The sequence below is a fragment of the Stenotrophomonas sp. YJH_SMC_8 genome (genome assembly GCF_059371315.1).
Genome location: NZ_JCAFUL010000009.1, coordinates 167,864 through 225,534 on the forward strand (window position 1 = coordinate 167,864; position 57,671 = coordinate 225,534).

The window sequence follows — 57,671 nt, forward strand, 5'->3', positions numbered from 1 at the left end:
TGATCCGCCGGCATTTCGCCGGGCACCTGCACCTGCAGTCTTTCGACAGCGATTTCTCCACGGACCTGCGCCTGCTTGCGCACCGCGAAGATCGCCAGCTGCTGGAGCGCATCGAGCGGGCATTGCACGACATCACGCTGGAGGAACATGCCAGCCTGCTGCAGCTGTGGGCCCAGCAGGCGGCGCCCGCCTCGGTGGAGCACGCCCTGGACTGGATGCGCCAGCTGCCCCCGCTGTGGCTGCCGGCCCTGGTTGCCGCATTGGCAGTCACTCCGTTCCTGTGGCTTGCCTGGCACAGGCGCCTGCGTGGTGAAGGCCGCGCTCGCGCCCGCGCGATTGGCATGTTCAGCCACGAGGTGCGCAATTCGGCTCAGGCGGTACTGGCCTCGATCGACCTGCTCAACCAGCCGTCGGCCCCCAAGGGGCAGCGCGAAGTGCTGGCGGCCGCACATGCCGCAGGTTCCTCGCTGCGCAGCCTGCTCAACCGCTCGCTGGAGTTCTCGCGCCTGGCCAGCGGCACCTTCAAGCCGCGTGCACGACCCTGCGACATCGCACGACTCTGCCGCCAATCGCTGGATGCGATTCGTCCCCAGGCTCGGCAGCGCGGGCTGACGCTTCGCTTCGACTGTCTCCCCGAGCCCTGCCCCATTGTCGCCGTCGACCCGGAGGGGCTGCGTCAGATCATCGACAACCTGCTGGGAAACGCACTCAAGTTCACCGATGTCGGCGGTATCGAGCTGCGCCTTCAACTGACGCCGGGCAACTGCCCGCGTGAACTCATGCTGGATGTGATCGACAGCGGTATCGGCATCACTGCCGAGCAACTCGCCGTGCTGTTCCAGCCATTCCAGCAGGGCGAAGACGGCAGGAATCGCGGGGGCAGCGGACTGGGACTGATGATCGCGCATGAACTTGGCCGCGCAATGGGCGGCAACCTGTCAGTGCACAGCGTCCCCGGGCGCGGCAGTCGCTTCACCCTGCGCCTGCCGGTACGTGCCGCCAAGGCCGAGTCCGTGTCAGCCGCCGCCGACGTGGGAACGCCACTGGGCGGGATTGAGCTGCTGCTGGTGGAAGACCATGCACTCAATCGCCGGGTCATCAGCGAGCAGCTGCGCCGCCTGGGTGCTGATGTGCATGCCTTTGGCGACGCCGCCAGCGCGCTTGCCGAGCAGGCGGTGAGGCCGCGCAGCGTGATCCTGCTCGACATCGGGCTCGGGGATATGGATGGCTATGCACTGGCCATGCGGTTGCGAAGGCAGGCCCGCGACCCCCTGCGACTGATCGCGCTGTCGGCACGCCGTGACCGTCGGCATGTGGCGCGCTGCCGGAAAGCCGGGTTCGACGCCACCCTGACCAAGCCATTGCAGCTTGAGTCGCTGCTGCGGACGCTGCAGCTGCCGGTGACCGGACAGGCCATCACAACCGGCACGGCCGCCAACTGTGACCCTGCCTACATCACGGACATCGGCCACGAGCTGATGCGGATCGAACAGGCGATGGATGACGCCAGTGCCACTGACCTGTGCCATCACGCGCACCGTCTGCAAGGGGCCCTGCAGATGTACGGGGCCGCCGCAGAAGCGGACACGGCGGCCGACCTGTGGGCACTGGGTCGCGACGCCACGCCCGACTGGGCCGATGCGCGACGCCTGTTGCGAGTCCTTCAGCAATGGCATGGCTCCCGAACTGCGGAAGCCATGCCCAGGGCCTGATCAGGCCGCCAGACGCTCAACCTGGCGACGGGTCAGGTCGTTGAAGCGACCCAGCGACATCAGGTGCTGGTGGATCAGCGCCAGCCAGCCGCTGCGGTGCCACTCGACCACGGTCGCTTCCGGCAGCGCGACGAACTTCTCGACGTCGACGACCTGGAAGCCATTGAGGTTGAACTCACGGCCATCCGGGGTGCGCACGGTGGCATTGCGCTCGACCAGCAGGCCGTTGTCGATCAGGGCCTTGGAGAAGGCCTGGGTCTGTTCGTGCTCACGAGTGAACTGGCCACAGAACTCCAGCGCCTGCTGCACCATGTCGGTGGCCTTGCCGTCGACGAACAGCGGCTGGCCTTCGTCACCGCCCTTGACCACGCGCGAGCTCTCTTCGTCGATGCCCAGCAGGAAGTCATTGTCCGAGCCGGTGTCGATGAAGATGAAGGGGTGGCGACGCAGGTAGGCCGGGATATAGGCCTCGTCTTCCCACAGGCCGTCCTTGATGAACAGGTTCTGGTCGGACACACCAACGGCGGCCATCGGCACTGCGGTCGGGCCAGCGAACAGGATCGGGAAGTGGTGCAGCGCCAGCGAGAACTCGCCGAGCACCAGCGGAATGGCGTTGTTGCCCGCGGCAAACTCGAGCCTGCCCGGCAGGATGCGCAGGTCGGCGTGCACATCGGCCTGCAGCGGCACCGGACGGGTGTAGAACAGGGGGGCGTTGCTCGGCGCCGCTTCGGTGGTGGTGTCGCTGGTGGTGGTCATCTTGGGAACCGTTCGATCATGCGCGCCTGCCATCCCGGGCGCGCCAGCGGGAACAACCTGAATCCCGCATTATCAACAAGCTCGATGACAACGGCCACCCCATCGACGGCCTATTTCAGCTGCAGGGGGTATCGCTGCCAGAGCACATGGACCAGAAAACCGGCCAGCTCGGTGTCGCGGGCACTGACCGCCGCGCGGATCTTGTCCAGCAGCACCATGTCCGAGCAGGAGCGCACATCGGCGTGGTTGGCCTGCCCTGCCCGGCGCGCGCGATAGCGTGCGGCCCGCTGCGCATCACTCATGGCGTACCCGAACTTGGGCGGACGACCGCGCTTTCGCGGCAGGGTCAGCTCCAGGGTTCCGGGGTCTTTGTCATCACGCATGAGAGGGGTGCGGGCGGCGGCGAGCAACGGGGGGTGCGCAATTTATCGTGAGGCATCACTTTAATCCAGCTTTTTCTGCAGTTTTGTTGCGGTGCAGTGCAAAAAAGAAAGCGTCGCGACGAATTCATCCACGCATGGCGTGGACACGAAACGCCATCAACACCCACAAAAAAGGGAGCCCGCGCACGGGCTCCCCTCACCTTCCTCATGCAACCCGCACCGGCTCGTAGCCATGCAGGTGCGCTTCGCTGCTGGCGCGTCCCTGGCTGAGCGAACGCAGCGAGGTGGTGTAACCCACCAGCTGCGCCAACGGCGCGAAGCCATTGACCTCAGCCCGACCGTCCTGGTCGTCGATGCGGGTGATGCGGCCGTGGCGACGGTTGAGGTCGCCAACAACGTCACCCACCGACGCCGACGGCGAATGCACCGTCACCGCCATCACCGGCTCCAGCAGCTGCGTGCCACCCTCTGCCAGCGCCGCCTTGATCGCCTCGGCACCCGCGCGATGGAACGCCATTTCGGAGGAGTCCTTCGCATGGGTCTGGCCATCGACAAGGCTGACCTCGATACCGACCACCGGATGACCCTGCGGACCCTCCGACAGCGCGGCACGCACGCCCTTCTCCACCGCTGCAATGAAGCTGCGCGGCACCACGCCACCGACGATGCGGTCGTTGAACACCACCTGGTCGTCGTCGCGCGGCGCCACATCCAGCACCACGTGCGCGAACTGGCCCTGGCCGCCGGTCTGCTTGACCAGCCGCCCGACGACGCCGGACATCGCGCGCATCGGCGTCTCCTGGTAGGCCACGCGTGGCGCACCCACGCCCACATCAACCTTCCATTCGCTGCGCAGGCGCTCGACCATCACCTCCAGGTGCAGCTCGCCCATACCCCAGACCAGGGTCTCCGCCGTGTCGCGATCGGTTTCAACGCGGAACGAGGGATCTTCCTGGGCCAGGCTGGCCAGGCCCTGCGCCATCCGGATCAGGTCGGCCGCACGCGCCGGCTCCAGCCGCCACGCCAGCACCGGCGCCTGAGCCTGGATGTTCTCCAGGCGCAGCGGCTGTGCACGGCCGCTCAGCGTTTCACCGCTGACTGCATCCTTCCAGCCCAGCACTGCCACGATGTCGCCGGCCACGGCCTGTTCGATGTCATGGGTCTGGTCGGCCTGCACCCGCACCAGCCGGCTGACACGCCTGCCCTGCGGATGCTGCGAGCTGGCCACCGCGTCGCCCACCTTCAAGGTGCCCGAGTACAGCCGCACGAAGCTGAGGGCGCCGTGCTGCTGATGGGTGATCTTGAACAGCAGGCCTGCCAGCGGACCATCCGGGTCCGGCGGCAGCACCACCTCGCCGCGCTCGCTTTCAGCGGTCACGGCAGGCCGGTCCAACGGCGATGGCAGGTAATCGACCACGGCGTCCAGCAGCGTCTCGATGCCTTTGTCCTTGAACGCCGCACCGGCCAGCACAGGCACGCCCGCACCTGCCAGCGTCGCCCGGCGAATCGCTGCGCGCAGCTGTTCGGCATCGATCACGCGCCCTTCCAGCCAGGCATCGGCCAGCTGCTCATCGTGATCGGCTACCGCCTCGACCAATACATCGCGTTGCGCTTGCCATGCTGCGCGCAGCGTGTCGTCCCACGGGGTGATCGTCGCCACAGCACCGTCCTGCCACTGCAGCACGCGCTCATCGACCAGATCGACCCAACCGTTGAAGCCACCTTCGCTGCCCAGCGGTACGCCCAGCGCCCACGGACGTGCCTGCAGCTTGTCCTGCAACTGCTCCAGCACGCGTTCGAACGAGGCACCGACGCGATCCATCTTGTTGACGAAGGCGATCAGCGGCACGCGATGGCGGCGCGCCTGGCGCCACACCGTCTCCGACTGCGGCTGCACGCCATCCACGGCCGAGAACACGGCCACGGCGCCGTCGAGCACGCGCAGCGAACGCTCGACTTCAATGGCGAAGTCGATGTGGCCGGGCGTATCGATCAGGGTCAGCCGATGGGGCGGCAGGTCGCGCGGCGCCCACTGCGCCTGTACGGCGGCCGCGCCGATGGTGATGCCACGTTCGCGCTCGATCGCCGAGAAGTCGGTGGTCGCGTTGCCGTCGTGTACTTCGCCGACACGATGGATCTCGCCGCTTTTCCACAGCAGGCGTTCGGTCAGCGTGGTCTTGCCGGCGTCGATGTGGGCAATGATGCCAAGGTTGCGACGGCGGGAAAGGGTCTGGGTGTTCATAAAGAGGTTCCTGCAAAGCCAACTTCAGGGGCCGCGCACCCCGGTTGGCGACAGGGCGCGCGGCTAACGTTCGGTCTCGGCGATCTGGTGCATGGCACGTTCTCCTTTGCAGTACTGGGTAGCGTCGACTGTTAATCGACCGGGTAGAGTCGACAGGGTAGAGTCGACTGTTAGTCGACTTCCGGGAAAACAAAAACGAAAAGAGCGCCCCGGAGGGCGCTCTGTCGAAGGTCCAGCGATAGCCGCTTCAACGGCCTCGTGGGGCTCCAGGCAGACACGCCCGTTCCGCGCTTGCGCGGGTCAGGGTGAAAAACTTCAGGAGCGGCATCCGGTTCATGGAGCGCATTCTAGACCTGCCAATCTGGCGCGCAAGTGAATATTGCGCACATAAATGGAACGATGAGGCCGGCAACGATCAGGGTCAGATCCCTTTGCCCTTGGCAAAGGGATCTGACCCTTCTGCCATGCCTTACTTGCAGCCGTGCAGCTTGCGCGCCTCGGCCACCGTCGCAGCCTGGTCATCGCCCATCGAGATCCAGCCCTTCAGCGACATCGCCGGGTCCACATGCGGCTGGCGCGGGCCACCCTGGATCAGCACTTCAGTCCAGCTGCCCACCGGCGCCAGCTCGGACAGGCGTGCCGCCTGGTCGTCCTCGGTGCTGAACATGTCATCCGGACCCGCTGGCGGCGTGGTATTCACGGTTTCCGTCTTGCGGGTCCGGACCCGGAGTGCGCCGCCCGGCAGCCGCTGGGTGATCACATCGTAGCGCTCGACACCATACGCCCAGCTGTTTTCACCAACGCTGCGGGTTTCGCTGCCGTCATTTGCCACGGCCACCTCCTCGCCCGCCGGCCCGACCACGCCCGCGACGGCCCCAAGGCCCGACATCAGCGCCTGATAGACGATCATCTGCCGCTGCTCGGCGGTCAACGCTCCGGCCTTGAGCTTGGCGGCAGGAATCTGCAGGTACGCCGCTTCACTGCACAGCACCAGCACCTGCTGGTCGTCCCAACTCACCGACATTTCCTCGTTGGCGAAGTACTGCGTCTTCATCGACGTCACAGCGGCACCGTCACCACTGGAATGCCGGGTCTCGATCAGCGAGGCGTTCTCGGCCGCGTTGGTCAGCGAAACCTGGGAGGTCGACGCTGCATTGGCGGCGCACACCGAAGCAACCATCGCGGCAAGCAGCACGCCGCGCGTAACGGAACGGATCATGGCATCAGTCCATTGAAGAAAACGAAGCAACCATGATACCCGGAGCAAGCTGGTGAACCTTGGCTCAGGTCACCACCACCAGCGGCACCCCGCGTCGAGGATGCTCCAGCACCACCACATCCTGCTGGTACACCCGCTGCAGATTGTCTTCGGTCAGCACCTGCATCGGCGTGCCGTCAGCCGCCACCCTGCCCTGTTCCAGCAGCACGATGCGATCGGCATAGCCGGCCGCCAGATTCAGGTCATGCAGCACCACGATCACGCAGGCACCGGCCTCGGCGCAGGCACGCACACTGCGCAGCGTGCGCTCCTGATGGCGCAGATCCAGCGCAGCCGTCGGCTCGTCGAGCAGCAGCAACGGCGTGTCCTGCGCCAGCACACGCGCGAACGTGGTTCGCGCGGATTCGCCGCCGGACAGCTGCTGCACTTCGCGCAGGCGCAGCGCCTGCAGTTCAGCGGCATCGATCGCCGCTTCCACCTGGGCGTCGTCCACCACCGGATCCGGCGGATGCGGCAACCGCCCCATCGCCACCACCTCTTCGACGCTGAAGGCGAAACGCACGCCGTGCTCCTGCGGCATCACCGCGCGCTCGCGCGCCAGTGGCCCCGCCTTGTAGCTGGCCAGCGGCTTGCCCAGCAGGCTTACCTCGCCCGCATCAGCGCGCAGGTCTCCGGCGGCCACCGCCAGCAACGTGGATTTGCCTGCACCATTCGGGCCGACCAACGCCGTCACCGTACCCGGCTCGAACGAAAGCGAAATGCCATGCAGGATCTCGCGCTGCTGGCGGCGCACCACCACGTCGTGCAGTTTCAACAGCACGCTCATGGTGCCGCCTTGCGGCGCTGCTGCAGCACCAGCCAGAGAAAGAACGGCGCGCCGAGCGCAGCCGAGAACAGGCCCAGCGGAATCTCCGCCGGTGGATCCAGCGTGCGGGCTGCGGTGTCGGCCACCACGATCAGCAGCGCGCCAAGCAGGCCGGACAACGGCAGCAACCAGCGATGACCCGGGCCGACCAGCAGGCGTGCCACGTGTGGCACCACCAGGCCAACGAAGCTGATCGAGCCGGCAAATGCCACGGCCGCACCCACCAGCAGCGCACTGAACGCCACCAGTCGGCGACGCGTGCGGGTAACGTCCAGCCCAAGGTGCTGCGCCTGGCGTTCGCCCAGCGCCAGCATGTCCAGCGGCGTAGCCAGCCGCTGCAGCGCGAACACGCCAATGGCGAACAACGGCACCACCGCCGCCACGTCGCCCCAGTTGGCGCGTGCCAGCGAGCCCATCTGCCAGAACACCAGCGACTGCAGTTCGCTTTCGCTGGCGATGTAAGTGAGGAAACCAATCAGCGCCGAGCAGAACGCGGCCATCGCGATGCCGACCAGCAGCAGCGTGGCGTTACCCGTGCCCTTGCCGGGCCGGGCCAACGCATACGTCAGGCCGATCGCCAGCGCACCGCCCGCAAATGCGGCTACCGGCACCAGCCAGCCGGCGGCACCGGCAGCGCCCAGCACGATCGCGGCCACCGCACCCAGCGCCGCACCCTGGCTGACACCGACGATGCCCGGATCCGCCAGAGGATTGCCGAACAAGCCCTGCAGGCTGGCACCTGCCATCGCCAATGACGCGCCCACCATCGCACCCAGCAGGGCACGCGGGATGCGCAGCTGCCAGACCACGGCCAGATCGCGACTGCTGACCGCCTGCGGATCCAGCAGGCCCAGCTTCACCGCCAGCGCCTGCATCACTTCCAGCGGCGGCAAGCGCAGCGGACCCACGGCAAACGACGCCAGCACTGCCCCCAGCAGTGCCAGCAACGCCACCATCAACATCGTCCGCCCGCGACGGCGGCGCCGATCCGCTGGACTCATGCCTTCGGCATCGCCGCGAACGCCTTCGCCAGCGCCAGCGCACCGGCACCGGAGCCGACACTGGTGTACTTCAGCTGCACATCCGGCATCACCCAGACCCGGTTGGCCTGCCCGGCCGGGGTCTGCTTCAGCGTCGGGTACGCCTTCCACAGGCCTTCGGCACCGCCGAACAGCTGCAGGTCATGCTCGGTCACCAGAATGACCTCCGGTGTGGCTGCAACCACGCCCTCGTTGCTCAGCTGCGAGTAGTTCTTCACTCCCGCCTCGGTACCGATGTTGACGCCGCCGGCCAGGGCAATCAGCTGCGCCGACGCGCTGTCGGCACCCGCCACGGTCGGTGAGCCACCGGCACCTGTTGCCGAGACGTGGATCACTCGTGGCGCATGGCCCAGCCCCTTGCCAATCGCTGCAGCCTCGTCGAGCTGGCGCTGCACCTGGGTGGCCAACGCCTGCCCTGCCTCGGCCAGCCCTAGCGCGGCGGCAACCTTGCGCACCTTCTCCGGTGCAGGCTGCAGGTCATCGATGACCACCGCCGGCTCGCCCACTTCGCGCAGCTTCTTTGCCAGCTCGGTATGCCGACGCAGGCTGTTGCCGAGGAACAGCGAGCCCTTCAGGCTCAGCACGCCTTCCACGCCCGTGGTGCGGTTGAACAGGAACTGGTGCGGTGCGGCCAGGCCGGCCTGGGTGGTGGTGTTGGTCGGCGCAGCGAACACCTGCCTGCCCAGCCCCAGCGCCTCGATCACCGCGATGACATCGTCGCCACCGGCGATGATGCGGCTGGTGTCGGCCACTTCGACGTCGGCGCCATCGTCGGAATGCACCCTGGCCGGCAGCACGGCCCTCTGGTCGTGCACAGCCGGCATCTCGGCACCGGCCACGCGCTGCCAGCCTGCCGGCAATGCGGTTTCCGCAGCCGGCGCTGCGGCCGCCGGCTCGGCAGGCTTCGCAGCATCCGAGGGGGCCGAGGAGCCGCCACAGGCGGCCAGCGCCAGCGAAACAGCCAACGGAAGTGCGCACAGGCGCAGACGGGACGCGATGTTCATGGACATTCTCCTTGCTGGCGGGGCGACGCTTACGCCACCCCGCCGTGTGACTTACTGCTTCGGGGTGATGCGGGTGATGCGGTCACCCTTCGGGTCTTCGGCGCCGCGCGACTTGTTCACCGCGAACACGTTGCCCTTGCCATCGGCACGGACATGGTTCGGCAGCGTGCCGCCGTCGAGGTTGGCGACCACCTTGCCGTCGCCGTTCACCACGGTGACGGTGCCGGCGCCGCGGTTGCTCACATAGGCCAGGCCGGATGCATCATCGAAGGCGACGTTCAGCGCACCGGCGCCGACCGGCACGTCGTGCAGCACCTTGCCGGCGGCCACATCGACGATCAGCAGGTTGTCGGTGCCCTGCGAGGCCACGTAGAGGCGGTTGCGCGCCGCATCGAAGGCCACGCCGGAGGCACTGATCGAATTGCCCAGGTCGATGACCTTGTCGACCTTGCCGCTGGCCACATCGATCACCGCCGCTTCCGGGGTACCGATGCTGACGGTGAACAGCTTGCCGGCCTTCTCGTCCAGCACCAGGCTCATCGGGGTGAACTTGCCGTCATCCACGCCGGATTCCAGCGTCACCTGCGGCAGTTCCTTGAAGGTCCTGGCATCGAACACCGACAGGTGGTCCTCGCCGGTGGCCGAAGCGAACACCTTGCCATGGGTGCCGTCGACCACCACGTCGCGCGCATGCGGCACGGCATCGACCGGGAACTGGTGGACCAGCGACAGGTCCTTCTGGCGATAGACCGCAATGGAGTTCTGGCGGGTATTGGTCACCCAGACATTGCCGTTGGTGTCATCCACGCCAACGCCATAGACCGCGTACACCGCACCGTTGGTGCTGCCCGGCACCTGCGCCGGGGTGATCGCCTTGGTCACCTTCAGCGACTTCGGGTCCAGCTTCAGCAGCTGCGACTGGGTCACCGGCGGGCGGCCCACGGCCGAGGTGACGAACACGGCATTGCTGGCGGCGCTGTAGGCGGACTGGTACAGGCCCGGCACCAGCTTGTTGGACTGGGTGGCGAACTGCGCCTGGCCGGACAGCGGCAGCTGCGGCGACACGCGCAGCTTCAGCACCGTGGCCGCGGCCGGCTGGCTGGCGCGCACCACCACCGGATGGGTGCCCGGCACGGCGTCGGCCGGAATGCTCAGCTGGGTCTTGAAGTTGCCATCGGCATCAACCACCACCGGCTGCGCGTTGAGCACGCTGTCACCGCGCAGCAGGCTGACCTTCTGGCCCGGCACGAAGCCACGACCGACCACGTCGGCAGTGCTGCCGGGGACCACGTTCTCGCCGCGCGAGACGACTTCGCCCTTGAAGGTGGCGTTGGCCGGCTGGTCGAACACCGGTTGCGCGGTGGCGGTCACCGCCAGCAACAGGCCGGCGGCGAGAGAGGTGAGACGGAAAGACGGACGGAACGACATGGAAGGCTCCTTGCACACGTAGGCCGCGCCACGCGGCGCGGGATTCATCGGTTGCCTGGGCCGCTGCACGCCGGCAGCCTCGCCTGGGTAGTGGGGTCGCACGGCACTGCGTGCGAAGGGATTCATTCGGTGGCGTTGTCACCGCCAGTGGCGGCGCCGCCGTCACCGACACTGCGATCGGTCACGCCGTACAGCTCGTGCAACGCCGCGTGGAACGAGGCCGGCAGCATCGGGCCATGGCCGAGCCCCTCGAACTCGCGGTACTGCACGCTCAGTCCCGGCACCTTGGCCAGCCGCTCGGACAACTGCATGGCTGCATCTGGCGTAGCTCCGCCAATGCGGCGCAGGTGCGCGACCACGCGCGGATTGTTCATGTCGCGCTTGCCGCGATCGCCGACGCGCTCGGCGCCACCGAGCATCAGCCACACGCGTGCCGGCTGGCCATGCACGTTCTGCACGAACTGCTGTTCCGGATCGCCCAGCGCCGCGCCCTGGCTCCACCACAGCGAGGGACTGGCCGCCAGATAGGACTGGAACGCGGCAGGGCGGGTATACAGCGCATTGAGCACAAACAACCCACCCAACGAGTGGCCCCACAGCGATTGCTGCTGCGCATCGATGCGTGCGCGACGCTCGACCTCTGGCTTGATGCGGCGCTCGATCACGTCGAGGAAGGCGGCGGCGCCGCCACCTGCCGCCTGCGTGCTGCCGCTCTCGTCATCCGCGCGGTCGATCCATGCGGTGTAATCGCGGGTACGGGCCTTCGAATCAATGCGCAGGTCGTTGTCGTAGCCGATCAGCACCAGCACCGGCGGCGCCTTGCGCGCGGCCAGCTCGGCCAGGATCGGCTGGTCCAGCACCATCGCCACGGCGTTGCCATCCAGCGCGTACAGCACCGGCAGCGGCGCCTTGCCGGCCTTGGCCGGGATCGCCACATTCACCCGCCAGCGGCGCTGCTGGTCGGGGCTGTCCACCACGAACTGCTCGAAACGATAGCTGGCCGCGGGCTCGTCGAGCACGGTGTGGCCGATCTTCTGCAGCGGGTTGCGCTGCTGCGCATGGGCGTACGGGGTGGCCTGGAGCAGACCCATCATCAAGGCGACCAGGCCGCGGGCCAGCGGACCACGGGGCGAAGGCAGGACGAAATGCTTCATCGGCGGCGGCAGGAGCGGCCCGCGGCCGCCGGTTCACAAGGGACCGCAGTCTACCTTAAACGCGAATGATTATCACATCGATCGAACGTCACGCTGTGTATCGCGCGCGCGCATGCCCCGGTTGCACAGGGGGCAGCATTTCCCCTATTTTGCCGGCCACCGGGGCATTGGATCGCCCCACTTCCAGCGCAGCCACGGATGGCGGGCACTTGCCGCCGGCCGGGTCGCGTTCATCCGCGCGCAACCGCCATGGGATCGGATCCCATGAATGTGAGACTCCCTTGAAGCACACCGCACTGATCGCCCTTACCCTCGGCCTGCTTGCACCGCTGGCCGCGCACGCCGCGCAGGATCTGCCGACGCTTTACCAGGCATTTGAAGAGGCCGGCAATTCCACCCTGAGCATGGAAGAGCTCAACCAGACGGTGACCTTCACCGCTGTGGCGCTGGGCGTCTCCAGCAACCTGGCGGGCGAACCGCTCGTTGAGGCCGGCGATGACCAGGGCAATGTCCTGGCCCGATTGACCACCTCTGACGCCCAGCAGGCCGCCAAGCTGGGCGCCCTGGAAGAAGGCGCCCTCTTCACCGCCAGCTGCACGCTGCAGTTCAGCTCCGGCACGGACTACCTGTCCTTCGGCGACTGCACCGTCAAGTAAAGAAGAAGCCGGCGAAACGCCGGCTTCTTTTCGTTGCCTCTGTAAAGTCGAGCCATGCTCGACTCGCGCAGCGTCAGGGCCCCGAAGGCACCGGACCATAGACATTCTCCTGCGGCGTGCCCGGCAGCAGCGAGAAGATCATGATCACGATTCCACCGCCCGGCACCAGCGCCAGCAGGAACAGCCAGCCCGACTGGTTGCAGTCATGCAGGCGGCGCACGGTCACGGCGATCAGCGGAACGATCGTCGCCAGCCACATCACACCCAGCAGTACCACCATGCCGATCAGGATGCCGGCCAGCGCATCGGGACTGTTGCGCAGCAGGATCGCCAGCACGCCGGCCAGCAGCATCACTGCCGTTGCGACCAGGAACAGGAACAGCTGGTACATCCAGTATTCGCGGCGGTTGGCGCGGCCCTCGAACTGGGCATAGCGCTTCAACGGCAGAATCATTTCCTGCACGGCATCAATCCTTGAAAAAGTGGCCGCGCAGTGTGCCAAATGAACGCGCGCAGGACAATGTAGCGACGAACCATGCTCGACCGCCATTGCCCTCCGTAGAGCCGAGCCATGCTCGGCTGCTGTTCCCGAAGGCGATCATGCTCCGGCCAAGGGCGAAGTCGAGCATGGCTCGACTCTACAGAAGCCGGGTCAGCGGCCCTTCGCGGCCCTTGCCGCCTCACGCTCGGCGCGCAACCGATCCAGCTTTTCCTTCAGCTTGATTTCCAGGCCACGCGGCACCGGGTTGTAGTACACGCGCTCGCCCATCGCATCCGGGAACCCGGTCTGGTCCAGCGCGATGCCCCCTTCGGCATCATGGTCGTACTGGTACTCGGCGCCGTAGCCGAGCTCCTTCATCAGCTTGGTCGGCGCATTGCGCAGGTGCAGCGGCACTTCTTCGGTGCCACTCTCGCGCACATCGGCCTTGGCCTGGTTGAACGCGGCGTAGCCAGCATTCGACTTGGCGGTACTGGCCAGATACAGCACCAGCTGGGCGAAGGCCAGCTCGCCTTCCGGGCTGCCCAGCCGCTCGTAGATGTCCCAGGCCTCCAGCGCCATGCTCTGCGCGCGCGGATCGGCCAGGCCGATGTCCTCAATGGCCATGCGGGTCAGCCGGCGCGCCAGATAGGACGGATCGCAGCCGCCATCAAGCATGCGGGTCAGCCAGTAGAGTGCCGCATCGGGGTTGGAGCTGCGTACCGATTTGTGCAGCGCCGAGATCTGGTCGTAGAACTGCTCGCCACCCTTGTCGAAGCGACGGGTACGATCGGCCAGCACCTGGGTCAGGGTCTGCGGCGTGATGCGCCCCCCCTCCCCGCCTGCCAGCTCTGCGGCAATTTCCAGCAGGGTCAGCGCACGCCGCACATCACCATCGGCAGCGGTGGCGATTTCCAGCAGCAGCTCGGGCGCGACCTCGATGCCTTCTTCGCCCAGGCCGCGCTCACGGTCGCCCAGTGCACGTTCCAGCGCCTCGACGATGTCGGTCGGGGAGACCGCCTCCAGCACATGCACGCGGCAACGCGACAGCAGCGCCGAGTTCAGTTCGAACGATGGATTTTCAGTGGTGGCGCCAACGAACAGGATGGTGCCGCGTTCAATGTGCGGCAGGAACGCATCCTGCTGCGCCTTGTTGAAGCGATGCACCTCGTCCACGAACAGCACCGTGCGACGGCCTTCGGCGAAGCGCTGAGCGGCCTCGGCCAGCACCTGGCGCACCTCCGGCAGACCGGACAGCACCGCGGAGATGGCACGGAATTCAGCGTCGGAGTACTCGGCCAGCAGCAGCGCCAGCGTGGTCTTGCCGCAGCCGGGCGGCCCCCACAGGATCATCGAATGCACGCGGCCGGATTCGACCGCGCGACGCAGCGCGCTGTCCGGCGCCAGCAGGCGTTTCTGCCCGACCATTTCGTCGAGGGTGCGCGGGCGCATACGCTCGGCCAGCGGGCGCATGTGTTCCCGATCAACGCTCAGCAGATCGGGGCCAGGGAAGGAAGTTGAACGATGTCTTGCCACGTGCGCATTGTACCGCGTGAGCATGCCAACCAAGGTTGGCACCCACCAGGGCGGTGCTGGTTGGCACCCACCAGAGCAGGTAGCGCCGGGCCATGCCCGGCGTCACCCATCAATTACCGATGACGTCGGTGCCCTTCGGCGGGGTGAAGCTGAAGGTGCCGGTGGCGAAGCCCGGGTTGCGCTTCCAGCCGCTGAAGCTGATCACGGTGCGCTGGCCGACGGCGTCGGTAATTTCCATCCTGGCCAGGCCCTGCGCGTTGAAGCCCAGCGCGGCGTACTGGAAGCTGGCTTCGGTCTCGCGCTTCGGCGACAGCGACAGCCACTGCAGGCCGTCACGCGGTGCGGCCTCTTCGCTGACGTCGTACTGCTGTTCCAGCAGTGCCGGGTTGATCAGCGCGGTCAGCGGGCTGTTCTGCTCTTCCTTGCCCTGCTCGCGTACGGTGGCCTGCTCCAGGTCCGGCTCGTACATCCAGACCTTCTTGCCGTCGGCCACGATCAGCTGCTCATGCGGGCGCACGTACTCCCAGCGGAACAGGCGCGGCGCCGACAGCGCCACGCGGCCGCTGGTCGATTCCTTCACCTTGCCACGGCTGTCGAACACCTGCTGGCTGAACTGGCCATCCAGCCCCTTCAGGCCACTGGTGAAGGCCTTCAGGTCATCGCGGGCGCCGGCCCAGGCGCTGCCGGCGGCGGCGCAGGCCACGGCCAGGGTGGTGGTGGCAAGGAAACGGCGGAAGCGGAAGTTCATGCGTAAATCCTGTGGGCGCGGGCGCCAGGAAAGGTGGTTGCCAGTGTGCCCGGACAAAGATGAATGGGCGATCAGGGCGACATTATGCCGCCCTGAACGTCCATCGGCGATTCAGCCGCCAGATCCCGGCAGCTTGCCGTACAGCACCTGGCCACGGAAGCCGCGCCGCACTTCGCGATACAGCGCGCGGAACGCGGCGTAGTCCTGCGGCTGGCACAGCGTCTCCGGCCCGCGCACCGCGTTCTGCTGCAGGCGATGATGCACGGTGACCTCCTGGCCTTCGCGGCTCCAGTCCACCCGGTACTCGCCGGCCGCGTTGGCGAAACGCTGGCTGGCCGGAATGGCGATGATCGGTGCATTGGCCGGGAACTGCAGGCGATAGGTCTCTTCGCGCAGGCTGGCATTGCAGTAGAACGGCGTCTCGTTGGCCGGCGCCGAGGCGGTGGCGTACAGACCGCGCACCGACTCGCCACCTGGCGGGTCTGGCACGGCCATGCCGCCGGCCACGCTGAAGTCAGCATAGTCCTCGGCCTGGAAGGCCATGCGATAGCCGAACGGCCGGGTCAGGTCGACCGGCACGCCCTGGATCTGCAGCTGCCCTCGCCCGTCGAAACCGGACGCGGCCATGATCTGCTCTTCAGCGCGCGCACGGTTCTGCGCGTTGAGCTGGGAAAACTGGGCGCGCATGCCGATCTCGGCGTTCTCGCCCAATTTCGGAATCGTCTCGCCGCGCAGGTTGCCGTTGGCGTCGAAGGTGAAACGCACCTCCATCGAGGTGGCATTACGCTCCGGCGTATTGGCCGGGGTGCGTGCCAGGGTGGCATCGCGGGTGCGCATCACTGGCGCGCCCAGATCGCCTTCCGGCAACTGGCCGAAGCGGGCCCACGCGGTGGTCGAATCCAGGTACAGATCGAATTCGGGAATGTAGGTGATGGCATGGTTGAAGCGGCCCAGCACCGGGATCTTCGGCAGCGTCGGCCCACCACCGGCACCGATCAGCACCGGCGAACTGGCAATGCCCTTGGCCGCCAGCAGCGCCTCCAGGATCGTCACGTGGTCCTTGCAGTCGCCGTAGTGGTTGTCGAAGATGCTCTGCGCACTGTTCGGCTCCAGGCCGCCATTGCCCAGGTACACCGCCACATAGCGGATGTTCTGCGCCACCCAGCGGTAGAGCGCCTCGGCCTGCTCTCGCCGGTCGCTGATGCCAGCGGTGATCTCATCAGCCAGCGCCTGCAGCGCCGGGGTCACCTCGGCCGCCGGACCGGCCTTGAGCTGGTAGGCACGGCCCATCTGCGCCCAGTCACGATACGTGCTGGCCATGATGTTCGGGCCGAACTCCCAGCCCGCTGCCGACCAGTTCTGCGCCGGCATCGCCTCGCGACGCTGGTAGCGCCAGCGCCACTGGGCCTGGCCGTTCTTCACCGTCGGCCGGTCGCTGCCCTGCACGCCACGGCTGTCGACGAACATCGGCAGGCTGGCCGGCGCACTCAGGGTGACCTCGGCATCCTCGTACTCGGTGAACACATTGAACGTCTCCCACAGGCCGAAATAGCCCGGGAAGTACGGCGTGGCCTGGGTGCGGCGCACCTGGTAGTACAGGCGCGTGCCCGGGGCAAGGTTCGGGAACACGATCACCCGCACCTTGCGGTCGGCATACATCGCCGCCGAGGCGCTGGAGTAGCTCTCCTGGGTGTAGATGCGGTCGGCCGGCACGTCGCGGCGCTGGCCATCGGCGGTGATGGTGTAGGCGCCAAGCACTTCCAGCGTTTCCATCTTCTCGCTGTAGCTCAGCCGCACCTGGCTGAACTGCTCGACGGAGGCCTTGGTCTTGAGCAGGACTTCGTAGGTTTCGGTCTGCACATTGCCCGCATCCGGCCGCACCTGGTAGTCGGCGCGGTAACGGACAATGCTGAAATTGTTGCTGGCTTCGGTATCGCCGCTGGTGGAAGGCGGCGCCGTGGCGGGCGCGGAGGTGGCGGTATCTGCCAGTGCCGGGCCGGCAGCCAGGAAGGCTGCCAGCGCCAGTGCCAGCGCGCTGGGGACGGGGTGAAGCATGCGTCGGTTCCTTGGACGTCGTGGGGGTACGTCGGGTCTTACTTCGGCGGCGGCGGTGCCAGCACCGTGCGGTCGCCATTGTGTTCGGGCGCACTGACCACACCGGCCGCTTCCATGGCCTCGATCAGTCGCGCGGCGCGGTTGTAGCCGATCTTCAGCCGGCGCTGCACGCCGGAGATCGAAGCACGGCGGGTCTCGGTGACCACCCGCAGCGCCTCGTCGTACAACGGGTCGGACTCGTCGCCGGCAGAACTGTTCTCGGGCAGGCCGGTGGCGCCGACGACCACGCCGTCACCCATCGTCTGCACTTCGTCCAGCACGCCGTCGATGTAATCGGCCGGGCCCATCGCCTTGAGATGCTCGACCACGCGGTGCACTTCCTCGTCGGAGACGAAGGCGCCGTGCACGCGCTCGGGCATCGCCGTACCCGGCGGCAGGTACAGCATGTCGCCGTGGCCGAGCAGGGTTTCCGCGCCGGACTGGTCGAGGATGGTGCGCGAGTCGATCTTGGAGCTGACCTGGAAGGCGATGCGGGTCGGGATGTTGGCCTTGATCAGGCCGGTGATCACGTCCACCGACGGGCGCTGCGTGGCCAGGATCAGGTGGATGCCGGCCGCACGCGCCTTCTGTGCCAGGCGCGCGATCAGCTCTTCCACCTTCTTGCCGACGATCATCATCATGTCGGCGAATTCGTCGATGAAGATGACGATGAACGGCAGCGTCTCCAGCGGCCGCGGCGCCTCGCCCAGCTCGGGGTTCGGCTTGAACAGCGGGTCCATCAGCGGCTGGCCGGCGTCCTGGGCTTCCTTCACCTTCTTGTTGAAGCCGGCCAGGTTGCGCACCCCCACCGCGCTCATCAGCTTGTAGCGGCGCTCCATTTCGGCCACGCACCAGCGCAGGCCGTTGGCAGCCTCCTTCATGTCGGTGACCACCGGCGCCAGCAGGTGCGGAATGCCCTGGTAGACGCTCAGTTCGAGCATCTTCGGGTCGATCATCAACATCCGCAGGTCTTTCGGCGAGGCCTTGAACAGCAGGCTCAGCACCATCGCGTTGACCGCCACCGACTTGCCCGAACCGGTGGTACCGGCCACCAGCAGGTGCGGCATGCGCGCCAGGTCTGCCACGGTCGAGCGGCCGGCAATGTCCTTGCCCAGCGCCAGGGTCAGCACGCTGGCCGACTTGTCGTATTCCTTCGAACGCAGCAGCTCGGACAGGTAGATCATCTCGCGGGTGACGTTGGGGATTTCCAGGCCGATCACCGACTTGCCCGGAATCACGTCGACCACCCGCACCGACTTCACCGACAGGCCGCGCGCAATGTCCTTGTCCAGCGAACTGATCTGGCTGACCTTGATGCCCGGCGCGGGCTCGATCTCGAAGCGGGTGATGACCGGGCCGGGGTTGGCACCGACCACCTGCGCCTCGATGCGGAAGTCCTTCAGCTTGAATTCGATCTGCCGCGACAGCGCGTCCAGGGTTTCCTTGTCGTAGCCCACCGGCTGCGGCTTGGGGTCGTCCAGCAGGGCCAGCGGCGGCAGGTCCGAGCCATCGCCATTGACGCCACGGAACATCGGGATCTGCGTGTCGCGCTTGGCCCGGTCGCTCTTCTCGATCACCGGTTCCGGGCGTGGCTCGATCTTCACCGGCTCGCGCTTGGCGCGCACCTCGGCATCGGCCTTGCGCACTTCCTGGCGTTCCTCGCGCATCACCCGGGTCTGCTGCCACTCGGTGACTTCTTCCTTCTTGCGCGCCAGCAACGGCGCCAGTGACATCACCCCGCGGCCGATCTTCTCCATCACCGTGAACCAGGACAGCCCGGTGGCCAGGGTGATCGAGGCCAGCAGCAGCACCAGCACGAACAGGTTCGCACCCAGCGCGCCGAAGCCCACCGTAAGCGAGTTGCCCACCAGCTTGCCGAGGATGCCGCCGGCACTGGAGACATCGCCACTGAACAGGCGCACGTGCAGGAAGCCGGTACCGGCGATCAGGAAGCCGACCAGGCCGACCAGGCGCAGCGCCGGGTCCAGGTCGTTCTCGCCCTTGCTCTCGCGCTTGAGCCCGAACATGGCGATCCACGCCAGCGCACCCAGCACCACCGGCAGCAGGAAGGCGATGTAGCCGAACAGCTGCAGCAGCACATCGGCGATCCAGGCACCGGCGCGGCCGCCGAGGTTGTGCACCGGCGCGACCACGCTGCCGGTATGCGACCAGCCCGGGTCGGTCGCTGAATACGTGAACAGACTGGCCGCCAGATACAGCAGCGCCGGCGCGATGGCGATCAGGCCAAGGTCGCGCCAGAGGCGTTGGCGGCGTGGATTGTCGGTCGTCGCCGCCGCGGCCGTGCGACGTGACGCCTTGCTGTCGTCGGACTTGGAGCGTTCGGGGACCTGCTTCGCCACCTTAGACCATACCTTTGGAATGCGCTGTTAGTGATTGATAATAAATGAGACGGCGTCAGTTTTCAGTTATGCGACGTCCGGCAGGCCAATCAGAGGGCCGAAACCACTGCTGGATGACGGCGTTCCGTTCATCGGCTTGAATCGCCCTGCCCCAGCCGCCACTCTATGACCAGCCACGGATGCTGCGCAAACATCGCCAGCGCCTTGTCCCATCTACCTTTTCGCGAGTCTACATGAGCACCAGCCTGCCCTCCCGCCACCAGCGTCTCGTCATCCTCGGTTCCGGCCCGGCCGGCTGGACCGCCGCCGTCTACGCCGCCCGCGCCAACCTGAAGCCGGTCGTCATCACCGGCCTGCAGCAGGGCGGTCAGCTGATGACCACCACCGAGGTGGACAACTGGCCGGGTGACGCCCACGGACTGATGGGCCCGGACCTGATGGCACGCATGCAGGCCCACGCCGAGCGCTTCGAGACCGAGGTCATCTTCGACCACATCCACACCGCTGACGTGTCCCAGCGCCCGTTCAAGCTGATCGGCGACAGCCACGAGTACACCTGCGATGCGCTGATCATCGCCACCGGCGCCACCGCCAAGTACCTGGGCATTCCGACCGAAGACGAGTTCAAGGGCCGCGGCGTGTCCGCCTGCGCCACCTGTGACGGCTTCTTCTACCGCGACCAGGACGTGGTCGTGGTCGGCGGCGGCAACACCGCCGTGGAAGAGGCCCTGTACCTGTCCAACATCGCCCGCAAGGTCTACCTGGTCCACCGCCGCGACACCCTGAAGGCGGAAAAGATCATGCAGGACAAGCTGTTCAAGAAGGTGGCCGAAGGCAAGATCGAGACCGTCTGGCACCACCAGGTGGAGGAAGTGCTGGGTAACGACGCTGGCGTGACCGGGGTGCGCGTGAAGTCCACGCTGGACGGCAGCACCCGCGACATCGATGCCCACGGCTTCTTCGTGGCCATCGGCCACCACCCGAACACCACCCTGTTCGATGGCCAGCTGGCGATGAACAACGGCTACCTGGAAATCCGCTCCGGGCTGGGCGGCAACGCCACCCAGACTTCGGTGGAAGGCGTGTTCGCCGCCGGCGACGTGGCCGACCAGCACTACCGCCAGGCGATCACCTCGGCCGGCTTCGGCTGCATGGCCGCGCTGGACGCCGAGCGCTTCCTGGATGCCGAGGGCAAGGCCAGCTGAAACGCTGACCATGCTCTGTAGAGTCGAGCCCTGCTCGACTCAAACCAAAGGCCGACGCGAAAGCGCCGGCCTTTTCGCTTTCAGTGGCCAACCAACCCTGCCGCCGCAACGCTCACCCCACCCGGTCGCCTTATGCACTGCACCCTGTGCCTGACCGGCGGAGATTTCACCCCATCGGCATCGACCACCTGCGTGTTCCAGAACAAGGGGGCACTGCCAGCGTTCTCGCACTTCATGATGATCTGACTGGGCTTCTCGTCCGGTGCAGCGATGTGGACCTTGCCGTCGGTACAGGTCCATCCGGGCGGACAGCCCACATTGGTGGTGACCAGATCAATCGGATATCGGGGGTGGCCCTCAAACACCACATCGACGCGCCGCGAACTGCCCGCGGACAGCTCGATGGACTGGATGGGCTCCACCTTCAACGGCACGCAACCCTTCCCTTCACGGAACAGCCGATAGCCTTTCTCGACACCCTTCATTGAGGCGGTGCGAAAAGCCGGGTCCAGCAAGGCGGCAGCGTCAGACGCATTGGTATGAAAGCCCGCCTCGATGATGACCGACGGCATGTTTGCCTGCGAGTTCTCACCATGCCGCCCTGTTTCAGGCGTCGAAGCCACCGCATAGTCCGAATAGTCGTCAACTGAATTGATCAGTTCCTTCATGTAGCAAAGAACCTGGCTCGCCAATCGATGATCCTCGGGGCGACCCTCCGCGACATAAGCACGCGCGCCGGACGCAGCTGGGGGGCCAGCGTTTGTATGCAGATGGAACAACGCCTCGGCTTGCAGCAGGTTGGCGTAGCGTGGGCGGCTACGTATGTCCTCATCCCTCTCCCGAAGGGCATGATCCGACGTCGGCAAAGAATTCCATAGATCAGGCTGCTCTGGATGGGAAGCCTCAAGGGAGTACCTTGCCGCCATACGCCACCAAGCGTATCCACTCGGGGTATGGAAGTCTGCCGCTTCTGACCGAATACGGACCCCCGCCACCTGGCTTCGTTCGATCATCCACCTGCGAAGCTCATCCGCGTATCCCGGTGTAATCTCGTCCTCGATGATGCCGTTCGACGGATCACGTTGTGCCCGCCAGTCACGGAAACGGTGGTGGTAGTACCAGCCGTGCCCCGCAGACACAACAACCAGCCCTCCCCCGCCCTGCCGCGGACCTCGCACCTGCCGGTCGTCGAAAGCATCCTCGGGATACTGCTCCGCGAAACTCTTGCCATTGTAGAAGAATATGGTTCCCGCGGCGGGAACAATCGGCCTCAACGCTTCAAGAGCACCGTTCGAAACAAACTGCTGCAGATCTTCCAGTTCGGCGCCCCCATGCTCAGGCAGGCCGCCCCCTCTAAGATCGATTCGGATCATGCCCGTCGTTACGTCGAAGACGGCGATGGCATGCTGCGGGCCCTTTAGATGCCCATGCCGGCGATAGACGTCAAGCGCATCCTGGCTTGCACCTGTAACGATGGCGTCCGTAACAGGATCAGATTCAACGCTTCCTTGCCGGAATGAAGACGACTCAATTCCGGTCATGCCGGCCAGCGCAAGTATTGCAACTACTGCAACTCCAAGCATGCCGCTCTCCCTCATGGCTATCGACGTCCACCACGACTATCCGCGTGCAGCGCCGTACAGGACGGCATCCGGTCACCAAAGCTGGGATTTCGTATTTTCCTCACTCGTTCAAGGGTGCCTGGCGGCAATCCGCCTCCACCTGCCCTATCCTTCCCTCATGCCCTCCCCTCGCTTCCTCGACTCCCTGCAGTCCATTGCCGCCACCGACTGGGACGCCCTGCACGACGGCCGCAACCCCTTCGTCAGCCACGCCTTCCTCTCGGGCCTGGAACAACACGGCTGCCTGCGCGAGGACTGGGGCTGGCAGCCCCGGCACTTCACCCTGTGGGAAGGCGACCGCCTGATGGGCGCCATTCCGGGTTACCTGAAGACCAACTCGCACGGCGAGTTCGTGTTCGACCACGCCTGGGCAAACGCCTATGCGCGCCATGGCCGCGACTACTACCCGAAATGGCTCGGCGCAGTGCCGTACTCGCCGGTCACCGGGCCGCGGCTGTTGGCCCGTCACGATTCAGACCGCGCCGCGCTGCTGTCGGCGTTGCGCGATGCGCTGCCGACGCTGGACGTGTCCTCGGCCCATATCAACTTCCACACCGCAGTGGATGAGGCGCTGTTCGGCGATGACTGGCTGCTGCGTGAAGACGTGCAGTTCCAGTGGCAGAACCCGGGCGAGTGGTACACGTTCGAGCAGTTCCTCGGCGCGATGGACCACAAGCACCGCAAGAACATCCGCCAGGAACGGGCCAAGGTCACCCGCCAGGGAATCACCTTCCGCGTTGTGCACGGTGATGACGCCAGTCGCGCCGATCTGCAGGCGATGTACCGCTTCTATCTGCAGACCTTCCTCGAGTACGGCAACGCCCCCGCGCTGACCGAGGCCTTCCTGCGCCACCTGGCCATTTCATTGGGCCGCGGGCTGGTGCTGTTCCTGGCCGAACAGGACGGTGAACTGATTGCCGGCGCGCTGTGCCTGCGTGGCGGAGACACGCTGTATGGCCGTTACTGGGGCGGCGCCACCCTGCCCGGCCTGCACTTCGAGGCCTGCTACTACCAGGGTATCGAGTACTGCCTGAGCGAAGGGTTGACCCGTTTCGAGCCGGGCGCGCAGGGCGAGCACAAGCTGGCGCGGGGCTTCCTGCCGACGCTGGTACGCAGCCGGCACTGGGTGGCTGATGCGGACTTTGCAGAAGCACTGCAGGACTGGTGCCGGCAGGAGCGCCGCGATGTGCGGCGCTACCAGCAGGAGCTGCAGGGACATGGGCCGTTCCGTGCAGTGCCGTAGTCTCGAGCATTCGCGACCTGGGTGCCCCCGGGAAAAGCGTGCCAACCCAGGTGGGCACCTACCAGAGCAATAGCGAGAGCCGCACATATTCGTAGAGTCGAGAGCGATGGTGAGGACACCCTGCTCAGGTGCACTGCCAGAAATGCCCACTCACCCGGCACTTCGCGCACCAGAACGTGTAGAGCATGCCGCCACTGCCCCATAGCAGCACACCTCCACCGGCGGTTGGCAGCGTCGAGTCCAGCTGCATCACGAACGGCATCTCCTGGCCGCAATCGATGCACGCCGGGTACCAGGCACTCTGCACCCAGCTCGGCGCGCCGCCCACGCGCGACAGATTCTGCCGGTGGTTCGACTGCCCCCAGTCCTGCTGTCGCCAGCGCGCGCTGTCCATGACGGCCAGGCCCACTTCGGCACGCATCAGGTCACCGCTGTCGGTGGGCGTGGCCGGTACTGCGCGGTACTGGCTCGGGTGGCAGGCGGGCAGACCAGCGGCATCATGGCGATAGAAGCGCACAGGCGGCTCCTCCCAGCCACAGCAATCCAGGCACAGCCCCAGCGTGATCTCGCCCGTTGCGCCCGGCTGCAGCGCAGCGGCATCGGTCTGCAACAGGCGCTGCAACGGCGCATGGCAGCTGCCACATTGCGCCTCCAGCGGCCCTCCCATACGGCCAGCGTGATGCACCCGCCCACCATTCCAGGTCGGGTGCAGGCGCCAGATGCGCTTGCGCCAGCTCGGTTCGTCAGCCTGCTGCGCGCGATGCTGTTCGCGGCCAAAGCGGATGTGCAACGGCCGCTCCCCATGCAGGCGGCGCGGCTGCGGTCCGTCGGCGACGCCGGCCCAGTGCGCCCATACATCGGCATCCAGCCGCCCCCAGTCGACCACGTATCCGCGGGCGACGGCGTAGGTCTCGGGATGGGTGGCAAGCAGCAACGCCCTGGCCCGCGCCATTTCGCGATCATCATCGGCTTCGGCCAGGATCTGCGCCCAGTGCGCGGCAGTGGCAGGGGGCAAGCCCCGCCATACCTGTGAGGCCAGCTGCAGCTCATCTTCAATGGCCACCGCCAGCAACGCCTCCCAGTCATCCTGCAGCACCTGCGGCGCCTGGTAGCTGGCGAACTCCATCACGCTGGCCAGCAGTTCACCGCGCTCGCCGCCGCGATAGCGGCGCCAGGCCTCGGCGCAGACCGGCGCAACCGCTTCATCGGGCAGCAGGTCCAACGCCATGTCGAGAAAGGCCGAAGCCGGTGAGCGGCGCGCCAGCGCAACCCGGATCAGTTCGCCCAGCTGACCCGGCGCCTCGCCGGCCAGCGACAGCAGCATGCTCTGGCTGTCGTTGCGGGTGCGCGGGGTGTCGTGCACATCGAGGATGGCACTGATCGATTCACTCATGCGGGGCTCCTTGCCGACGGGAACTGATGGTGCCAGACATCGCCGATCACCACGACGAATACAATGGCGGCATGACCCGCCAGTTGCCCTGGCGCCTGGCCGATATGCCGGACGCCCCCTTTCCTCCGGCCGAGACCGCGCTGCGCCAGCCTGATGGCCTGCTCGCCGTCGGCGGTGACCTGCATCCGGTGCGCCTGCTCAATGCCTACGCCGGCGGCATCTTTCCGTGGTTCAGCGAGGGCGAGCCGATCCTGTGGTGGTCACCGGACCCTCGCGTGGTGTTCCGCACCGGCGGCGTGCATCTGTCCAGCCGCTTCCGCCGCCAGTTGCGCAGCAGTACGTGGGAGGTCACCGCCGACACCGCCTTCAGCCGCGTGATGCGTGCCTGTGCGGCGGCACCGCGGCCCGGCCAGGACGGCACCTGGATCAGCCCGGCGATGGTCGAAGCCTACAGCCAGCTGCACGACCTGGGCTTTGCCCATTCGTTCGAAGTCTGGGACCGGCAGACCCTGGTCGGTGGCATCTACGGGGTCGCGATCGGGTCGATGTTCTTTGGCGAGAGCATGTTCAGTGGTGCCAGCGGCGGCTCCAAGATCGCCCTGGCCGCCCTGGCATCCACCCTGCATGGCTGGGGCTGGGAACTGATCGATGCCCAGGTGGAGAATCCGCACCTGCTGCGGATGGGTGCCGAGCACCTCCCGCGCGCGGAATTCCTGCTCCACGTGCGCCGGGCCGTACGCGGTGACGGCCTGGAAGGCCCATGGACCCAGGCGGTCGGGCGCTTGCCAGCACGGCGTTTGGCCGGGGGTTAACACAAACTTTGCAAGCTGGCGCCGTCACGCGTAAAATACTGCGCCTTAGGCCCAGCGTGGCCGTTTTCTGAACCGCACAGGACTACATGTCGAAAGACGATTCCATCGAGTTCGAGGGCACCGTCAGCGAGACGCTGCCGAACACCACTTTCCGCGTTCGTCTGGAAAATGGGCACGAAATCATCGCCCATATCTCCGGCCGCATGCGCAAGAACTACATCCGCATCCTCACCGGTGACCGGGTCAAGGTTGAAATGACCCCGTATGACCTGACCAAGGGTCGTATCACCTACCGCATGAAGTAAGCGGTCGGCGCCTGGCGCCACTTCGACAAGGCCAGCCCTGGTTGCTGGCCTTTTGTCATGCCCGGAATCCGGCCCTGCCGGAGGTCACCATGACCGAGCTCACCGTGGCGTCGGTCAGCCCTGCTTGCGGCAGATTCGCGCTTGCTGCAGCGGCGGCATCGTGGGATCCGATCCAGTCCGGATCGCCACCCCCGCCCGATCATGAACGCCCTGCTCCCGCACGTCCTGCTGCCGGCAGTTCTGCTGGTCAGCCTGTCCCTGTCGGCATTTGCCGCCGAACCCAGCAAGCCCTCCAACCCGTCCGAGTGCATCGCCCTCGGCAGCAATCGCGATATCCGCCCCTCCAGTACGGAACGCGAGGTGCTGCTGCGCGACGGTGACAGCCACTATCGGGTGCACCTGCAGAAGCGCTGCCTGGGCGCTGCCGCCTCAGCCCGTTACGCGCTCTTCACGCCCGGCACGCCTGGACAGGTCTGCAGCGGCGCCCGCAGCACGCTTCGGACCGAAAGCAACCACTGCGCTATGACCTGGATCGAGCCGATCGATGCAGCAACCTTCAAGCGCCTGGCCCAGCAAGGGCGCTGAACTGCACCGCACACGACAAGGGCGGCCGAAGCCGCCCTTGTCCCTGCCCGTACCGGGCACCGGTCCGGCGCGAAGTTACTCCACCGTCACCGGCAACAGGCGCTCCGGCTCGGCCTGGGCTTCGACCACCAGCTCGTCGTCGCGCACGTCGATGCTGACCTTGCCGCCGTTGACCAGCTTGCCGAACAGCAGCTCGTCGGCCAGCGGGCGCTTGACCTTGTCCTGGATGACGCGGGCCATGGGCCGGGCACCCATCAGCGGGTCGAAACCGTGGTGGGCCAGCCAATCGCGCGCGGTCGGAGTTGCCGACAGGCTGACGTGCTTCTCCTGCAGGCGCATCTCCAGCTCGATCAGGAACTTGTCCACCACGCGCAGGATGTGCTCGAAGCCCAGCGCCTGGAACTGCACCACCGCGTCAAGACGGTTGCGGAATTCCGGGGTGAAGCTGCGGCGGATGGTCTCCATCGCGTCGGTGGCATGGTCCTGCTTGGTGAAGCCGATCGAACGCCGCGAGGCCTGCGCCGCACCGGCGTTGGTGGTCATCACCAGCACCACGTTCTTGAAGTTCGCTTCGCGACCATTGGTATCGGTCAGCACGCCGCGGTCCATCACCTGCAACAGGATGTTGAAGATGTCCGGATGCGCCTTCTCGATCTCATCCAGCAGCAGCACGCAGTGCGGCGTCTTGACGATCTTCTCGGTCAGCAGGCCGCCCTGGTCGAAGCCGACGTAGCCCGGAGGCGCGCCGATCAGGCGGCTGATCGAATGCGGCTCCATGTACTCGGACATATCGAAGCGGACCAGCTCGATGCCCAGCTGCAACGCCAGCTGCTTGGTCACTTCGGTCTTGCCGACACCGGTCGGGCCGGCGAACAGGAAGTTGCCGATCGGCTTTTCCGGGTTGCCCAGGCCCGAACGGGCCAGCTTGATCGCCGAGGACAACGTCTCGATGGCCGGGTCCTGGCCGAAGATCACCATCTTCAGGTTGCGCTCCAGGTGCTGCAGCACATCCTTGTCGGTGGCACTGACCTGCTTGGCCGGGATGCGCGCCATCTTGGCCACGATCGCCTCGACCTCCTCGACGTCGATCAGCTCCTTGCGCTGCCCCTCGGGCAGCAGGCGCTGGCGGGCACCGGCCTCGTCGATCACGTCGATGGCCTTGTCCGGCAGCAGGCGGTCGCCGATGTGCTTCACCGACAGGTCCACTGCGGCCTGCAGGGCCTCGTCGGAGTAGGTCACGCCGTGATGCAGCTCGTACTTGGACTTCAGGCCCTGCAGGATCTCGTAGGTTTCGCCCACGGTCGGCTCGACGATGTCGATCTTCTGGAAGCGGCGGGCCAGTGCCCGGTCCTTCTCGAAGATGCCGCGGTATTCCTGGAAGGTGGTCGAGCCGATGCAGCGCAGCTCGCCGGAGGCCAGCGCCGGCTTGATCAGGTTGGACGCATCCATGGTGCCGCCCGACGCCGAACCGGCACCGATGATGGTGTGGATCTCGTCGATGAACAGCACCGCGTTGGGCACCTTCTTCAGTGCCGTCAGCACGCTCTTCAGGCGCTTCTCGAAGTCACCACGGTACTTGGTACCGGCTACCAGTGCGCCCAGGTCGAGCGAGTAGATCACCGCGTCGGCCAGCACGTCGGGCACCGAGCCTTCGATGATGCGACGGGCCAGGCCTTCGGCGATGGCCGTCTTGCCCACGCCGGCCTCACCCACGTACAGCGGGTTGTTCTTGCGGCGGCGGCACAGGACCTGGATGGTCCGCTCGATCTCGTCGGCACGGCCGACCAGCGGGTCGATGCGACCTGCCCGGGCCTGGTCATTGAGGTTGCTGGCGAACTCGGTCAGGGCATCTCCCTTGGGCTCGCCCTCCCCGCCTTCCATGCGGCTCTCGCCCTCCGAGGACGAAGACGGCTGCTCGCCCTCCTCGCCCAGCTTGGCGATGCCATGGGACAGGTAATTGACCACATCCAGCCGGGTCACATCCTGCTGGTTGAGGTAATAGACGGCATGGGAGTCCTTTTCGCCGAAGATGGCGACCAGCACATTGGCGCCGGTGACCTCCTTCTTGCCCGAGGACTGCACGTGGTACACGGCCCGCTGCAGCACGCGCTGGAAGCCCAGGGTCGGCTGGGTATCGCGGCCGTCATCCTCGGCCAGGCGGGACACGGAGGCCTCGATGGCCTGCTCCAGCTCCTGGCGCAGGCGTTCGGCGTCGGCACCACAGGCCTTCAGTACGGCCTGGGCGGACGGGTTGTCGAGCAGTGCCAACAGCAGGTGTTCGACCGTCATGAACTCATGCCGGGCCTCACGGGCGCGCTTGTAGCACTGGCCGATGGTGTGTTCGAGGTCTTTGCTGAACATGGATTACTCCGGCGGCAGATGGGGACAATATGCGGCCTGACTACGCGTTTTCCATCACCCTAGCGGATTGCTGCGTTCAGATGGCGTTAGCAGTACACATCGCTTGATCTTCATTCACTCCAGGACAGCCCGCCCAGCATGAGCGAACCCTACCTGAGCCGCTGGCGATTGCGGCGTGATGGCGAGGCCATCGAAACGCCGCGCGCCCGCCTCTGGCCGGTGCTGACCGCCGCCGGCGAACCGGCGATGCTGAAGGTCAGCGACGAACCCGAGGAACAGAACGCCCATCGGCTGCTGCGCTGGTGGGCTGGCGACGGCGCCGCCCAACTGCTGGCCCACGAGGGGCCGGCAATCCTGATCGAGCGTGCCGGTGGCGACTCGCTGCGGCAGCGTTCGATCCAGGGCGACGATGACACCTGCACCACGATCCTGTGCCAGGTCCTGCAGCGGCTGCACCGGCCACGGAGCGCACCGCCAGCGGAACTGGTCTGCCTGCGTACATGGTTCGCCGACCTGCTGCAGCCAAGGGCTGCGCTGCCGCCACTGCTGGAACAGTGCAGATCACTGGCGGAGGGGCTGCTGCAGGACGAACGGGAGATCCGGCCGCTGCACGGCGACCTGCACCACGACAACGTGCTGGATTTCGGCGCGCGCGGCTGGCTGGCGATCGACCCGAAGCGGCTGCTGGGCGACCGGGCCTTCGACTACACCACACTGTTCAGCAACCCGGACCTGTGCGGTCCCGGCATCCATGTCGCGACGCGACCGGAACGGTTTGTGGCTCGTCTTGAACAGGTCAGTGCGCTGGCGGAGCTGGATCGAACGCGCCTGCTGCGCTGGATCGCGGCCAGCACGGGATTGTCGGCGGTCTGGTTCCGGGATGACGGCGACCCGGCCGACATCGATGAGACGGTAGCGCAAATGGCGCTGGAGGCACTGGCGGAAGCGTGACCCAGCTGTAGAGCCGAGCCTGCGCTCGGCTGCCGTTGGCAGAGATCTGGATGCCTGGGTGAGCAGCAGCCGAGCGTGGGCTCGGCTCTACAATCTTCCGGAATCGGTGTACCCGGACGAGAACCGGCAGCCGGTCAGGCCTTTTCCATCGTGCACAGCAGCGGGTGCTGGTTCATCCGCGAGTACTCGTTGACCTGGGCAACCTTGGTCTCGGCCACCTCGCGGGTGAACACACCGCACACGCCACGGCCGCGGGTATGGACGTGCAGCATCACCTGCGTGGCCTTGTCCAGGTCCATGCTGAAGAACTGCTGCAGGACGTCCACCACGAAATCCATCGGGGTGTAGTCGTCGTTGAGCAGCATCACCTGGTAGAACGGCGGCGGCGCCACTTCCGGGCGCGCGGCCTCTACGGCGACGCCGTGCTCGTGCTGGGAATCGGGGGAAGACTCATGGGGCATCGGGCCATTATAGAGGCTCGGGCGAGCCTGCGTCGGCCCGCCGCAGATTGGACGGCACGCACGCCCGCCGTCACAATTGCACCCTCTCTCAGTAATGTTTCACAGGATCTTCATGAAAAGGACCCTTCTCTCCACCCTGCTGATCGCCCTGGCTGCATCCGGCTCCGCCGCTGCAGCAGACGCCGACAAGGCCGTGGCCCGCCACCTGGACAAGCTGGGCTACACCTACGAAGTCGATGAGGATGGCGACTACCGCATGGTCTTCGACGTCGAGGGTGACCGCACCCAGATGGTCTATGTGCGTTCGTCGGTGGAGGATTTCGGCACCCACAACATCCGTGAGATCTGGTCGCCCGCTTACAGCGCCAAGACCAAGCAGTTCCCGGTGGCCGTGGCCAACCGCCTGCTGGAAGATTCGCAGGATGCCAAGATGGGCGGCTGGGTAAAGCAGGACACCACCGCCATGTTCGTGGTCAAGATCGACGCCGATGCCACCGCCGACCAGCTCAGCGACGCCATCGATGCGGCCATCCGCACCGCCGACGCCATGGAGCTGGAACTGACCAAGAAGGACGAGTTCTGAGTTGAACGCCACGCCGGACCCGCGCTGGGCACCGCACGCCACCGTCGCCACCGTGGTGGTCGACGGCGGCCGCGTGCTGCTGGTTGAAGAGACCATTGATGGCCGGCAGGTGCTCAACCAGCCGGCCGGCCACCTCGAGCCTGGCGAAAGCCTGGCCGAGGCAGCCCTGCGCGAGACCCGCGAGGAAACCGGCTGGACGGTGCAGCTGACCCATTTCATCGGCTGCTACCAGTGGACCGCCGGCGACGGCACGACCTTCCTGCGTTTCTGCTATGCGGCGCGCCCGGTCTCGCATGACCCGGCGCAGCCGTTGGACACCGGCATTGATCGCGCACTGTGGCTGACCCCGGCCGAGCTGCGGGCCGCCCGCGAACGCCAGCGCAGCCCGCTGGTCTGGCAGGTGGTGGCCGATTACCTGGGTGGCCAGCGCCACCCGCTTTCGCTGGTCCGGGAGGTCGCATGAGCACTCCGCGCGTGATGGTGGGCGTCTCTGGTGGTGTCGACTCCTCGGTCGCCGCCTGGCGCCTGGTACAGCAGGGTGAGGCCGTGGCCGGGCTGTTCATGCAGAACTGGGCCGACGATGGCAGCGGCGACTGCCGCGCCGAGGACGACCGCCGCGATGCGGTGGCGGTGTGCGGCCTGCTCGGCATTCCCTTCCACTTCCGCGATTTCTCCAGCGAGTACTGGCAGGGCGTGTTCGAACACTTCCTGGCCGAGTACGCCGCCGGCCGCACGCCGAACCCGGACGTGCTGTGCAACCGCGAAGTGAAGTTCAAGCATTTCCTGGATGCCGCCCGCGAGCTGGGCGCCGAGCGCATCGCCACCGGCCATTACGCGCGAGTGGCCCAGCGCGGCCACCAGTGGCTGCTGCTGCGCGGCGCCGACCGCTCCAAGGACCAGAGCTACTTCCTGCACCAGCTGGGCCAGGAACAGCTGTCGGCGACCCTGTTCCCGATCGGCGACCTGGAAAAGACCGACCTGCGACGGATCGCGCGCGATGTCAGCCTGCCGACCCACGCCAAGAAGGACTCCACCGGCATCTGTTTCATCGGCGAGCGCGACTTCCGCGAGTTCCTCGGCCGCTACCTGCCGGCCAAGCCCGGCCAGATCCTCGACCCGGCCGACGGCAGCGTCATCGCCGAACATCCGGGCGTGTTCTATTTCACCCTCGGCCAGCGCGAGGGGCTGAACATCGGCGGCGTGCGCGGCCGCCCGGCCGCGCCGTGGTACGTGGTCGGCAAGGATGTGGCCAGCAACGTGCTGTATGTGGACCAGGACCGCGACAGCAAGTGGATGCTGTCCGACCGCCTGCGTTCGGAAACCGCGCACTGGATTGCCGGCTCGCCGCCGGCGCGGCGCTTCGAATGCACCGCCCAGACCCGCTACCGCCAGCCCGACGAGCCGTGTACGGTCGAGGTGCTGGACGATGGCAGCCTGCTGGTCACCTTCGCGCGCCCGCAGCGCGCCGTTACCCCCGGTCAATCACTGGTGCTGTATGACGGTGAGGTGTGCCTGGGTGGCGCGGTGATCGCCGCCACCGATGCGCCGCTGGAACAGCGCCTGCGCACCACCCCTTCCCCTTTTGAGGTAATCGCTGCATGAGTTTCACTGTCGACGACCGCGTCCTGGCCCTGGCCGGCATTGCCCAGGCCCTGCAGCAGGTACGCCGCATCGCCGATACCGGCCATTCCGACGCCGCCGCCGTGCGCACCGCCGTGGACAGCGTGTTCCGTGTCGATGCGTCCTCGCCGCAGGAGGTGTTCGGTGACCGTCATGCACTGAAGGCTGGCCTGCGCCTGCTGCACAACTACTTCCGCAGCCAGGGCCAGGACCCGATCCTGCCCAAGCTGGCCCTGTCGGTGCTGCAGCTGGAGCGCCGCTTCGTGCAGGACGGCGCCACCGTGAACAAGGTCGCCTCGGGCATCGAGCGCGCCCAGCGCCAGGCCACCGAGCTGGGCGACAGCGGCCATCCGGACGTGCTGGCCAACCTGGGTGGCCTGTACGCGGACACCATCAGCCACCTCAAGCCGCGGGTGATGGTGCAGGGCAACCCGCACTACCTGGGCCAGGCCGGCGTGGTGGCCGAGATCCGGGCCCTGCTGCTGGCCGCGGTGCGCTCGGCGGTGCTGTGGCGCCAGCTGGGCGGCAGCTACTGGGACTTCCTGTTCAGCCGCAAGGCGATGATCGAGGCCGTGGACCGGCAGCTGGCCTGAGCCCGAGGGGTCAGAGCCCTTTTCCATGGAAAGGGATCCGACCCCGTCGCTGCCTGGCCCTGAAGTCGCCAAGGCGCCGGAAAACCGGCGCATTCAGAATGCACTTCAAGGCACATCGACGTTAAAGAGAAAGGGGGTACGGCCGATACATCCTCCGTGCACCTCCCGAGAACGTCCATGTACTCACGCATTTTCATCCGTCTGGCCGCCCCCCTGGCTCTGACCCTGCTGCTCCCCTTCGCCATCGGTTTCGAATGGCCGGCCGCCCTGCGCTGGGCGATCCTGACCACGATGACGCTGAGCTGGCTCGGCTTTGCGTGGTGGACCACCCGCGCCCAGGCGCACCGTTCCCCGGAACATGCCCGTGTCCTGCGTGAGCAGGACCAGCTGCTGACCGAACTGCGCAACTTCGTCGGCAACGAGATCGACGGTTCGCGCGGCGAAGTGGAACGCGCCCGTGACCTGATCCGCCAGGCCGTCTCCAGCCTCGGTGGCAGCTTCGATGCGATGAACCGCAAGTCGCGCCAGCAGAGCCAGGCCCTGTCGCGCATCGTCGACCGCGCCGGTGATGAAGGCAATGCCGGCCTCGACGTTGCCCGTTTCGCCCAGCACGCCAGCCACCGCATGGAACAGCTGGTCGAAGCGCTGGAACAGGTCAGCGGCCAGAGCAGCACCACCGTGCAGCACATCGACCAGATGGCGCAGCACCTGGATGGCATCTTCGCGCTGCTGGAAGACGTCAAGTCGATCGCCGACCAGACCAACCTACTGGCCCTGAACGCTGCCATTGAAGCGGCGCGTGCCGGTGAAGCCGGTCGTGGCTTCGCGGTGGTCGCCGACGAAGTGCGCAACCTCTCCGAGCGCTCGACCACGTTCAACGAGCAGATCCGCAAGCTGGCGCACAGCTCCAAGGACGCCATTGCCAAGGTCCGCGAGACGGTCTCGCACATGGCCTCGCGCGATATGGATCGTTCCCGCGAAGCGCGCCAGGAAGCGGCGGCGATGCTCGACAACGTGGCCCAGATCAACGCCTCGCTGGGCGACGGCATGCGCGAAGTGTCCGACTGCGCCCGTTCGATCGATGGCAGCGTGGCCGAAGCCGTGCGCGCCCTGCAGTTCGAAGACATCGCCACCCAGGCGCTGGGCGGCGTGCACACCCACCTGGACCGCCTGACCGCGATCAACCGTGAGGCGGTGGCCCTGCAGGAACTGCTGCACCGCAATGGCGGCGTGTTCGACGAAGAGATCGCCACCGCCCTGCAGCGCACCGGCAGCCGCCTGCGCGAACTGCGTAGCGAGTGGGAACGCCCGCCGCACAAGCCGGTTGCCCAGCAGAGCATGGGCGCCGGCACCGTCGAGCTGTTCTGATCCTGATGTCCGCTGCCGTTGCCGGCAGCCCGCAAGGCCCCGGTCATCCCGGGGCCTTTGCCTGTACCCTGCCGTTGGATGCATCCTGTACGCGCACCATGACCCTGATCCGTGCCCTGCCCTCCCTCACCGATAACGAGCGCCCGCGCAACGCGAGCGTGCGTGAGCAGCTGCAGCAGCTGGAAGAGGTCGCCCGCGAAGAGATCCGCGAACTGCAGCAGCTGGCCGATGCACGTCCGGCGCCGTCCCGCGCGGACGAGGAGCTGCTGGGGCTGGCGTGGGACCTGGGGCTGGATGGCGAAGCCCTGAGGTAGATCCACGCCATGCGTGGATGGCGTCCGGGAACACGCGCTGCCACATCATCCACGCATGGCGTGAATCTACAAGATGGGCTGAATCGCTGTGGCATGATGCGCCGGTCCCGCTCATGGAAGACCGATGGCCATCGCCGTAATCGCATTGATGCTGTTGGAACTGCTGCTTCTGTTGTTCTGGGCACCGCTCTTCTTCCGCACCGGCATCGTCCTGTTCAACCAGCGCATCGCCGCCTCTCCGGCTGAACTGACACAGCTGTCGCTGATCGGACTGGAGTACGACCTTCCTACCGACAAGTGGCTGAGCTTTGTGTTCCGTGTACTGCCCGACCGCAGTGTGGCGTTCCGTGAGAGCTTCGCACCGGGCTATGGCGGCCGCTATTTTCCGTTGATGCACGGCCAGCTGCTGGTCGACAAGCGACGCCGCGAGGTGCGTGTGATCGGGCGATGCAGCTGGTTCGCGCTGGCCCTGACCGTGCTGGTGCTGCCCATCATCCTGGTGCGCCCAATGGCATGGCCGATGCTGGGCATGCTGCTGGTGTTCTATATGGGTTATCGCATCCAGCTGCAGCGCTATGCCGAGGTTGTCGAAGCAGTGCGGGCGCGGGTGCGGTCGGAGTTCCCGCAGCGATTCGTTGACCCAGGGCGGTAGATCCACGCCATGCGTGGATGGTCGCGAGCGCAGGCATTCGTGCCGACCAAGGTCGGCACCCACCAGAGCGGGTTGCGGTAGATCCACGCCACGCGTGGATGGTCGCCAGCTAGCGCACCAGCACCACTTCCCCACTGGCATCGGTGCGCAGCGAAACCGGCTGTGGCTGGCGCAACCACTGCGCCAGGTCGCGCGGGCTGAGCGGTCGCGAGTACAGGTAGCCCTGGATCTCGTCGCAGCCCTGGCGGCGCAGCATGTCTTCTTCCTGGTGCGTTTCCACGCCCTCGGCCACCACCTTCATGCCCAGCGCGTGGCCCAGGTGCACGATCGCCTGGGTTACTTCGGCCGTGCCCGAATCGTGCAGCATGCCCTGCACGAAACTGCGGTCGATCTTCAGGCGGCCCACCGGGAAGCGGTTGAGGTAGTTGAGGTTGGAGAAGCCGGTACCGAAGTCATCCACCGCCAGCGGCACGCCGTGCCGTTCCAGCACGTCGAAGCAATGCCGCAGGATGTCGGTGTCACGGATCAATGCCGACTCGGTCAGTTCCAGCTCCAGTCGTTGCGGCGGCCAGCCATGGGCGTGGCAGATCTCGATCACGCGCTCGGCAAAGCCGCGGTCACGCAGCTGTACCGCGGAGACATTCACCGCGATGCGGTCGAAGCGCAGACCCGCACGGTCCCAGGCGGTGGCCTGGCGGCAGGCCTCATTCAGTACCCAGTCGCCGATCCGTACGATCTCGCCGCACTTCTCTGCGATGGGGATGAACTCGGCCGGGCTGCAGTAGCCGATCCCGGGCCGGTGCCAGCGCAGCAGCGCCTCGATCGCCGGCGGCTCGCCATGATGGGCATGCAGCAGCGGCTGGTAGGCCAGGCTGAACTCTTCGCGCTCAATGGCGCCGTGCAGAGCGTGCTCGAGCTCAAGCTTGCGCTGGATGCGCGCCAGCGCGTCCTGGCTGTAGTACTGGTAGGTATTGCGGCCGGCTTCCTTGGCCGCGTACATCGCCGCATCGGCGGCACGCAGCAGGGAATCGAAGTCGGTCTGCGCATCACCCAGCATCGCGATGCCGACACTGGCGCCCACCTTCAAGGTGGTTTCGCCCCGGCGCAGCGGTTCGGCCAACGAAGCAATCAGTTTACGTGCCACATGGCCCGCATCCTCCGGTTCGGCCAGGTCGCGCAGCACCACGATGAATTCATCGCCACTGAAGCGGCCGAACAGATCGTTGTTGCGCAGGTTCTGGTGCAGCCGGGTAGCGGCCGCCTTCAGCAGGGCGTCGCCGGTGGCGTGACCGAAACTGTCGTTGATGGTCTTGAAGCCATCCAGATCGATGAACAGCATCGCCAGCGATGTCCCGCGGTCGCGCGCCTCTTCGATGGCTTCGGCGGTCTGTTCGCCGAGCAGCACGCGATTGGGCAGGCCAGTGAGCAGATCGTAATGCGCCAGCAGCTCGATACGCTCGTTGGCCTCGCGCTCGCGGGTGATGTCACGGAACAGCACCACGAAGCGCGGCGGCAGCCCATCACGACGGTCCAGTTCGATCAGCACCTGCACCCAGACGCGCAGGCCGGACTGGCGGTAGAAGCACAGGTCCAGCTGCTCGGGCAGCCCGCCATCGGCGATGCGCCCCAACGCCGCTTCAAAGGCGTTGCGAGAGTCCTCGGTGTACAACGCCAGCGCCTGGTCGAGGGTGATCGGTTCCTTGCGCAGGCCGTGGATGCGATAGCACTCCTCGGTCCACTGCATGTGCCGGGTCTGCACCTCGATCTCGCAGCCGCCAATGCGGCCCAGCGCGGAGACGCGGTTGAGCAGCTCGGTACGCCAGCGGATAAGCGCATCGGTCTGGTGCTGCTCGGTGATGTTCTGCACCTGTCCGAGCAACCGCTTGGGCTGCCCGTCCATGTCCAGCAGCGGCTGCATCCACAGCCGCAGGTGCTGCGACGGTTCATGGCCGCGGGTCAGTTCCAGCTCGAGATTGGCGGCGCGGCCATCGCGCCACAACCGTCGCCAGGCTGCACGCAGTGCACCACGTGAACGTGGGTGCAGCTGCTTCAGCCAGCGGCGCTGGCCGGGCACGGCGCCCTGCTCCAGCGCCAGCAGCGAACGCAGCTCCGGCGACCACCAGAAGTGACCACTGTTGGGATCGAACGACCAGCTGCCCATGCTGGCGATGCGCTGGGCCTCGCTCAGGTGCAGCTGCTGTTCCTGAAGCAGCCCTTCCAGCTGCTTCTGCTGTTCGATATCGGTATGGGTGCCGACCATGCGCAACGGTTGGCCATCGGCGGTGCGCGCGACCACGCGGCCCCGGTCCAGCACCCAGCGCCACTGGCCATCGGCCTGGCGGAAACGGAACTGTGCGCTGTACTGCTCGCTCAGCCCACGCAGATGCTCGTCCAGTGCGACCCGTACCTGGGCGATGTCCTCGCTGTGCACGCGCGCCAGTATCTCGGTGGCGGTTTCATCGCCCAGTGCGGGAGTCCGCACCACACGGTCGCTGGGAATGTCCCAGTCCCACAGGCTGTGACCGGCACTGTCCAGCGCCAGCTCCCAGCGCCCACCGCCGCCGAGCGGCACCGGTTCGGGAATGCTCAGTGTGAAGGCCAGCAGATTGCCGGCGCCATCATGCACGGCGCGCAGGTGGCCGTCGTAGTGCCCGTGCGGGCCACCCGGCAGCGTGCAGGCCACGATGCCGCCATCGGCCGCCATCAGGCGCAGATCCTCCAGCATCGGCGCATAGGCGGCCACGGTGGCCGGCAGGCCATGCTCGCGCGCAGCCGGATTGGCCGCCAGCGGGCGGCCCGTGCGGTCGACGATGACCAGCGCCGACGCAAGCGGGTGCTGCAGCAGGCTGGCGATGATCCCTTGGTCCACGCGATCTTGCTCCGGATGACACGCCCGTCAGCGGGGCACGCAGTGGTTAACGGCGCCTGCGGCGGATAATTGAGTGGTCAGGGCACACCCGCGCGGTAAGATGGCCGGCGCCCCTTTCATCCAGCCCGTCCATGCCTGCAGAACCGACCGGCATCGCCCCTGTTCCCGACCCGCGGATGGCGCAGGCGCTGAGCCGCGACCGGCGGCGGGTCGTGCTGAGCTACCTGGTGATGGCATTGGCCTGGATGATCGCCTCCGACAGTGCCGTGCAGGCGCTGGTGCCGGATCCGCAGCAGGCGGCGATGTGGCAGAGCGTGAAGGGCTCGTTCTTCGCACTGGCCAGTGCCGGCCTGCTGTACCTGCTGCTGCGGCCGCTGGCCGAGCATGTGCTGCACACCCATGCGCGCCAGCAGGCGTCGGAGCTGCGCCTGCGGCAGATGTTCGAGGGCAACCCCGGCCCGATCCTGGTCTACGACCTGGATACGCTGGCGATCCTCGACGCGAATCCGGCGGCCTGCAGCGCATTCGGCTGGGAGCGTGATGAACTGCTGGAGCAGACCATCGACTCGCTGTGGCCACCCGGCCAGGACCAGGCGCTGCAGACCAAGCTGGAGGCGATCCGCGAGGCACCCGAGGAGCTGTGCATCCTGCGGACCCAGCTGCAGCTGCGCGACGGCTCGCTGCGGCAGATGGAACTGCGCTCCAACGCCATCAGCTATGACGGCCACAATGCCCGGTTGCTGATCGCCATCGACCGCACCGCGGAAGACCTGGCCCAGCTGCGCCGCGACCAGGCGCTGGCCCGGGTCGAGGAAGCGCACGAGCTGGCGCGCATCGGCGCCTGGGAGCTGGATCCATCCACCGGCATGGGCCGCTACTCCAACCAGGTCTACCGCCTGCTTGGCCGCCGGCCTCCGGAAGCCCGCCGCTGGCACCGCTTCGACGAGCTCCTGGTCCCCGCCGACCCCGCCACCGCCACGCAGACCGAACAGCTGCTGGCCGACCTCTGCTCGGGTGATCCGGTGCAGGTGGACGTACTGCTGCCCCTGCTGTCGATGGACGGCCGCGCCCTGATGGTGCACCTGCGTGCCGCCAGTGGTGTCGATGAGTCCGGCCGCAGCCGCGTACTGGGTACCCTGCAGGACGTGACCGAACGGGAGCAATCGCGACGCCTGCTGCGCGAGCGTGAAGAACAGTTCCGTGAGCTGGTGCGGGTGCTGCCCGATGGCGTGGTGATCCTCTCCGACGAGCACGTGCTGTACACCAACGCCTGGGCGGCCAGCCTGTTCGGTTATGGCAGCCACACCCTGCTGGGTGAGCCACTGTCGGCGCTGGTCGCTGCCGGTGACTTGGCCCGCGTCCGCAGCCAGCTGCGCGCCGGGCAGCCACACCTGGGCCCCGGCCACAGCAGCGTGGTGGCCATGCAGCGCGCAGACGGGCGCAGCTTCCATGCCGGCCTGGCGGTGGGCGAGGTGCGCTACGGCGGCCGCGACTGCAAGCTGCTGATCGTGCGTGACCTGAGCGATTCCGAACGGACGCGCAGTGCACTGGAAACCAGCAACCGCGAACTGCAGGCGATGGCCGGCCGGCTGTTCTCGCTGCAGGAGGATGAACGCCGCGCGATCTCGCGCGACCTGCATGACGACATCGGCCAGGCGATCACTGCGATCAAGTTGTCCGCCTATGCGGCGCAGGACGAGCATGATCCACAGCGCCGCGGCGAGGACCTGGCACAGATCGTCAGCCTGGCCGACACCACGGTGGCCAAGCTGCGCGACATCTCCACCCTGCTGCGCCCGCCGCAGCTGGACGCGCTGGGCCTGGAAGCGGCCCTCAGCTGGCAGGCGCGGGTGCTGTTCCGTTCTTCGCCGGTGGAACTGCTGGCCGAGATCGAGCCCCTGCCGCACCGTCCCGACAACAGCATCGAACAGGCCTGCTTCCGCATCGCGCAGGAGAGCCTGACCAACGTGCTGCGGCACGCGCGCGCCAGCCAGGTACAACTGCAGCTGCGCGACGTCGGCAAGCGGGGACTGCACCTGCAGATCCGCGACGACGGCGAGGGTTTCGACCCGGACGGTCCGCGCGGCCTGGGCCTGATCGTGATGCGCGAGCGCGCGCAGAGTGTCGGCGGCCATGTGCGGATCGAGTCCGCACACGGCGAGGGCACCCTGATCGACGTCCACCTCCCCTACCAGGCGGCCAGCATGGCTGCCGTCGATTCACCGGAATACTGAGCCTATGTGGAATCCCAACCAGCCCCCGGTCAGCATCGACGATGCACCCGACCGCCTCGGTGCCGGCAACCCCGAGCTGCAGGCGATGGTCGCCGAGGCGGCCTCCGGCGGCACCGCGCTGATGCTGATGCACGTGGACATCGACCACTTCGCTTCGGTCAACGAAAACATGAGCGCCGAGGTAGGTGACCAGGCGCTGGTGCTGGTAGCGCAGCGGTTGCAGTCCTACCTGCGAGGCCGCGGCAAACTGTGGCGGCATGGCAGCGACGAGTTCCTGATCGCGGTGCCGCGCACCGCCGACGTGCCGCTGCCGGAGGACTTCGCCGAGGAAATCCGGCAACAGATGGAGTTGCCCCTGTCGGTGCTGCCATACACGCTGTTCATGACCGGCAAGCTGGGCGTGAGCCTGTGCCCGGACCACGCCAGCAGTACCTCCCGCCTGCTCGACCACGCCGAGGATGCGCTCTACCAGGCTGCCCGCGAAGGCGGCAACGCGGTGCGCATCCACGCAGTGGATACCCCGCCGAGCGCGCACAGCGAGAGCATCATCGCGCGCCAGATCGTCGACGCGATCCCCAATGGCGAGCTGAAGCTTCGCTACCAGCCGCTGGTCAGTGCCCGCGACGGCCACGTGGTGGGCATGGAGGCGCTGTTGCGCTGGCAGTCCCCTACCCTGGGCATGCTGGTGCCGGAGCGCTTCATGCGGACCGCCGAGCGGCTGGGCATCATCGTGCAGATCGGCACCTGGGTGCTGGAGGGCGCGCTGAAGCAGGCCCGCCTGTGGCGCGACCAGGGCTTCGACGACTTCACCATTGCCGTGAACGTCTCCACCCTGCAGCTGCTGCGGCCGAACTTCTTCGCTGAAGTCATGGGCCTGATCCAGGCCGCGGGCGTGCCGGCACAGATGTTGACGCTGGAGATCAACGAAAGCGCGCTGACCAACAACGTCAACTTCGTGCACGAGACGCTGGCCAACCTGCGCAACGAAGGCATCAGCCTGAGCCTGGACAACTTCGGCACCGGCGATTCCAGCCTGAGTGCGCTGGTGCGCTATCCGGTGGACAAGCTGAAGATCGACCGCAGCTTCATCAAGAGTGCGCCCGCCGGCAACCGTGAGGCCGCCATCGCCCGCGCGATCATCGCCATGGGCCACCAGCTGGGCATGACCGTGATCGCCAACGGCGTGGAATCGCAAGCCCAGCTGGGCTTCCTGCGGCGCAACGACTGCGACGTGTTCCAGGGCTACCTGTTTGGCGAGCCGATGTCGGCCGATGCCGCCGGCATGACCCTGCGCCGCCGCTACCTGCGCCCGGAAGCATTTGCCGAGACCCGCCCGGACCGCACGCTGCTGCTGCTCGACGACGAGGAGAACGTGCTGCGCTCGCTGGTACGCCTGTTCCGTCGCGATGGCTACCGCATCCTGGCCGCCGGCAACGTGCGCGATGCATTCGACCTGCTGGCGATCAACGATGTGCAGGTGATCCTGTCCGACCAGCGCATGAGCGACATGAGCGGCACCGAGTTCCTGGGCCGGGTGAAGATGCTGTACCCGGACACGATCCGCCTGGTGCTGTCCGGTTATACCGATCTGAACACGGTGACCGACGCGATCAACCGTGGTGCGATCTACCGCTTCCTGACCAAGCCGTGGAACGACGATGAGCTGCGCAAGCACATCCACCAGGCGTTCCGCACCTACGAAGAACAGCGGCGCAGCAATGCCGGGCCGGCGCCGGTGGAAACCGGGGATGCCGGCGAGGACCGGCCGCTGCGGTGAGGGCCTGCAGGGAAATGCGGATCATGGATAGAGTCGACTGTCAGTCGACTGCTCTTCGCGGAGTCTCGAAAAAACCGCGCTGCGCGCGAGTCGACTGACAGTCGACTCTACCCGTCTGTCGGCGCGATACGATCCGGACCCGTGCGCCATTGCCCTCAGCGCGGCTGCTTCAAACGACGATGGCCGGACGCCGCAGTGAGGGCCGGCAGGGAAAATGCGGATCGGGGGTAGAGTCGACTTTCAGTCGACTGCTCTTCGCGGAGTCTCGAAAAAAAAACCGCGCTGCGCGCGAGTCGACTGACAGTCGACTCTACCAGTCTGTCGGCGCATCGGCGCGATACGACCGGGTCCCCTGCGCCATCGTCCTCAGCGCGGCTGCTTCACCGGCAGTACCACGCGGAAGCGCGAACCGACGCCCGGGGTACTGTCCAGGTCGATGCGGCCGTGGTGCTTGTTGATGATGCTGTAGGAGATCGACAGGCCCAGGCCGGTGCCGCTGCCAACGGGCTTGGTGGTGAAGAAGGGATCGAAGATGCGCTGGCGCAGTTCCGGCGAGATGCCGCCGCCGGTGTCCTCGAATTCGACCCACACCTGGTCACCATCGACACCGGTACGCACGGTGATCGTGCCGCGCTCGGCGATGGCGTGGCCGGCATTGAGCAGCAGGTTCATGTAGACCTGGTTCAACTCCGACGGCAGGCACTCCACCAGCGGCAGCTGGCCGAACTCGCGGTGCAGGGTGACCTTGTACTTGAGCTCGTTCCAGATGATGTTGATGGTCGATTCCAGGCCTGCATGCAGGTCGACCAGCTTCCACGATTCGTCGCGGCCGGAATACGAGAAGTCCTTCAGGTCACGCACGATGCGGGTGACCCGCTCGATGCCTTCGCGCGATTCAGCCATCAGCTGCGGGAGGTCACGGCTGATGAAATCGATGTCCAGGCGGTCACGGATATCGTCGATTTCCGGAATCAACGCCTTCGGGTCCGGCGCGCGCAAGGCGCGTTCGTAGGCTTCAATCACCGTGAACAGGCTGCGCAGGTATTCCTGCAGGCTGCCCAGGTTGGAGTGCACGTAGCCGATCGGGTTGTTGATCTCGTGCGCGACACCCGCCGCGAGCTGGCCGATGGAGGCCATCTTTTCCGACTGCAGCAACTTCTCCTGGGTACCGTTGAGGCGCAGGTAGGCCTGGCGCAGCTCGGCATGGCGCTGCTGCAGCTCGCGTTCGTAGTCTTCCTGTCCTTCGATATGGCGGAACAACGCCAGGAAGTGCCCCTGGCCCACCGGGCCGTGGTGGTAAAGGTGGGCGATGACCACACCCTCTCCCAGCGGCAGGCTGCCGTTCCAGTGACCATGCTGCCGCGCCTGCTCCAGCGCATCGGGCGGCAGCAGTTCACGCAGCCGCTGCGGCGGCGGCAATGCACCGTCCTCGCCGCCGGCCAGCAGGTTCTGCGCGGCCGGATTGGCCAGCGCCACCTGCCCGTCTTCAGTGAACAGCAGCAGCCCTTCGCGCAGGCGCTCAAGCAGGGCCTGCAGCACCGGCTGCGGCGGAAGGGGGGCGGTAACCAGGGCGTTGGCAGCGGACACGGCGACTCGGGGCATTCGAACAGGCGCCCAATATACGCGGTCACGCAGCGGGCTTCAGCCCGCGGGGGTGGGTAGTGCGACCGCCGTCGCGTCAGGCGACGGCGAGTGGGCGGCGGGCAGTGACCGTATGTGACTGGCCCTTGGCGTCATAGGCCGAAGCGTCTTCGGTACGGCCCAACTGGCGCAGTGCCCAGTTGACCTCGCGCCGGCGCCGCGAAAGCAGCACGCCGTTGGCGCGGTTGCGCTCGGCCAGTTCCTGCAGCTGTTCGCCCTCGCCGACCGGCGGTGCGCCTTCCAGCGCCCGCAGCGCCTCCAGCTTGGCGCCGGTGGCACGGATCAGGGCGTGCACGTCGTGCTCGACCAGGGCCTGGCGCTCAACGTCCAAGGCCTGGGCGAGACGCTGCAGCGGCTCGCTCATCGCTGCGGTCATCCCTGCAGCTGCTGGTCCAGATCGAGCATGCGCGATGCGATCGCGTCCGGATTGATCTTGTAGGTGCCGTTCTGCAGCGACTCGCGCACGGCGGCCACACGCTGGGCGTCGATCGCCGGGGCGGTGGTCAGCTCACGCTCGATGGCCTGCAGATTGGTGGCCTCGCCGGTCAGGCGCAGGCTGTCGGCTGCCTCGACCGGGCGCGCCGGCGCATCGCTGCTGACGCCGGGCTTGCTGGCCGGGGTCGTCACGCTGCGCAGTGCCTGGGGGACCTGCAGGTTGCCGTCGATTTTCTGGCTCATGGGGTGTCCTGGAGTTGCCGTTCACAAGGGATAACGGCCTCGGGGCCGCGATCTTTAGGGATATTTTGCGGTAAATCAACGCGCCACGATTACGTCACCTGCGGCATCGACCGTGCCCTGCACGATCCGCCGCGAGGACAGGTTCTCCACCGAGACCCGTTCATTCTCACCGGCATCGCCCATCGCACGGCCAGCAATTCGGACCTCGACCGAGCCGCGACGCGATACCAGGGCCACATTGTCTCCTCGCTTGATGAGACGCTGCACCACCAGATCGTTGTTCGACAGCAGGGCCCCGGCCTGCAGTGGACGCCGGGCGATGCGACCGATCGCCGCGTTGGGATCGGCCAGCACCGCACCGGCAATCCGGGCAGCATCACGCTGGGCAGTCGTGATATCGGCGGCGGTGAGGGTTTCTCCAGTGCCGATTCCACGGTTGAGCACCAGCACGGTCTGGTTGCGCCGCACCTTCACCGGTACGAACAGGCGCCAGCCGCCCGCATCCGGGCAACTGACCTCCACGGTGGTGTTGGCAGTGGGCTGCACCTGCAGCGCGCCGCCACACTTCGGCAGGCGCAGCGCATCGGCCACCTGGGCCTCACCCTCGCTGCCCGCCGGCAAGGTCGTCAGCGCTGCGGCGCGGATGCTGGCTACGGGCTGCCAGTCGGAGGCAGCCGCCCACGGCGAGGCCAGGGCAAGTGCAATGGCCAATAGAGATGTGACCCGGCGCATGGCGCCTCCTGTCGATGGGACCTGGCCCAGCTGCGTGCAAGGGGCGTGCCAGACACCGGGTCTCGGGATGGCGATGTGTAGAGTCGACTGTTAGTCGACTTTCGCGTCAGCCGACTTGCGCGCGAAGCGCGGGGTTTCCGGCGATCGGATCCAAGAGCAGTCGTCCAGAAGAGCAGTCGACTAACAGTCGACTCTACAAATGGGGTGTAGAACACGAAATGCGGTGTAGAGCACGGAATGGGGTGCAGAGTCGCACAAAGCGATGTGGAGCACGCGGGCGACAGAGCACCCTCAAGTTCCGCCACAGTGGCGCCGATACAGCAGCCATGTCCCATGACCTGCTCAACCGGATCGACCAGCGGACCCGTCTGGCCGGCCACAACCGCCTGGCGCTGCTGCTGTTCCGTCTCGGCGGACGTCAGCTTTTTGGCGTCAATGTCTTCAAGGTGCAGGAAGTCCTGCGGCGCCCGGAGCTGTTCCAGGTGCCCGGGCTGCCCAGCCAGTTCTCCGGCGTGGCCGACGTGCGCGGCCGCTCGGTGCCGGTGCTGGACCTCGGCCTGGCCATCGGCCATCCCGAGCGCGAGCCGGAGGCGGACACCTCGCCCGGCTACCTGGTCGTGACCGAGTTCAACCGCTCGATCCAGGGCTTCCTGGTCAGCGGTGTGGAGCGCATCGTCAACATCGCGGTGGAAGACATCCACCCGCCGCCGGAGCTGGGCGCCGAATCGAGCTACCTGACCGCCGTGACCCGCTTCCAGGGCGAGCTGATCCAGGTCATCGATGTCGAAAGCGTGCTGGCCGACATTGCCCAGGTGCGCGGCGAGGCGGTGCTCGACCCGGCGATGGCGATGCCCTCGGACGGCCCGCAGCTGCAGGTGCTGGTGGTGGATGACTCGCGCGTGGCCCGGCAGCAGATCCGCAGCGTGCTCGACCAGCTGGGCGTGGGTGCCACCCTGCTCTCCGACGGCAAGCAGGCGCTGGACCACCTGCTGCAGATCCACGCCTCGGGCGAGAACCCGGCCGAACGCTACGCCATGGTCATCTCGGACATCGAGATGCCGGCCATGGACGGCTATACGCTGACGACGGAAATCCGGCGCCATCCGGGCCTGGCCGGCCTGTATGTGCTGCTGCACACCTCGCTGTCGGGCGTATTCAACAATGCGATGGTCGAGCGCGTGGGCGCCAACGCCTTCGTCGCCAAGTACTCGCCGCACGAGCTGGCCGACTTCGTGCTGGACCGCCTGCGCAAGGTCGCGATGGCGGCGTAAGGCCGCCCCGGGGTCGGATCCCCGCAGGGGCTCTGACCCCGCGCCCTTCGCCTGCCCCATGGGGTCAGAGCCCCTGCGGGGATCTGACCCCTCCTTCGTTTGGCACACCCCTTGCAGCTTCCCGGGCAACGTTCCCGTGGGAGTGCACCGTGCGCAACCTGATTACCGACTACCTGGGCGTCCATGCCCAGGCCATGCCGTTGCGCGAACAGCGGATGAAGCTGATCGCCAGCAACCTCGGCAATGCCGACACTCCCGGCTACAAGGCCCAGGACCTGGACTTCGATGCCGCCCTGCGCCATGCCCAGGGGCAGGATGCCAATGGCCTGATGGCCACCACCCATGAGCAGCACTACGAAATCAGTAGTGGCCTGAACCCGTTCCAGATCGCGCGCGAAGGCGTGCAGCCCAGCCTGGACGGCAACACCGTCGATCCCGATGCCGAGCGTGCGGCCTATGGCCGTGCCGCGCTCGAGTACCGCGCTTCGCTCAGCTTCGTCGAGAGCAAGGTGCGTTCCATGTTGACCGCGATCACGGGGCAATAAGCCATGAGCAACCTGCCGATCTTCGATATCGCCGGCTCCGCGCTGCAGGCGCAGTCGGTGCGCATGAGCACCATCGCCTCCAACCTCTCCAACGCCGACACCGTCGCCGGCTCCGCCGACGCCGTGTACAAGCCGCTGGAGCCGATCTTCCAGGCCGTCACCAGCAAGAACGATCCGAACATCACCTCGGTGAAGGTGAAGGAGATCACCCAGAGCGATGCGGCGCCGATCAAACGCTATGAGCCCGGCCATCCGCTGGCCGACGCCGACGGCTACATCTACCAGCCCGACGTCGATCCGGTGGCGCAGATGGTCAACCTGATCTCGACCTCGCGCAATTACCAGGCCGGCGTGGAGATGCTGACCACCGCCAAGGAACTGGCCCTGGCCACCCTGACCATGGGCCGCTGAGGCCCGCAGTACCGGATACCGCCATGACCACCGCCGTCAACAACCAGACCAGCCAGGACGTCTACACCGCACTCGGTCTGAACGCCCCGAACAGCAACGCCACCAAGAAGAAGAACACGCTGGACCAGGCCGATTTCCTGCGCCTGATGACCGAACAGCTGCAGCACCAGGATCCGCTGAAGCCGATGGACAACACGCAGATGGTCGCGCAGATGGCGCAGATGTCCACCGTGCAGGGCATCACCGATCTGAACAAGACGGTGAAGGGTTTCCAGGAATCGATGGCCAGCGACCAGGTGCTGCGCGGTGCGGCGCTGGTTGGCCACCAGGTGCTGGTGCCGTCGGAAAAGCTGGTACTGGAAAAGGAAGGCAACGTTGAAGGCACGGTGGCCGCGCCTTCTGCCGGCATCATCACCGTCGACATCACCGATGCCACCGGCGCCAAGGTCACCTCGCTGAGCGTGGAAGCCAAGGCCGCCGGCGAGACCGCGTTCCAGTGGGACGGCAAGGATGCCAACGGCAAGCGCATGGAGCCGGGCAAGTACTCCATCGTCGCCAACCACGTCGACACCGCCGGCAAGAGCACCAAGTTGTCCACCTACGTGCAGGCGCCGGTGGAAAGCGTGACCGTCGGTTCCGACGGCCTGTACCTGAACCTCAAGGGCCTGGGCACGGCCCCGATCGACTACGTGCTCCGCGTCAGCTGAGCCGCACACCCCGTACTTACCAGGAGCATCCCATGGGCTTCAATGTCTCGCTGTCCGGCATCAATGCCGCCAATTCCGACCTGAGCGTCACTGCCAACAACGTCGCCAACGTCAACACCACCGGCTTCAAGGAATCGCGCGCCGAATTCGCCGACCTGTTCTCGGCCACCGGTTACGGGCTGTCGAAGAACGCCGTGGGTTCGGGCGTCCGCGTCTCCAACGTTGCCCAGCAGTTCAAGCAGGGCCACAACGAACAGACCGGCCGCAGCCTGGACATGGCCATTTCCGGTGAGGGCTTCTTCACCATGAACATGAACGGCACCCGCGTGTACTCGCGCGCCGGCAACTTCCAGACCGATGCATCGGGCTACGTGGTCAACCCGCAGGGCGCGCGCCTGCAGGTGTTCGCGCCGAATGCCGACGGCACCAACTTCGATGCCGGCCGCATGGTCGACCTGCAGCTGCTGACCACTGACAGCCCGCCGAAGCAGACCAGCGAAGTGAAGGTCGGCTTCACCCTGCCGGCCAACGCCAAGCAGCCGACCGTCACCACCTTCGACCCGACCGACTCCAACAGCTACAACCACTCCAGCGGCGGCATCACCGTGTACGACTCGCTGGGCGTGAGCCATATCCAGGTCTCGTATTTCGTGAAGGGTGCCAACCCGAACGAGTGGACCGTACGCAATTACGTGGACGGCCAGCCGGCCGGCGCACCGACCCCGGTCACCTTCGACAACAGTGGCAAGCTGGTCGCACCGGCCAGTGGCAAGGTCAGCCTCGGCACGTTCACCCCGACCACGGGCGCTGGCGTGCTGAACATGACGCTGGACATCAACGGCTCGACCCAGTACGGCGAGAAGTTCGCGCTGCGCAACACCCAGCAGGACGGCTATGCCGCCGGCAAGCTCAATGAGATCACCGTGTCGGAAACCGGCGTGGTCTACGCCCGCTATTCCAATGGCGCCGACAAGCCGCTGGGCCAGGTCGCGCTGACCACCTTCAACAACCCGCAGGGCCTGGAATCGAAGGGCAACAACCTGTGGGTGGATACCTTCAGCTCGGGCACGCCGCGCACCGGCATGCCGGACACCTCCAACCTCGGCAAGATCCAGGCCGGTTCGCTGGAAGCATCCACCGTCGACCTCACCGAGCAGCTGGTCAACATGATCACCGCGCAGCGCAACTTCCAGGCCAACGCGCAGATGATCACCACCCAGGACCAGATCACCCAGACCGTCATCAACATCCGTTGATGAACTGCTGACCCCGTCTCGGAACTTCCCGCATGGATAAAGCCCTCTACGTGGCGATGACCGGTGCCCGCGCCTCCCTGCAGGCGCAGGGTACGCTCAGCCACAACCTCGCCAACTCGGACACCCCTGGCTTCAAGGAAGCGCTGGCCAACACCGAAGCCTTCCCGATCAAGGGCCAGGGCTTTGCCTCGCGGGTGGATGCACTGCACGTCGACGCCGGCTTCAACCGCCGGCCCGGCGCGCAGCACATCACCGGCAAGCCGCTGGACCTGGCGCTGCAGACCGGCACCTGGCTGGCCGTGCAGTCCACCGATGGCACCGAGGCGTACACGCGCGGCGCCGCACTGTCGGTCACGCCGAATGGCCAGCTGGTGACCTCCAGCGGCCGCCCGGTGCTGGATGACAACAACAACCCGATCGCCATTCCGCCCTACCAGGCGATGGAGATCGGTGCCGACGGCACGATCTCGATCATTCCGCAGGGCGAAGGCCCGCAGACGATGGCGCAGGTCGGACGGATCAAGGTGGTGCAGGCGCCGGACGAGCGCCTGGAGCGCGGCCTGGATGGCCTGTTCCGCAACACCGACCCACGCCAGCCGTTCGCGCCGGCACAGGGCACGGCGGTGCACAGCGGCCAGCTGGAAGGCAGCAACGTGGACGCCGCTGGCGCGCTGGTGCAGATGATCCAGCTGCAGCGCCAGTACGAAATGCAGGTGCAGGTGATCAAGCACGGCGACGACAACGCGCGCAGCGCCAACAGCCTGCTGCGCCTGGGCAGCTGACGGAATTCCGGCGCCGCTTGAATGCGGCGCTGGCACACCGCTTGCACACCCTTTGACAAGGGCCGCACCGCGCGGCCGGCTCCACCAGACAGGACACCGAAGATGAACCAGGCATTGTGGATCGCGAAAACCGGACTGGATGCGCAGCAGATGCGCATGTCGGTGGTTTCCAACAACCTCGCCAACACCAACACCACCGGCTTCAAGCAGGACCGTGCCAGCTTCGAGGACCTGCTGTACCAGCAGGTGCGCCAACCCGGCGGCTCCTCCTCGGCACAGACACAGCTGCCGACCGGCCTGCAGCTGGGTACCGGCGTGCGCGTGGTCGCCACCGCCAAGAACTTCGAACAGGGTGGCCAGCAGCAGACCGGCCGCGCACTGGACGTGATGGTCAACGGCCGCGGCTTCTTCGAAGTGCAGATGCCCGATGGCAGCTCGGCCTATACCCGTGATGGCTCGTTCAAGATCAACCAGGACAGCGAGCTGGTCACCAACAGCGGCTACCCGGTGCAGCCGGGCATCCAGATTCCCGAAGGCGCGCAGTCGGTGACCATCGGTACCGACGGCACCATCAGCGTGAAGATGGCCGACGGCGCCGCCTCGGTGGAAGTGGGCGCGCTGACCCTGACCGATTTCGTCAATCCGGCCGGCCTGCAGGCACGCGGTGAAAACCTGTTCCTGGAGACCACCGCATCGGGGCCGGCGCAGAACGGCAACCCCGGCCTCAACGGCCTGGGCACCGTGGTGCAGGGCGCGCTGGAGGGCAGCAACGTCAACGTGGTGGAAGAGCTGGTGTCGATGATCGAAACCCAGCGCGCCTACGAAATGAACGCCAAGGCGATTTCCACCACCGATTCGATGCTCGGCTACCTCAACAACAAGCTCTGACCGGCCAACCCGGGAAACCGCCATGTCGCCCATTTCCAACTTCGCCCGCACTGCCCTCGCCTGCGCCGTGGCTGCCCTGCTCGGTGGCTGCGTGATTGCCGGCGATGTGCGCCCCTATCCGGCAATGGCACCGATCCAGCCGATCATGCCACCGCAGGCCGAACCGACCGCCGGCGCGATCTATGCGGCCGGTCCGACCCTGCAGTTGTATTCGGACCGTCGCGCACGCGATGTCGGTGACCTGCTGACCATCACCCTGCTGGAAAACACCACCGCGCAGACCAGTGCCAACACGGCCACCAACAAGGAATCCAACCTGAGCCTGGGCACGCCCTCCATCCTCGGCGCGCCGGTTACGCTGGGCGGCAAGGACATCCTGAGCGCGACGGCCAAGGGCGCGCGTGACTTCACCGGCAAGGGCAACAGCGCACAGAGCAACCGCCTGCAGGGCAACGTGACCGTGACCGTGGTGCAGCGCCTGCCCAACGGCAACCTGGTAGTGCAGGGGCAGAAGAACCTGCGCCTGAACCAGGGCGACGAACTGGTGCAGGTACAGGGCATCGTGCGCCCCGGCGACATCAGCGCGGACAACACCGTGCCCTCCAGCCGCGTGGCTGAAGCGCGCATCGTCTACGGCGGCCGCGGCCCTGTCGCGCAGTCCAACGCGATGGGCTGGTTGAGCCGCTTCTTCAACTCCGGCCTGACGCCGTTCTGAGTATGGCCATGAAAGCTCTCTTCTCTTCTACGTGGCAGCGACGCAATGAATCATGCCCCGAGTCGGCGCGGCCGGTCCTGGGCGCGTGGCGACGCGTTCTTTCAACCGGCGCACGTCAGTCATGGAGCGCGGCGTCGCTCTACGGATCATTCTTCCTTCTACTGGCAATGGCTGCGCCTGCCAGCGCCGAACGCATCAAGGACCTGGCCCAGGTCGGTGGCGTGCGTGGCAATGCGCTGGTGGGCTACGGCCTGGTGGTGGGCCTGGACGGCAGCGGCGACCGCACCAGCCAGGCGCCCTTCACCGTGCAGAGCCTGAAGAACCTGCTCGGCGAGCTGGGCGTGAATGTTCCGCCGAACGTCAATCCGCAGCTGAAGAACGTGGCGGCGGTGGCGATCCACGCTGAACTGCCGCCGTTCGCCAAGCCGGGCCAGCCGATCGACATCACCGTGTCCTCGATTGGCAACGCGGTGTCGCTGCGCGGCGGTTCGCTGCTGATGGCCCCGCTGCGGGGCGCCGATGGCCAGATCTATGCCATCGCCCAGGGCAACCTGATCGTGGGTGGCTTCGGCGCGCAGGGCAAGGACGGTTCGCGCGTCTCGGTGAACGTGCCCAGCGTCGGCCGCATCCCCAATGGCGCCACCGTGGAGCGTGCCCTGCCCGACCCGCTGGCCAATGGCGGCGAGATCACCTTGAACCTGCACAACAACGACTTCACGACCGTCTCGCGCATGGTCGCGGCGCTCAACAACGCGTTCGGCGAAGGTGCGGCACGCGCGGTCGATGGCGTGACCGTGGCGGTCACCGCACCGACCGATCCGGGCGCACGCATCGGCCTGCTGGCGCGCATCGAGAATCTGGAGCTGACCCCGGGCAGCGCCCCGGCCAAGGTAGTGGTCAATTCGCGTACCGGCACCGTGGTCATCGGCCAGCAGGTGCGGGTCGGGCCTGCCGCGATCTCGCACGGTTCGCTGACCGTGACGATCCAGGAAAACACCAATGTCAGCCAGCCCAACGCGCTGTCCGGCGGCCGTACCGTAGCCAGCCCGCAGTCGACCATCACCGCCACCAATGACGGCAGCCGCATGTTCAAGTTCAGCGGCGGCACCACCCTGGACGAGATCGTGCACGCGGTGAACGCGGTAGGCGCGGCACCGGGCGATCTCATTGCGATCCTGGAAGCCCTGAAGCAGGCCGGCGCCCTGAGTGCCGAGCTCGAGGTGATCTGACATGCGCATCAATCCCGCATTCGATCTGCACCCGGCGCAACAGAACGATCCGGCCAAGATCGACAAGGTCGCGCGACAGCTGGAAGGCCAGTTCGCGCAGATGCTGGTCAAGAGCATGCGTGACGCCAGCTTCGGCGACTCGCTGTTCCCCGGCGAGAACAAGATGTTCCGCGACATGTACGACCAGAAGATCGCCGAGGCGATGACCCGCGGCAAGGGCCTGGGCCTGTCCGGCATGATCAGCCGGCAGCTGTCCGGCCAGGCCGCCGATGGCCCGGCGCTGGATACCCGCGTGGACCCGGCCAAAGCCAGTCGTGCCTATCAGCTCAATGCACCGGCCAAGCCCGCGCCGTCGCTGCCGCTGGAAGACGGCAGCCAGGCGGTGCGCCTGCTGCAGCGGATGGCGGCCGGCGCCCAGTCGGGCGCACACGCGGCGGTTGCGCCGATGGAACAGGCGCTGGACCTGATCGCAGGGCGCGAAAGCAGCAGCATGCACCGCTCGCTGGGCACCGAAGATCCGTACATCGGCAGCCTGCAGGGCGAGGACTGGGCCGCCAACAGCGATCAGTGGTCGGCCACCGCCAGCAACCGCGGCACGGCCATCAGCCCGGCCGATGCGATGGCTACCCGCACCGCCGTCGCCCAGCTGGGCGAGCACACCCCGGAAGGCTTCGTCGCCAGCATCTGGCAGCACGCGCAGCGTGCGGCCAAGGAGCTGGGCGTGGATGCCCGCGCCCTGGTCGCCCAGGCAGCGCTGGAGACCGGCTGGGGCAAGCGCCACATCAAGCATGCCGACGGCAGCACCTCGCACAACCTGTTCGGCATCAAGGCCAATGGCTGGAACGGCCAGCGCGCCGTGGCCGGCACCCACGAGTATGTCGATGGCGTGCGCCGCAACGAGACCGCCAGCTTCCGCGCCTACAGTTCGCCGGCCGAGAGCTTTGCCGACTACGTGCGCCTGCTGAAGACCAGCCCGCGCTACCAGCAGGCCCTGCAGGCCGGCACCGATGTACAGGGCTTCGCCAGTGGCCTGCAGCGCGCCGGCTATGCCACCGACCCGCGCTACGCGGCCAAGATCGCCGCGATCGCCGGCGGACCGACCATCGAGCGTGCCGTCAGCGCCGTGGCAGACGCCGGCTCGCGGCTTGGCCAGACCTTCGCCAGCACCGCAACCGCGGCGCTGGGTATCACCCGTCGTTGAGGAACCCCATGTCCAGCGTACTTTCCACCGGTACCGGTGCCCTGCTCGCCTTCCAGCGTGCGTTGGCGACCACCAGCCACAACGTGGCCAACCTCAATACCCCGGGCTACAGCCGGCAGAAGGTCAACTTCGCCACGGCTGATCCCCAGAACTACGGCTATGGCACGGTCGGCAACGGCACCCGCATCACCGACATCCGCCGCACCGCCGACCAGCTGGCGATCTCGCGCCTGCTCGACAGCAGCGGCGAGCTGGCGCGCCTGAAGCAGCTCTCCGGCATGGCCGACCGGGTCAATTCGCTGTTCTCCGACGCGGCAACCAACGTGTCCGGCGTCTGGTCGAAGTTCTTCGATTCGGTCAGCGGCCTGTCTTCCAATGCCGCCGGCACCGCCGACCGCCAGAACATGCTGGACGGTGGCAAGGCGCTGGCCAACCGCTTCGTGCAGCTCAACACGCACCTGAACAACCTCAACAGCGAGGTCAACAACGGCCTGCTGGCCGGCGCCACCGAGGTCAACCGGTTGGCGCAGGAGATCGCGCAGATCAACGGTGCGATCGGCACCAACATCGCTACCGCCGCACCGGACCTGCTCGATCGCCGCGACCAGCTGATCACCCAGCTGATCGGCTACACCGGTGGCACCGCAGTGATCCAGGACGGCGGCATCATGAATGTCTATACCGCCGGCGGGAACGCGCTGGTGGTGGGCACCACGGCAACCAAGGTCACCACCGTTGCCGACCCGTACCAGCCGGAGCGGCTGCAGCTGGCGCTGGAAACGCAGGGCAACACCATCCGGCTCGACCCGAAGGCGGTCGGTGGCCAGATCGGCGGCCTGCTTGAATTCCGCGACACCGTGCTGACGCCGGCCCAGGCCGAACTGGGCAAGCTGGCGGTAGGCCTGGCCGAGAGCTTCAACCAGGTGCATCACCAGGGCGTGGACCTGTATGGCCAGCTGGGGGGTGACTTCTTCAATATCGGCAACCCGCGCGTCACCGCCAACAATGCCAACACCGGTACCGCAAGCCTCAGCGCCGCTTACGGCGACCTCGGCAAGCTGGACGCGCAGAACGTGGTGCTGCAGTTCGATGGCACCAACTGGAAGGCCAGCCGTGCCGACACCGGCGCCAACGTTCCGCTGACCGGCACCGGCACGGCCGCCGATCCACTGGTGATCAACGGCGTCAAGCTGGTGGTCGGCGGTACCCCGGCAGCCAACGACCGCTTCCTGCTGCAGCCGACCGCAGGCGTGGCTGGCAGCATGGAAGTGGCGATCACCGACCCCTCGCGCATCGCCGCCGCGGCGGCGGTAAAGGGCGCGGCGGCGACGTCCAACACCGGCACCGGCAAGCTGAGCGGTGTCACCGTCAGCGATTCGACCAACGCCAACCTGCGCAATCCGGCCGCGATCGTGTTCACCTCGGCCACCACCTACACCATCGATGGTGGCCCGCCGCAGACCTACACGCCCGGCCAGACCATCAGCGCCAATGGCTGGAGCTTCGTGCTGGACGGCGCGCCGAAGGTCGGCGACACCTTCAACATCACCCCGACCCCGGCGGGCTCTTCGGACAACAGCAACGCCTCCAGGCTGTCCAAGGTGGAGAGCGCCAAGGCGTTCAACAGCGGCACGGTCACCCTCAACGGCGCCCTGGGCGGCCTGACCACCCAGGTCGGTGCAGCCGCCCGCTCGGCCGAGTATTCGCTGGAAGCACAGCTGGTGATCAACGACAAGGCGCAGGAAGCGCGCGATGAAGTGTCCGGCGTCAACCTGGACGAGGAAGCGGCCGACATGCTGCGCCTGCAGCAGGCCTACCAGGCCGCGTCGCAGCTGATCTCCACCGCCGACAGCATGTTCCAGACCATCCTGGGAGCCGTCCGTCGATGAGCAGCCGTATCTCCACCAGCATGATGTTCAACCAGTCCGTGTCGCTGATGATGGCCAAGCAGGCCAAGCTCAGCCACCTGGAGCAGCAGATCGCCACCGGCAGCAAGATCGTCAGCGCCAAGGACGATCCGGTCGCCGCCGGTGCGGCCGTGGGGCTTGACCGCAGCCTGGCCGCACTGGACCGGATGAAACTCAATGCCGGCAACGTGCAGAACCGGCTGGGCGTGCAGGAAAACACCCTGGCCCAGGTCAACGACCTGATGGCACGCGTCAACGACCTGACCATCCAGGCCAGCAATCCCGCTCTGGGCGCCGCCGACAAGAAAACGCTGATCACCGAATTGAACCAGATCCGCGAGGGCCTGCTGTCGCTGGCCAACGCCGACGACGGCACCGGCCGCTACGTGTTCGGCGGCACCAACGATGGCGATCCGCCGTTCGCCAAGATCAATGGCAAGGTGGTCTACCGTGGCGACCAGACCCAGCGCCAGATTGAAGTCGGCCCCGACACCTATGTGCGGGATGCCCTGCCGGGCAGTGAGATCTTCATGCGCATTCCTACCGGCGACGGCTTCGTCGATGGTGGCGCCGCGGCCGGCAATACCGGCAACGGCGTGCTGACCAACATCACCCGCGATGGCAGCGACAGCTGGAACGGCCAGTCCTTCAGCATCCGCTTCACCGCCGCCGACCAGTACCAGGTACTGGACGGCGCTGGCAACGTGACCGGCACCGGCACGTTCAAGGCCGGTGACAACGTGGAAGTCAACGGTGTACGCCTGCAGATCACCGGCGCACCTGCTGCCGGTGACAGCTTCAACGTGAAGCCGGCAACCAGCCGCGACATCTTCGACACCATGGACAAGCTGATTGCCGCGCTTGATGCCGACACCGGCACCACCGCGAAGATGAGCGCGCAGCAGAACGAACTGCAGAGCGCCCTGCGCGATGTGGCCCGTGCGTCGGAACGGATGATCGATTCGCGCGCGGCCGGCGGTGCGCAGCTGAAGGCACTGGACAATGCCGCCGACATGCGCGAAGCCAACAGCGTGACCCTGAAGACCACGCTGTCGCAGATGCGCGACCTGGACTACGCCGATGCG

The 57,671-nt window shown here is 66.7% G+C and carries 52 protein-coding genes (2 of these 52 running past the window's edge); 29 read left to right on the forward strand and 23 right to left on the reverse strand.

Translation table 11 applies throughout. The features are described 5' to 3' along the window. Positions 1-1,712: the 3' portion of an ATP-binding protein gene (locus AC5P88_RS13345; RefSeq protein ID WP_495225296.1), read on the forward strand. It extends 595 nt beyond the left edge of the window; 1,712 of the gene's 2,307 nt are visible here — the last part of the coding sequence; the start codon falls outside the window, past its left edge; its stop codon occupies positions 1,710-1,712. On the opposite strand, the gene AC5P88_RS13350 is transcribed toward AC5P88_RS13345, so the two are convergent. The 9 genes from AC5P88_RS13350 to AC5P88_RS13390 form a co-directional block, all read right to left on the reverse strand. Further along, positions 1,713-2,468 carry a SapC family protein gene (locus AC5P88_RS13350; RefSeq protein ID WP_012480151.1) on the reverse strand — a complete coding sequence of 252 codons (756 nt, stop codon included), beginning with the start codon at positions 2,466-2,468 and terminating at the stop codon, positions 1,713-1,715. It lies immediately after the preceding gene. Positions 2,469-2,578: 110 nt separating this feature from the next. Beyond that, a complete protein-coding gene (locus tag AC5P88_RS13355) occupies positions 2,579-2,851 on the reverse strand; it encodes a hypothetical protein (RefSeq protein WP_005409616.1) in 273 nt (90 codons plus the stop codon). A 205-nt stretch (positions 2,852-3,056) separates the two neighbouring features. Then, entirely contained in the window at positions 3,057-5,093 is a 2,037-nt protein-coding gene (gene fusA, locus AC5P88_RS13360; RefSeq protein WP_495225273.1) for an elongation factor G, read from the reverse strand. Between the two features lie 469 nt (positions 5,094-5,562). After that, on the reverse strand, positions 5,563-6,312 hold the full coding sequence (locus AC5P88_RS13365) for a hypothetical protein (RefSeq protein ID WP_495225274.1): 750 nt from the start codon (positions 6,310-6,312) through the stop codon (positions 5,563-5,565). Positions 6,313-6,376: 64 nt separating this feature from the next. After that, entirely contained in the window at positions 6,377-7,138 is a 762-nt protein-coding gene (locus AC5P88_RS13370) for a heme ABC transporter ATP-binding protein (protein WP_495225275.1), read from the reverse strand. Next, positions 7,135-8,178 carry a FecCD family ABC transporter permease gene (locus AC5P88_RS13375; protein ID WP_495225276.1) on the reverse strand — a complete coding sequence of 348 codons (1,044 nt, stop codon included), beginning with the start codon at positions 8,176-8,178 and terminating at the stop codon, positions 7,135-7,137. Before AC5P88_RS13375 ends, AC5P88_RS13370 begins: the two co-directional genes overlap by 4 nt. Beyond that, positions 8,175-9,221, reverse strand: a complete 1,047-nt coding sequence (locus AC5P88_RS13380) for a heme/hemin ABC transporter substrate-binding protein (RefSeq protein WP_495225277.1) — start codon at positions 9,219-9,221, stop codon at positions 8,175-8,177. Before AC5P88_RS13380 ends, AC5P88_RS13375 begins: the two co-directional genes overlap by 4 nt. Before the next feature lie 51 nt (positions 9,222-9,272). Beyond that, positions 9,273-10,649: a YncE family protein gene (locus tag AC5P88_RS13385; protein WP_111112703.1), complete on the reverse strand. Its 1,377-nt coding sequence runs from the start codon at positions 10,647-10,649 to the stop codon at positions 9,273-9,275. A 122-nt stretch (positions 10,650-10,771) separates the two neighbouring features. Next, complete coding sequence (locus AC5P88_RS13390; RefSeq protein WP_495225278.1) at positions 10,772-11,803, reverse strand: alpha/beta hydrolase; 1,032 nt, start codon at positions 11,801-11,803, stop codon at positions 10,772-10,774. A gap of 281 nt (positions 11,804-12,084) precedes the next feature. Between AC5P88_RS13390 and AC5P88_RS13395 the strand changes: the two genes are divergently transcribed. Next, entirely contained in the window at positions 12,085-12,459 is a 375-nt protein-coding gene (locus tag AC5P88_RS13395) for a hypothetical protein (protein ID WP_495225279.1), read from the forward strand. A 73-nt stretch (positions 12,460-12,532) separates the two neighbouring features. On the opposite strand, the gene AC5P88_RS13400 is transcribed toward AC5P88_RS13395, so the two are convergent. The 5 genes from AC5P88_RS13400 to AC5P88_RS13420 form a co-directional block, all read right to left on the reverse strand. Continuing rightward, positions 12,533-12,922 carry a DUF805 domain-containing protein gene (locus tag AC5P88_RS13400; RefSeq protein ID WP_106548556.1) on the reverse strand — a complete coding sequence of 130 codons (390 nt, stop codon included), beginning with the start codon at positions 12,920-12,922 and terminating at the stop codon, positions 12,533-12,535. A 189-nt stretch (positions 12,923-13,111) separates the two neighbouring features. Continuing rightward, a complete protein-coding gene (locus tag AC5P88_RS13405; protein WP_495225280.1) occupies positions 13,112-14,497 on the reverse strand; it encodes a replication-associated recombination protein A in 1,386 nt (461 codons plus the stop codon). An 85-nt stretch (positions 14,498-14,582) separates the two neighbouring features. Further along, complete coding sequence (gene lolA, locus AC5P88_RS13410) at positions 14,583-15,221, reverse strand: outer membrane lipoprotein periplasmic chaperone LolA (RefSeq protein WP_495225281.1); 639 nt, start codon at positions 15,219-15,221, stop codon at positions 14,583-14,585. A 111-nt stretch (positions 15,222-15,332) separates the two neighbouring features. After that, positions 15,333-17,276: a DUF3857 domain-containing protein gene (locus AC5P88_RS13415; protein WP_495225282.1), complete on the reverse strand. Its 1,944-nt coding sequence runs from the start codon at positions 17,274-17,276 to the stop codon at positions 15,333-15,335. A 38-nt stretch (positions 17,277-17,314) separates the two neighbouring features. Further along, a complete protein-coding gene (locus AC5P88_RS13420; protein WP_106548560.1) occupies positions 17,315-19,675 on the reverse strand; it encodes a DNA translocase FtsK in 2,361 nt (786 codons plus the stop codon). A gap of 233 nt (positions 19,676-19,908) precedes the next feature. Between AC5P88_RS13420 and trxB the strand changes: the two genes are divergently transcribed. Further along, the gene (trxB, locus tag AC5P88_RS13425; RefSeq protein ID WP_106548561.1) at positions 19,909-20,880 is read left to right on the forward strand and encodes a thioredoxin-disulfide reductase; all 972 of its coding nucleotides are present in this window, start codon (positions 19,909-19,911) and stop codon (positions 20,878-20,880) included. An 80-nt stretch (positions 20,881-20,960) separates the two neighbouring features. On the opposite strand, the gene AC5P88_RS13430 is transcribed toward trxB, so the two are convergent. Next, positions 20,961-22,463 carry an N-acetylmuramoyl-L-alanine amidase family protein gene (locus AC5P88_RS13430; RefSeq protein ID WP_495225283.1) on the reverse strand — a complete coding sequence of 501 codons (1,503 nt, stop codon included), beginning with the start codon at positions 22,461-22,463 and terminating at the stop codon, positions 20,961-20,963. A 157-nt stretch (positions 22,464-22,620) separates the two neighbouring features. Here AC5P88_RS13430 and AC5P88_RS13435 point away from each other — a divergent pair, with 157 nt between their 5' ends. Continuing rightward, positions 22,621-23,745, forward strand: a complete 1,125-nt coding sequence (locus AC5P88_RS13435) for a GNAT family N-acetyltransferase (protein WP_495225284.1) — start codon at positions 22,621-22,623, stop codon at positions 23,743-23,745. 124 nt (positions 23,746-23,869) lie between these two features. Here the strand turns inward: AC5P88_RS13435 and AC5P88_RS13440 are convergent, their stop codons facing one another. After that, the gene (locus AC5P88_RS13440; protein ID WP_495225285.1) at positions 23,870-25,138 is read right to left on the reverse strand and encodes a hypothetical protein; all 1,269 of its coding nucleotides are present in this window, start codon (positions 25,136-25,138) and stop codon (positions 23,870-23,872) included. A gap of 71 nt (positions 25,139-25,209) precedes the next feature. Here AC5P88_RS13440 and aat point away from each other — a divergent pair, with 71 nt between their 5' ends. From aat to AC5P88_RS13455, 3 genes are all read left to right on the forward strand, one after another. Beyond that, a complete protein-coding gene (gene aat / locus AC5P88_RS13445) occupies positions 25,210-25,950 on the forward strand; it encodes a leucyl/phenylalanyl-tRNA--protein transferase (protein ID WP_106548590.1) in 741 nt (246 codons plus the stop codon). A gap of 86 nt (positions 25,951-26,036) precedes the next feature. After that, complete coding sequence (gene infA / locus AC5P88_RS13450) at positions 26,037-26,255, forward strand: translation initiation factor IF-1 (protein WP_005409596.1); 219 nt, start codon at positions 26,037-26,039, stop codon at positions 26,253-26,255. 201 nt (positions 26,256-26,456) lie between these two features. Continuing rightward, positions 26,457-26,840, forward strand: a complete 384-nt coding sequence (locus AC5P88_RS13455) for a hypothetical protein (RefSeq protein ID WP_495225286.1) — start codon at positions 26,457-26,459, stop codon at positions 26,838-26,840. Positions 26,841-26,915: 75 nt separating this feature from the next. Here AC5P88_RS13455 and clpA read toward each other — a convergent pair whose 3' ends face one another. Next, positions 26,916-29,201: an ATP-dependent Clp protease ATP-binding subunit ClpA gene (gene clpA, locus AC5P88_RS13460; RefSeq protein WP_106548566.1), complete on the reverse strand. Its 2,286-nt coding sequence runs from the start codon at positions 29,199-29,201 to the stop codon at positions 26,916-26,918. A 138-nt stretch (positions 29,202-29,339) separates the two neighbouring features. Between clpA and AC5P88_RS13465 the strand changes: the two genes are divergently transcribed. Continuing rightward, the gene (locus tag AC5P88_RS13465) at positions 29,340-30,152 is read left to right on the forward strand and encodes an APH(6) family putative aminoglycoside O-phosphotransferase (protein ID WP_495225287.1); all 813 of its coding nucleotides are present in this window, start codon (positions 29,340-29,342) and stop codon (positions 30,150-30,152) included. A 134-nt stretch (positions 30,153-30,286) separates the two neighbouring features. On the opposite strand, the gene clpS is transcribed toward AC5P88_RS13465, so the two are convergent. Then, positions 30,287-30,613, reverse strand: coding sequence for an ATP-dependent Clp protease adapter ClpS (gene clpS / locus AC5P88_RS13470; protein ID WP_005409592.1), 327 nt, complete (start codon positions 30,611-30,613; stop codon positions 30,287-30,289). Positions 30,614-30,725: 112 nt separating this feature from the next. Between clpS and AC5P88_RS13475 the strand changes: the two genes are divergently transcribed. The 7 genes from AC5P88_RS13475 (at position 30,726) to AC5P88_RS13505 (ending at position 35,743) form a co-directional block, all read left to right on the forward strand. Further along, positions 30,726-31,196 (forward strand): hypothetical protein, encoded by a 471-nt coding sequence (locus tag AC5P88_RS13475; protein ID WP_111112597.1) that lies wholly within the window; start codon positions 30,726-30,728, stop codon positions 31,194-31,196. A 1-nt stretch (position 31,197) separates the two neighbouring features. Continuing rightward, entirely contained in the window at positions 31,198-31,659 is a 462-nt protein-coding gene (locus AC5P88_RS13480) for an NUDIX hydrolase (protein WP_495225288.1), read from the forward strand. Beyond that, complete coding sequence (gene mnmA / locus AC5P88_RS13485; RefSeq protein WP_106548569.1) at positions 31,656-32,798, forward strand: tRNA 2-thiouridine(34) synthase MnmA; 1,143 nt, start codon at positions 31,656-31,658, stop codon at positions 32,796-32,798. Before AC5P88_RS13480 ends, mnmA begins: the two co-directional genes overlap by 4 nt. After that, entirely contained in the window at positions 32,795-33,409 is a 615-nt protein-coding gene (gene hflD, locus AC5P88_RS13490; protein ID WP_010485865.1) for a high frequency lysogenization protein HflD, read from the forward strand. The genes mnmA and hflD overlap by 4 nt, the downstream gene beginning before the upstream one ends. A gap of 177 nt (positions 33,410-33,586) precedes the next feature. Beyond that, entirely contained in the window at positions 33,587-34,777 is a 1,191-nt protein-coding gene (locus tag AC5P88_RS13495; protein WP_032127364.1) for a methyl-accepting chemotaxis protein, read from the forward strand. A gap of 98 nt (positions 34,778-34,875) precedes the next feature. Further along, the gene (locus tag AC5P88_RS13500) at positions 34,876-35,091 is read left to right on the forward strand and encodes a hypothetical protein (protein ID WP_106548570.1); all 216 of its coding nucleotides are present in this window, start codon (positions 34,876-34,878) and stop codon (positions 35,089-35,091) included. Positions 35,092-35,215: 124 nt separating this feature from the next. After that, on the forward strand, positions 35,216-35,743 hold the full coding sequence (locus AC5P88_RS13505; protein ID WP_106548571.1) for a hypothetical protein: 528 nt from the start codon (positions 35,216-35,218) through the stop codon (positions 35,741-35,743). Positions 35,744-35,852: 109 nt separating this feature from the next. Here AC5P88_RS13505 and AC5P88_RS13510 read toward each other — a convergent pair whose 3' ends face one another. Then, on the reverse strand, positions 35,853-38,612 hold the full coding sequence (locus tag AC5P88_RS13510; RefSeq protein WP_106548572.1) for a bifunctional diguanylate cyclase/phosphodiesterase: 2,760 nt from the start codon (positions 38,610-38,612) through the stop codon (positions 35,853-35,855). A gap of 131 nt (positions 38,613-38,743) precedes the next feature. On the opposite strand from AC5P88_RS13510, the gene AC5P88_RS13515 reads away from it, so the two are divergent. Both AC5P88_RS13515 and AC5P88_RS13520 read left to right on the forward strand, forming a co-directional pair. Beyond that, entirely contained in the window at positions 38,744-40,846 is a 2,103-nt protein-coding gene (locus AC5P88_RS13515) for a sensor histidine kinase (RefSeq protein ID WP_106548573.1), read from the forward strand. Between the two features lie 4 nt (positions 40,847-40,850). Beyond that, on the forward strand, positions 40,851-42,623 hold the full coding sequence (locus AC5P88_RS13520) for an EAL domain-containing protein (protein ID WP_106548574.1): 1,773 nt from the start codon (positions 40,851-40,853) through the stop codon (positions 42,621-42,623). 366 nt (positions 42,624-42,989) lie between these two features. Here AC5P88_RS13520 and AC5P88_RS13525 read toward each other — a convergent pair whose 3' ends face one another. From AC5P88_RS13525 to flgA, 4 genes are all read right to left on the reverse strand, one after another. After that, the gene (locus tag AC5P88_RS13525) at positions 42,990-44,210 is read right to left on the reverse strand and encodes an ATP-binding protein (RefSeq protein ID WP_286075809.1); all 1,221 of its coding nucleotides are present in this window, start codon (positions 44,208-44,210) and stop codon (positions 42,990-42,992) included. A gap of 91 nt (positions 44,211-44,301) precedes the next feature. Continuing rightward, a complete protein-coding gene (locus AC5P88_RS13530) occupies positions 44,302-44,640 on the reverse strand; it encodes a flagellar protein FlgN (RefSeq protein ID WP_006366325.1) in 339 nt (112 codons plus the stop codon). Continuing rightward, a complete protein-coding gene (flgM, locus tag AC5P88_RS13535; protein WP_049432154.1) occupies positions 44,637-44,942 on the reverse strand; it encodes a flagellar biosynthesis anti-sigma factor FlgM in 306 nt (101 codons plus the stop codon). Before flgM ends, AC5P88_RS13530 begins: the two co-directional genes overlap by 4 nt. Before the next feature lie 75 nt (positions 44,943-45,017). Next, on the reverse strand, positions 45,018-45,674 hold the full coding sequence (gene flgA / locus AC5P88_RS13540; RefSeq protein WP_106549952.1) for a flagellar basal body P-ring formation chaperone FlgA: 657 nt from the start codon (positions 45,672-45,674) through the stop codon (positions 45,018-45,020). A gap of 326 nt (positions 45,675-46,000) precedes the next feature. Between flgA and AC5P88_RS13545 the strand changes: the two genes are divergently transcribed. The 12 genes from AC5P88_RS13545 to flgL form a co-directional block, all read left to right on the forward strand. Next, the gene (locus tag AC5P88_RS13545) at positions 46,001-46,945 is read left to right on the forward strand and encodes a chemotaxis protein (RefSeq protein ID WP_106549951.1); all 945 of its coding nucleotides are present in this window, start codon (positions 46,001-46,003) and stop codon (positions 46,943-46,945) included. A gap of 149 nt (positions 46,946-47,094) precedes the next feature. After that, on the forward strand, positions 47,095-47,490 hold the full coding sequence (gene flgB, locus AC5P88_RS13550) for a flagellar basal body rod protein FlgB (protein WP_005409576.1): 396 nt from the start codon (positions 47,095-47,097) through the stop codon (positions 47,488-47,490). Between the two features lie 3 nt (positions 47,491-47,493). Continuing rightward, a complete protein-coding gene (gene flgC / locus AC5P88_RS13555; RefSeq protein WP_033835497.1) occupies positions 47,494-47,901 on the forward strand; it encodes a flagellar basal body rod protein FlgC in 408 nt (135 codons plus the stop codon). Positions 47,902-47,924: 23 nt separating this feature from the next. Next, positions 47,925-48,608, forward strand: a complete 684-nt coding sequence (locus tag AC5P88_RS13560) for a flagellar hook assembly protein FlgD (RefSeq protein ID WP_495225289.1) — start codon at positions 47,925-47,927, stop codon at positions 48,606-48,608. A 32-nt stretch (positions 48,609-48,640) separates the two neighbouring features. After that, positions 48,641-49,864, forward strand: a complete 1,224-nt coding sequence (gene flgE, locus AC5P88_RS13565; protein WP_106549949.1) for a flagellar hook protein FlgE — start codon at positions 48,641-48,643, stop codon at positions 49,862-49,864. A gap of 32 nt (positions 49,865-49,896) precedes the next feature. Then, a complete protein-coding gene (locus AC5P88_RS13570; protein ID WP_495225290.1) occupies positions 49,897-50,646 on the forward strand; it encodes a flagellar basal body rod protein FlgF in 750 nt (249 codons plus the stop codon). 102 nt (positions 50,647-50,748) lie between these two features. Continuing rightward, positions 50,749-51,534, forward strand: coding sequence for a flagellar basal-body rod protein FlgG (flgG, locus tag AC5P88_RS13575; RefSeq protein WP_005409571.1), 786 nt, complete (start codon positions 50,749-50,751; stop codon positions 51,532-51,534). A 22-nt stretch (positions 51,535-51,556) separates the two neighbouring features. Next, a complete protein-coding gene (flgH, locus tag AC5P88_RS13580; protein WP_106549947.1) occupies positions 51,557-52,249 on the forward strand; it encodes a flagellar basal body L-ring protein FlgH in 693 nt (230 codons plus the stop codon). Between the two features lie 167 nt (positions 52,250-52,416). After that, entirely contained in the window at positions 52,417-53,478 is a 1,062-nt protein-coding gene (locus AC5P88_RS13585; RefSeq protein ID WP_258394030.1) for a flagellar basal body P-ring protein FlgI, read from the forward strand. A gap of 1 nt (position 53,479) precedes the next feature. After that, positions 53,480-54,679: a flagellar assembly peptidoglycan hydrolase FlgJ gene (flgJ, locus tag AC5P88_RS13590; RefSeq protein WP_495225291.1), complete on the forward strand. Its 1,200-nt coding sequence runs from the start codon at positions 53,480-53,482 to the stop codon at positions 54,677-54,679. Positions 54,680-54,687: 8 nt separating this feature from the next. Then, positions 54,688-56,568, forward strand: a complete 1,881-nt coding sequence (flgK, locus tag AC5P88_RS13595; RefSeq protein ID WP_049432138.1) for a flagellar hook-associated protein FlgK — start codon at positions 54,688-54,690, stop codon at positions 56,566-56,568. Continuing rightward, positions 56,565-57,671: the 5' portion of a flagellar hook-associated protein FlgL gene (gene flgL / locus AC5P88_RS13600; protein WP_049432134.1), read on the forward strand. The gene runs 96 nt beyond the window's last position; the window shows 1,107 of its 1,203 coding nt (coding positions 1-1,107); it begins with the start codon at positions 56,565-56,567; its stop codon lies beyond the right edge, outside the window. The genes flgK and flgL overlap by 4 nt, the downstream gene beginning before the upstream one ends.

Bases quoted from the DNA above. Each gene is read 5' to 3' on its own strand.
- AC5P88_RS13350 (WP_012480151.1), bottom strand. From the start codon at position 2,468: ATGACCACCACCAGCGACACCACCACCGAAGCGGCGCCGAGCAACGCC.
- AC5P88_RS13355 (WP_005409616.1), bottom strand. From the start codon at position 2,851: ATGCGTGATGACAAAGACCCCGGAACCCTGGAGCTGACCCTGCCGCGA.
- fusA (WP_495225273.1), bottom strand. From the start codon at position 5,093: ATGAACACCCAGACCCTTTCCCGCCGTCGCAACCTTGGCATCATTGCC.
- AC5P88_RS13365 (WP_495225274.1), bottom strand. From the start codon at position 6,312: ATGATCCGTTCCGTTACGCGCGGCGTGCTGCTTGCCGCGATGGTTGCT.
- AC5P88_RS13370 (WP_495225275.1), bottom strand. From the start codon at position 7,138: ATGAGCGTGCTGTTGAAACTGCACGACGTGGTGGTGCGCCGCCAGCAG.
- AC5P88_RS13375 (WP_495225276.1), bottom strand. From the start codon at position 8,178: ATGAGTCCAGCGGATCGGCGCCGCCGTCGCGGGCGGACGATGTTGATG.
- AC5P88_RS13380 (WP_495225277.1), bottom strand. From the start codon at position 9,221: ATGAACATCGCGTCCCGTCTGCGCCTGTGCGCACTTCCGTTGGCTGTT.
- AC5P88_RS13385 (WP_111112703.1), bottom strand. From the start codon at position 10,649: ATGTCGTTCCGTCCGTCTTTCCGTCTCACCTCTCTCGCCGCCGGCCTG.
- AC5P88_RS13390 (WP_495225278.1), bottom strand. From the start codon at position 11,803: ATGAAGCATTTCGTCCTGCCTTCGCCCCGTGGTCCGCTGGCCCGCGGC.
- AC5P88_RS13405 (WP_495225280.1), bottom strand. From the start codon at position 14,497: ATGCTCACGCGGTACAATGCGCACGTGGCAAGACATCGTTCAACTTCC.
- lolA (WP_495225281.1), bottom strand. From the start codon at position 15,221: ATGAACTTCCGCTTCCGCCGTTTCCTTGCCACCACCACCCTGGCCGTG.
- AC5P88_RS13415 (WP_495225282.1), bottom strand. From the start codon at position 17,276: ATGCTTCACCCCGTCCCCAGCGCGCTGGCACTGGCGCTGGCAGCCTTC.
- trxB (WP_106548561.1), top strand. From the start codon at position 19,909: ATGAGCACCAGCCTGCCCTCCCGCCACCAGCGTCTCGTCATCCTCGGT.
- AC5P88_RS13430 (WP_495225283.1), bottom strand. From the start codon at position 22,463: ATGCTTGGAGTTGCAGTAGTTGCAATACTTGCGCTGGCCGGCATGACC.
- AC5P88_RS13435 (WP_495225284.1), top strand. From the start codon at position 22,621: ATGCCCTCCCCTCGCTTCCTCGACTCCCTGCAGTCCATTGCCGCCACC.
- AC5P88_RS13440 (WP_495225285.1), bottom strand. From the start codon at position 25,138: ATGAGTGAATCGATCAGTGCCATCCTCGATGTGCACGACACCCCGCGC.
- aat (WP_106548590.1), top strand. From the start codon at position 25,210: ATGACCCGCCAGTTGCCCTGGCGCCTGGCCGATATGCCGGACGCCCCC.
- infA (WP_005409596.1), top strand. From the start codon at position 26,037: ATGTCGAAAGACGATTCCATCGAGTTCGAGGGCACCGTCAGCGAGACG.
- AC5P88_RS13455 (WP_495225286.1), top strand. From the start codon at position 26,457: ATGAACGCCCTGCTCCCGCACGTCCTGCTGCCGGCAGTTCTGCTGGTC.
- clpA (WP_106548566.1), bottom strand. From the start codon at position 29,201: ATGTTCAGCAAAGACCTCGAACACACCATCGGCCAGTGCTACAAGCGC.
- AC5P88_RS13465 (WP_495225287.1), top strand. From the start codon at position 29,340: ATGAGCGAACCCTACCTGAGCCGCTGGCGATTGCGGCGTGATGGCGAG.
- clpS (WP_005409592.1), bottom strand. From the start codon at position 30,613: ATGCCCCATGAGTCTTCCCCCGATTCCCAGCACGAGCACGGCGTCGCC.
- AC5P88_RS13475 (WP_111112597.1), top strand. From the start codon at position 30,726: ATGAAAAGGACCCTTCTCTCCACCCTGCTGATCGCCCTGGCTGCATCC.
- mnmA (WP_106548569.1), top strand. From the start codon at position 31,656: ATGAGCACTCCGCGCGTGATGGTGGGCGTCTCTGGTGGTGTCGACTCC.
- hflD (WP_010485865.1), top strand. From the start codon at position 32,795: ATGAGTTTCACTGTCGACGACCGCGTCCTGGCCCTGGCCGGCATTGCC.
- AC5P88_RS13495 (WP_032127364.1), top strand. From the start codon at position 33,587: ATGTACTCACGCATTTTCATCCGTCTGGCCGCCCCCCTGGCTCTGACC.
- AC5P88_RS13500 (WP_106548570.1), top strand. From the start codon at position 34,876: ATGACCCTGATCCGTGCCCTGCCCTCCCTCACCGATAACGAGCGCCCG.
- AC5P88_RS13505 (WP_106548571.1), top strand. From the start codon at position 35,216: ATGGCCATCGCCGTAATCGCATTGATGCTGTTGGAACTGCTGCTTCTG.
- AC5P88_RS13515 (WP_106548573.1), top strand. From the start codon at position 38,744: ATGCCTGCAGAACCGACCGGCATCGCCCCTGTTCCCGACCCGCGGATG.
- AC5P88_RS13520 (WP_106548574.1), top strand. From the start codon at position 40,851: ATGTGGAATCCCAACCAGCCCCCGGTCAGCATCGACGATGCACCCGAC.
- AC5P88_RS13530 (WP_006366325.1), bottom strand. From the start codon at position 44,640: ATGACCGCAGCGATGAGCGAGCCGCTGCAGCGTCTCGCCCAGGCCTTG.
- flgM (WP_049432154.1), bottom strand. From the start codon at position 44,942: ATGAGCCAGAAAATCGACGGCAACCTGCAGGTCCCCCAGGCACTGCGC.
- flgA (WP_106549952.1), bottom strand. From the start codon at position 45,674: ATGCGCCGGGTCACATCTCTATTGGCCATTGCACTTGCCCTGGCCTCG.
- AC5P88_RS13545 (WP_106549951.1), top strand. From the start codon at position 46,001: ATGTCCCATGACCTGCTCAACCGGATCGACCAGCGGACCCGTCTGGCC.
- flgC (WP_033835497.1), top strand. From the start codon at position 47,494: ATGAGCAACCTGCCGATCTTCGATATCGCCGGCTCCGCGCTGCAGGCG.
- AC5P88_RS13560 (WP_495225289.1), top strand. From the start codon at position 47,925: ATGACCACCGCCGTCAACAACCAGACCAGCCAGGACGTCTACACCGCA.
- flgE (WP_106549949.1), top strand. From the start codon at position 48,641: ATGGGCTTCAATGTCTCGCTGTCCGGCATCAATGCCGCCAATTCCGAC.
- AC5P88_RS13570 (WP_495225290.1), top strand. From the start codon at position 49,897: ATGGATAAAGCCCTCTACGTGGCGATGACCGGTGCCCGCGCCTCCCTG.
- flgG (WP_005409571.1), top strand. From the start codon at position 50,749: ATGAACCAGGCATTGTGGATCGCGAAAACCGGACTGGATGCGCAGCAG.
- flgH (WP_106549947.1), top strand. From the start codon at position 51,557: ATGTCGCCCATTTCCAACTTCGCCCGCACTGCCCTCGCCTGCGCCGTG.
- AC5P88_RS13585 (WP_258394030.1), top strand. From the start codon at position 52,417: ATGGCTGCGCCTGCCAGCGCCGAACGCATCAAGGACCTGGCCCAGGTC.
- flgJ (WP_495225291.1), top strand. From the start codon at position 53,480: ATGCGCATCAATCCCGCATTCGATCTGCACCCGGCGCAACAGAACGAT.
- flgK (WP_049432138.1), top strand. From the start codon at position 54,688: ATGTCCAGCGTACTTTCCACCGGTACCGGTGCCCTGCTCGCCTTCCAG.